Genomic DNA, 57,671 nt, shown 5'->3' with positions numbered 1-57,671 from the left:
CCACCGCGTTGACGATGGTGGAGAAATTATCATCGGCCAAGACCACATCTGAGGCGTCTCTCGCCACATCCGTACCCATGATTCCCATCGATACACCCACATCAGCTTTTTTTAAGGCTGGGGCATCATTTACACCGTCCCCGGTCATGGCGATGAGTTCGCCTTTGGCTTGTAAATGATCTGCAATCTTCAATTTCATGCGTGGGCTTAGCCTTGCAAAAACATCAATCTTTTGGATGGCTTCGGCAAATCCGTTTTCATCCAAGTCCAGCAAATCCGCTTCAGTCAAGGCTAGGGTTTCGTTTTCTTTTTGAGTGGAAATGATGCCTGTTTCCCTGGCAATGGCCTTTGCTGTGTTTACATGATCACCAGTGGCCATGATGACCCGGATTCCTGCATTTCGGCATTTCTCTATCGACTGCTTGACATCTGGCCGAGGCGGATCGAACATGCTTACGATGCCAGCAAAAACCAGATTGGAGACGTCCTTTTCCGAGATTTTTTCGGTGGTGGTATCCGTGGTTTTATAGGCCAATCCGATGACCCGCATGGCATCGTTGGACCACTCTTCAATCTTGCCCTCGATGTGTTTTTGGATATCTTCGGTTTTGGTTTTTTCCCCTTCCTTGTCAAGGAATCTGCTGGAGATTTCCAGGATTTTTTCCGGAGCGCCGATGACAAATAATTCCCTTCTATTGTTGTCCTCAAAAAGGGTGGCCCTGTATTTCAACTTTGAATTGAAGGGCAAATCATCAATTTTTTTGGATTTATCCGTATCGGCCAAAATAATCCCACCGATTTTTGCCATCACTTTAAGGGCTCCTTCTGTGGGATCGCCAACGATTTCATCCGTCTTTTTTTCCTGGTTGTATTTGATCTCTGAATTGTTGGAGATGGCCGCAATTTGTAGGAGCTTGTCAAGGGCTGGATTTTTTTGGAGATCGATTTTTGTGGGATTTTGTTCCGAATTTTCAACTTGGGTAATGCCTTCCTCACCAACCTTGAATTCCTGTTTATCCAGTTGCATTATTTTTTCTACGATGAGTCTGTTTTGGGTAAGGGTCCCGGTTTTGTCGGTGATGATGACGGTCACGGCCCCCAAGGTTTCCACAGAATTCAATTGTCTGATGATGACATTTCGTTTGGCCATCCTGTGAGAGCCTATGGCCAAAACCAGCGAAAGGATGGCGGGCATCCCTTCTGGAATGGCAGCTACCAATGCAGCAATCGAAATGAGCATCAACTCTTCATTCGACAAATCACTGAAATAACTACCCAGTACATATAGGATTATTGCGCTGACAATGGCGAGTACGCTCATCTGGGTAGCAAGAATGTCTGTCTTTTTCTGAAAATTGGTTTTCTCGTTCTTGATGGAGCTCAGGGTGTCTGCAATATCACCGATTGCGGTGTTGGTCCCTGTTCCCGACACCAGCGCCTTAGCAAAGCCACTTGCCACAAATGTGCCTTTGAAGAGCATGTTTATTTGATCGGCAAGTACCGTGTTTTCGGGAAGGGCCTCCGTTTGTTTTCCCACAGGAACCGACTCCCCCGTTAGGGATGCCTCGATGCAGCGCAAGTTTTTTGACTCGATGACCCTGCAATCCGCCGGGATACTGTCGCCTTCCTCCAACACAACAATGTCACCGGGCACCAACTCCCGAGCCATTACAATTATGGATTTCCCGTTGCGGAGTACCCTTGCCTTGACCACCATCATTTTTTTCAATGCGGATATGGCTTTCTCGGCTTTCTGTTCCAGAAAAAAACCAATGGCTGCATTCAAAATCACGATCCCCAGGATCACATAAACATCCAACATGTCACCGATAAACCAACTGATGGTGGCTGCTATCAATAGAATGAAAACCAAAAGGCTTTTGAGTTGTCTCAATAAGATCCAAATCCAATGAGTTCTGCCTTTTTCGGGGATTTCATTCCAACCATGTTTTTTCCGGATTTTTTCCACCGTCTCCTGATCTAGCCCATTGATGGAACTTTGAAGATTTTTTAGGGCTTCTTCTGGCGACTGGGAGTGGAATTTCATGTTGTTGCTTGCCTTTGATGTTGATGATTAAAAATTCAACTCGTTATGCATTACCAATTGCATTTCAGCCTGAAATTGCTAAATAATCGGTTAGGTGGTTGCTGTTTTTGACTTCACTCGATCGGGACAACGGCTTCTTCTCAGAATAGGCTGGTTTTTTTTTGGTTTCAATCCCATAAGGAAAAATAAAGTATTTGTCGGGTTTAAGAATTAAATCAAGGTTTCTTCTAATTATTTTCTCTCTACAAACCAATTTAATCTTTTTTATTCGGACCCTAAAATTAAATCAATCATAAGAAAACCTTCCGGGTATTGGCGAAGTCCTTGTTGCGTTTTGTGTGGAGTTTTGCGTTGAATTTTTCGCGCCATGGTCGACGAGGTTTTCGCGGAGATCGCAAATGGAGGAGGTTGGGGAGGGTGGTTTTATTTGAGATTTTGAAATTGATTTGGAAAAAGTGTTTGCGTTGAATTTTTCGCGCAAAGGTCGCCGAGGTTTTCCCGGAGATCGCAAAGGAATGAGGTTGGGGAGGGTGGTTTTATTTGAGGTTTATAAAATGATTTGGAAAAAGTCTTTGTGTTAAGTTTTTCACGCAAAGATCGCAAAGGTTTTCGCGGTGACCGCAAAGGAATGAGGTTGGGGAGGGTAGTTTTATTTGAAGTTTATAAAATTATTTGGGAAAAGTCCTTGTGTTAAGTTTTTCGTGCAAAGGTCGCCAAGGTTTTCGCGGAGATCGAAAAGGAATGAGGTTGGGGAAGATGTTTTTATTGGGATTTGGCGGTTGTTTTTTACATCGATTTTGCTAGAAATCCGATGAATTCTTCTCTCAATTCCCTAAAAATTTTCTCAAAAACGGCAATACTTTCCCGGTGTTTCTGATGGTCAGAAAAATTTTCGGTACCAATATCGGCTCCTTTTTTTTCGACTGCTGTATGGAGGTACGCTTCGTGGCTTTTGATATCATGGTTTAAGATATCGATCTGCTCGTTTTGGATGATCACTTGGTTTTGGAAGTGTTCCACCATAACCATTACTTCCTTTTCTGGTTTTTTTTTGGCGACTTCCAATATCCGACCATCCATAATGGAAAGTTCGTCTCTATAAAACAAAAGTTTGTTCAACCATTCTTTGTGCTCTTTGTGCAATTGCGAAATTGTATTTTGATTTTCCATTTCCTTGAATTTTAGTGCTTTTCAAATTGAGATAAAAATAGTATTGTTAAGACAATGCTGGGATTCTAAAATGTCAAACCCAAAACAATATCTCCCTTGGATTTCTCTTCCCATAACAAAGTGCCAATCCGAAAAAGCATGTGTCCGCTACCTTGAAGGAAAGAATTTCAACAACTTAATTTCGGTATTAAAAAGATAAAATGCATTATCTGTTTGTTGATTTTCTCGAGAATCCTACAATAATCCGTATTGGCTGGTCCTATGGAAAGAAAATAGTGTGCTTTTTGGGGATTTCATAAGGGATTTGGATCGAAAAAATTATCCAAATACAAAAGAATGTTTCATAAGGGGGGGCAAAAAAGGAGTTTTGAAATCCTTCGGGATGGATAGTTGCAGGATTTATAAATCCTGAATGGTGATTCTCCTTTTTTCCTTTAATTTCTTGAAGTGTGAAGGGGTCAATCCAGTAACTTTTTTGAATTGGTTGGACAGATGGGCGACGCTGCTGTAGTGGAGTTTGTGTGCGATTTCAGAAAAGGTATGTTCCTCCAGGACAATCAATTCCTTGATTCTTTCAATTTTAAGGGAAATCAAATATTGTTCGATGGTAGTGGCTTCTACTTCCGAGAAAAAATTGGATAAATAGCTGTAACTGTGGTTTAATTTTTCGCTCAACAGAACAGAAAAGGTAGTGTTGGGCCGCTCTTCTGAGTTGTAGACATATTCTACCATCACGTTTCTTATTTTCTCAATGAGAATCCCCTGTTTTTTTTCCAACAGCTCCAAGCCGGCTTTTTTGATCTTACTGTTCAGTTGCTTTTTATCCTCATCACTAAGTTCTTCCTTCGTTTCGATTTCGCCCAAATCAATTTTCACCGTAGAAATGTCTAGCTCCTCCAAAGCATCCTTTACCACGATTTTGCAGCTTTCGCAGGCCATGTTTTTAATATAGATTTTCATAAACCAATTTTTATTGTGTGCTAATGAAAGTTTGATTCGGTTTTCAACTTTGAAACCCATTCTCAAGGCTTGTGCCAAATTTACCTCTGTTTTCAAAGAATGAATACATGTTCCTGTATTTATTTTTAATAGTGCGCTCACCACTAGTCGAACTGAACAAGTTATTTTAGTTGGAATGGATAAGCCATCGCTTTTCAAGTGTTCCTGATAGCTTTTGTGATTTTTTCCACAATCCCGTTTTTATTTCATTCCCAAAACCCCTTCAAGTGGAGCTCCGGGACAAAAGCCTCATTTTTTCTCAGACTACCAACAAGACTTAATCCGAAATAGGCATTCCGTTTCCCAATGAGGCTGAAACTGCAAGAAAACCAGACTAGTGGGAGGATAAGAGGTCTAACCGGTATGGTGAAGACAAAACAGTGAGCAATTAACTGATAGTCAACACCTAATTGATTATCAGTTAATTAAAATATTAAATGGAGTTCGTAATGCAAAACACGGGTTTAACCAATCCTTATGCCCCAAGGTCTTTTTGTAGAGGAGAAAAACATTCTGTTGGTCGGTAGCGGTTTCAGTCCTGGTCTTCAATTCCATTTTTATTGGCCTAGGAAACCACCATGAGCGTTTTTTTGCCCGGGTTTTTTTTGAGCAAGGCGGCAAGTCCCAAGAGTGGGCCGATGGCCAAAATCATATAAATATACTGACTATTGAACATTCCCGTCAGGGAATTGACCAACTGGATGCTCAGGATGGTGATGGAAAAGCCAATGCAATTGACCACGGTGAGTGCGGTTCCTCTGGTCGATGCAGGTGCATTTTGGGCCACCAAAGTTGAAAACAGGGGCGAATCTGCCACGACCACAATTCCCCACAGGAAAAGGAATGCCACCAACAGCATCGGGAAACTGGAGAACAGAAAAATCGGTGAAGCCAGGCAACACAAACAAGAGAAAAGCAGGGACAATGTGGCTATTTTTTTTACTCCATACCATTGGGAAATCCATCCGCTTATCATGCAGGCCAGTCCGCCGGAGGCGATGATGGCAAAGGAATACAAGGGGACATTGAGATTCGCTGCTGGGTAAAGTGCATTGTAGCTCGCGAGAATGATCGGGACAAATGCCCAGAAGGTATACAGTTCCCACATGTGACCAAAATACCCAAAAGATGCTGCACGAAAGTCAGGGTTTTTGAAGCCTGAAAGAAATGCGGTCAACTTGATTTTTTGGCCTACTTTTCGGAATGGGCCGTCGGGGACAAATAGGAATATCGATAAACCGCCCAAAACCGAAAGGCTGGTGGTGATGTAAATGACGTATTTCCAAGGGAAACCCTGAAGCAGATCCTTCAACAAATGCGGAAATGCGGTCCCCAAAACCAATGCGCCAACCAAGAATCCCAGGGATTTTCCCAGACCTTTTTCGTAATGGTCCGAGGCGATTTTCATGCCCACTGGATAAATTCCTGCCAAGAAAAACCCGGTCAAAAATCGAAACAAAAGAATTTGGAGAGAAGTAATGTCATTGATGCTGATGCCAAGGTTGAAAAATCCGGCAAGCAGCGCACTGGCAAAGAAAACCAAAGAAGGGGAGAAGCGGTCCGAAACGGCAAGAATGGCAAAAACCAAAGTGCCTGAGATAAACCCAAATTGGATCATGCTGGTTTGGTGGGCCAAAAAATCCTGACCCAAACCGAGATCCCGTGCAATGTCGGCGACGATGGAATTTCCCGCAAACCATAGGGAAGTACAAAGGAATTGGGAAAGTACGATGATGGGTAAAATCAATCTCATTTGGGTCGGGTTTAGGGAGAAATCAGTAAACCCAATTCAATGTTTATGATTTTCCGTGTATTTTAGAGAAGGGTTCAGCCTTAATCCGGGAAAATTCTTGTGTCGATGTTGGGGATGATGGCAATTGCATTTTTGTAATACAATTTTTTCAGAATCTCGTCAGATAATCCCAAACCGTACATGGACCAAAAGGCATGGTATTTTTTATAGTAAGGGAAATATTCATCTTCTGTCTCCAATATGCGGAAGTAGGTGTAAAACTCCTCTTTGTTGTATGCGTCTTTTCCGAAAAGCACCCGGTCCTGGTACTTGTCGAAAAAAGCCTTGGCACTTCGGGGTTGTCTCCCAAATTCGGCGATCACAGCACCGATGCCAAAATAGACGTTTGGATACAGGTCCAGATGTGCGCCTGCCTTCGCCAAGTCGTTGGCCATCCAGCCCATGTGTGCATTGATGAATTTGGTACCTGGGTTTTTTTGGAACACATGGTGCTGCTCGGCGATGATTTGATCAAAGGGAACAGGGTTAGTATCCGAACGCTTTCGGTTTGGATTGGTCTTCAGTTCCAGCCAGCGTTCGTTGTTGCCGTCCATTTCTTGCCAAAACTGTGCAGGATCCGCAGAGTGGATGATGACGGGAATACCCAGCTCACCGGCTTTTTGCCAGACCGGATCCAAGTCGGGATGGTCCACCGGAATGCGATTGCCATGGATGTCCTTGTCGGTTAGGCCTAGGCTTTTGTAGATTTTGAGGCCATTTGCACCGTTTTTGACATCCAATTCAAGATCTGCCACTGCCTTTTTTACCCATTGATCCGAACCGAAATCGGAAAAGGAGAGATTGGTGAAGACGATAAACCTTCCCGGAGCGACGCCATTGAATCTTCGGATCATGGAATACATGTATTCCTGTCGGTCGATATCTGTGGACCCGCGCTGAAATCCCCTGCCACTCAAATTGACCATTACCCCCATGTTCAATTCGTCCATTTCCTTGACCAACCTGTCCACGATTTCTTGGCTGACGTTCCATTGGTGACTGTGGATATCGATAAAGGGGAATTTCGCCCTTTTTACGGGGTTTTCGGAAACGACCAAAGTGGAGGGGGGATTGTATTCCTCAAACCCCATTTCCTGGGCGGTCAAATTCAATCCTGAAAAGAAAATTACTGAGACCAATAAAAGCTGGAATCGAAGGGTGAAAATTATGGAAGCAAAGTGGGTTTTCATCTTGGACAATTTATTTTTGATCTTGCAATTTTAGCAGAAAAATCCAAATCATGTCCATGTTGCAGTTTATTTGATCCTTCGATCATTGAATGCATGACTTTTTAGGGGGTTGGCGATTTGTTGTTTTACCCAATCTCCAGGTAAAAAATCGAAACGGCTTAAGCTTCGAAATTGAGGCTTGAGATTTTCTACTTGGCGTGACCGTCAAAATCTATCTCCCAAATCTATAAAACTCTTCAAGTGGATGTTTTTTTCCTTTGAGCATGTCGGAAATGACGTCCATCCCGATCACCGAAAAAGTGATCCCATTGCCACCAAAACCCAAGACAAAATAGGTGCTGGGAAAATCCGGGTGCTGGCCGATATAGGGCAAGCCGTCCTTGGTTTCCCCAAAGGTGCCCGCCCAGACAAAATCTGACCGGAAATCATAATCGGGCAACACTTTTTTCAGGTACTTGGAAAGTTTGTCGGATTTTTCACCCAGCAAGGCATCCCTTTTTTGGGGGTTCACAAAATCCTCATCTTCCCCACCAATGAGGAGGCGGTTATCATCTGTGGTCCGCATGTAAATGTAGGGTTCGGCCGTGTTCCAAAACAAGGTGTCATTCAAATGCCTTTGATCGTCCTCCATGATTTCACCAACGGTGGCATAGGTGGAGAGTAATTTCACAAAATCGTCTTTGATGATTTCCGTGCTTTCAAATCCATTGCAATAGATCATGTGTTTTGCGGTGATGGTATCGCCATATTCGGTCAATACGCTGACGCCATTCCGCTTGTAATCCACTTTTTTGATATCCTTTTTGTCGTAGATTTCCAAGCCTTTCTTATGGTTGAATGCCAAGATATCGTGCGCCAATTGGAAGGCATCAATGCTTCCTCCCTGATCGGAAAGTATTCCTCCAAAGGCATTTTTCAGCTGGTATTTTTTTTCTATTTCTTCTGCTTCCAACCATTTTACGGGAAAACCATTTTCTTTTCTTGCCTCAAATTCCTTCTTCAACCAGGGCACGTCTTTTTTGAAAGCGGCAAAATAGAGGGATTCCTTTTTTTGGAACCCACAAGTGGATTTCACCGCTTTGGCTATTTTTTTCAAATCGTCAATGGACTTGAAGCAAGCCCAATAATTCTCTGCAGCACCTTTTTCCCCTATCATCTTGGCAAGTTCAAAGAGGGGCAGGTCTATTTCGTATTGCAGCATGGACGTCGTGGCAGAAGTACTTCCATGCCCGATTTCCCTTCTGTCGATGAGTATGGTCTTGTATCCCTCCTCCATGCATCGGTGTGCGATCAAACTTCCCGTGATCCCACCGCCAACGATCAGAATTTCTGTTTTGACATCTTCTCGGAGTGAGGGATAGGAATGCAGAATTCCATTTTTCACCAGCCAAAATGGCTCACTTGATTTTATCTTCATCTTAAAAATATTTTATAGGCTAGCGGAGTAAAAAGGCTGTGCATTCGCTTTCATTTCATCTCTTACCAAATATCAAAAGAAAACCGGTAAAAAAGAGTATTTCTGAAGAATTATTGGCACATGGGTTTTGCAAGAATGAAGCCTCAAGGTAGGTTGATTTTTACTGTTGGGTTTACAGAAATGCAAGAAAAAATTGTAGCATTTTAACCAGAAATAGGAGTTTTGTTTCTAGATGGGGTTGAAAGTAGAAGAAAGTCAAACCGACAGGCCTGCCCATCAAGAGACAGATATACAGGTACTCTTCCACCTTTGGATCCAATTTCGGGGTTTCTGAAGAGCTCATTTCAGATGGAAAAACCGATTTTCCGGATGTAGTGGAATCTCTAGTTGCAAACAGCCTGAGATCAATCCCCTTCTCCATCAAACTTTCGGCAAGGTTGTATGCAACCTGTTCTCAAGGTTCGTATTTTAGGGGAGGAGTCCTCCATGAAATAGGGATAAGGATGGTGATTTTCATTTTTGTTTGGTAAAACTAAATTCTGGTCCGAAAAATCTGTATACACTGCATTCCTATGATACATCTTTTGTCATTTTATTGACAATCAACTCGTCTTATAAAAAGTGAATTTTTCATCCCCTTGAATGACATTGACCATGCTGCAATGGCACAAATGGGTAAAAGTATAGGGTTTTTCAGGATCGAAATCTTGAGTGCTGTGGAAAAGTGAAAATTTCCCACAGCACTCCTCCTGGCCATCGGGGGAAAATCTTGAAATGGTAAAATTATTGTTTCCATTTCCTGATTCCAGCAAAAACCAAGAACCGGCAACCTCCCCGCTGAGCCATTGGCATTTTGGGGAAAGAATCTCTGGTCTGGGTGGTGCGGGCAAAGTGCCTTTTATTGTTTCTTTGGAATAGGAATTTAGGGAATGCCCGGTCCTTTGGTGGAGATCTTTTGGGGAAGAAATCCCTTTTACTTCGGGAATAATGATTTCATGCTTCAGACAAAGGATATTGCCCATGGGTGTGGGCATTAGTGGCCAAAAATACTTGAGTTTTATTTTTTGGCCCAAATTCGGCATGCCAGCGATTATTCCTGATCTTACAAACCGACAGCAATTGGTTCCGGTGGGGACAAAGGGGCCAAATGGAATGGCTCCCCTTGATTGCATGTTTTTCGCCATCGACCAGGTAAGTCCAAAATCCACCGGACAATAGGCACCATGCATTGGTCCCATGCCAAAGCTAAATTTGTTGGCTTGGACCTCTTGAAGAATCTCTCCCACATTTTCTATTCGGTTGCTTGAAATGATAGCCTTTGTGTGGATGTAGAGGTTTTCGTCTGTGCTCGCATCCCGAATACGACCATGTTGGAATGGCGCGTGGTACCTGCCACAATCAAAATGGTAGCAGGAACCTGTAGCGGTATTCACCAGGATCAGTGCGGCATGGCCTACTTTGTAGTGGAAATTTTTGTTGAATCCCAAAAAAGACATAGCACCATCGTACCAGGATCCCGGTTGTTTGCCCATAAAGTCGGGCCAAGCGATTGCGATTGCGATTCCGTTCAATTTGCTCATAGTCAATTGTTTAAAAAAGTGTTGTGGAAGTAGGTATGCAATTTCGGTTTTCAAAAAACGGGAACAATTCAAGTTCCTATCAGCTAAGGTTGACCTCTTTTTTTGTTGGGTCAATATCGATTTGGATTTTCAGGCATCGTTCTGAAAACATGATCCCAAAAGGGGGTGGTTACCCCAAAGGCCTTGTTGGCATCCCGATAATGATGGATATAGTGGTTTTTCCAGAGGATCTCGAATGCTCCTTTTGGTGGTCTTCTGGTATGGATCAAGTAATGGACAAAAAGGTAGAAAGCATAGCCGAGGATAAAACCGGGGAAGAAAAACCAGGCATATTGGCCGAGCAAAGCCCATAAAAAGAAAAACACAATGGAGGAAACTCCGATGGCAACACTTAAAGGTAAGGTTAGCCGTTTTTTGTCCGTCGGGTGTGCATGATGGATCCCATGCAGCTGCGCGATCCAATTTTTTTTGTTGCTGTATCCGGGGGCATGAAAAACAAACCGGTGGATCAGGTATTCTGCCAAGGTAAAAAACAAAAAGCCCATTAGGAATGTGGCCGCTTTCGTCTGGATAGGGATAACCACTTGAATGAAGCCATAAGCGAAAACCGATAGCGATAGGAGTGTCAGGGAAATGATGACAAGCCAAGCATTGGTGCGTGAAAATTTTTCCAGAAGAGGATTGGAAAAAAGGGGGAAAGGATTTTTAGAGTTTTCCATAGGTTCTGGGTTTTCTCAAAAATGACAGGAATGTACCTGATTTTAATAATCAAAAAAGCTTCAATTGTAATTAGATATCCATCGAACCCGTCTTGTGCATTACAAACTCATTTCAGGATTTCAATTAAATGATAATCAATAAGTTGTTGATTATTTTTGACGTTACTCTGTTGGTTTCAGAAATTAGTCTCCCAACAATCTGATTTTCTCGAAATTTTAAAACCCTTATAAAAGCCTAATTCATACTTCGGGTTGAATGAACTGGTGCAGGAGATTGAAATCGGGTTTGATGGATTTCATCAAAATTTCAAAAATCAAAAGGCCTAAATCCAAAAAAACATTAGGTTTTCAATACCCCCATGCGTAAAATAATTTCACTTACACTGTTTAAAAAAAAGCTCACTCAAGTTAATAATATTTTCAATCTCGCACAAATTCCAAAGCCCAAAATTTAATCTTCAGAACTGTTCTTTGTGACATCCGATTTCTCCAGGAAGAATGGCTGGATGCTTCACGCATACCACATGTCAAAAAACCGATTGATTTTTAACCCGTTTTATGCTATCCAATTCCATTCTATCCTAAAATCGCTTCATAATCAAGCGATTATTTATATTTAATATCTCTTCCATTTTGGCACTTTACTTTATTCTCCAAATGGTCTGATTTTCTTGCCGTCTCAGCATCTATCATATACTTCGGGTTAAAGTGATTTCAAGCTGGAATTGGTAATGGTTTTCATTGGGTCAATGCTTTCGAATCAAATGACATTGTCAAAATTCTCCATTTCCTCTAGGCTATAAATCCGCTGTTGGCTGGTCTCGGTGAAATCCATCAATGCTGAAAGGGGAAGCTTTTCCGCACTTTCAATATGCGGCCAATGTGGAGGAGAAAATATCCAGTTGCCTTCCAAATCCTTCATGTGGCTTCGGTCAGAAAAAAAAGTTTGGGTATACACGAGGGCATCAATCCATTTGAAAGCGGGGAAATCACTTGCTCGCCAATTTGATTTTTCGCCAAAGGTCAGACGCAGGTAATCATTTAGAGTGCTTGGAAGTGAGAGCGTGGAGTCAAAATCATACACCAAATTGACGCCCCCCTTGGAAGCCAAGAGGATGACATGGTAATCCCACCAAACTGCCTGTTGGTCGATGGAGGATTTTTGATGCAAAAAAGGACAGTTTTTACTCTTATTGGAAACGATCAACACCTTTTTTGAAAAGTCTGTCAAATCGGGATGCTGGCATAAATGCCAGATATTTTCCTCACAATAATTTTCGGTGTACTCGAAGGTTTCAATTTTCATTTGCGGAACAAAATTACCATTATTCACTGCAATTTTGTTTTTCCCGTCAATATTTCCATCAAGTCAAATCAACTAAGGCCAATGTCTTTTTGATTGCGGCCATATTTACCTTCAAGGCTTCATCGTTTTTGAGGTCGTTGAGCGCTTGGTTGAAAGGTTCGGTGCGGATAGGGCCGTCATAACCGATATCGACCAATCCCTGCATAAAATCCTTGAGCTTGATCACTCCCGTAGCCAAGGGCAACTCCCGCTTGCCATCCATCTGGGTCTCGCGGGTAAATCCTGCGCGGGCATCATTGAGATCCACGACCACGATGTCCTTTGGCCTGAGGGTACGGATATCGTCCAAGGTGTCATTGGCACAATACCAGTGGAAACTGTCCAAGATAAATCCCACATTGCCCCTCCCGATAGTCGCAATCAGCTCTTTTCCCTCCTTCATGGATGAAATAAAGGGGTAGCGGTTCATCGTCAACAAAGTCCGCATGCCCAGGTATTCCAAGCCCAACCGAATCCCATGATCCTCCATCACTTTGGCACATTCACCCAAGCGGTCCGCATGTTGTTTCATGTTTTCATTGTAGGTGAGTTCATTGTGGGAGGAAATGATCCAGGTGTTCATCAGCGAGGCACCCTGTTTTTCCATGGTTTGACAAAACTTTTTCAGCCCTCTGAAATCTTCGTCGAATCGCGTGCGATCAAGACGGTATTCCACCGGGATATTGTTTGACCCGAAACTGATTTGGTGGGCTTTCATTTTGGACAAAAGCTCGTTTAGCTTTCCATCGGAATAGTCTGCCATTACTTCTTGCGTAAACGGACTGATGGCCTCATATCCATATTGGATTGCATAATCGAGTGTTTCCGCCAAATTGGCCTTCACGCCAATGATCCCTGGATTCAGGGAAATCCTAAATTTGCGTTCGGCAAGCTGTCCGGCATGCAAAGCGCCAAAGGGTAGGGTAGTGGCGGCCGCAGCGGCCAAGACAGAGGACATGATGAATTTTCTTCTTTTCATCGGATTGGGTTTAATGAAAAGGTAAGATAAAGGATTCAACCCGACAAATGCAAAAGCTTTTCCAATTGGGTTGAAACTGCAAGAAAATCAGATCATTGGGAGAATAATTCGTGGTAACGATATCCTGAAGTCAGAAACAGGATCCGTGTAGGAGGACATACTTGGACCTATTGGAGGGAATCCTTGCCCAAAGTGCTCGGCTTTGTTTCCGATACCTTCCATCAGAAATAATTGGTGTCCGGAGACTGCTGGTTCGAAACTGCAACCTGATTAAATACAGGGAAAGGTTTATATTTTTCCAAGATCCATTGTTTCTCGTTGTATTTGCCATTCATGAAGAAGCATCTTCACAGACAAGCCCAAGTTGAGAGGGATTTGCCTGTGGAGATGCTTTGGTTTTGATTGAAATACCAATCCATGTGTGGTATTTTAAATCCACTCCAGGTTTTCTACCGTCTGTGCCACCTTATTTGTTCCGGTATGTTGAGTGGTTTTGGGTTCGATGAGCATCACTTTCACTTCCTCCCCATTGGTCCAAGGGCGGTGTTGGACACCTTTCGGGACGATGAGGATTTCGCCCGGTTTGGTGGTGACGGTTTTGTCGATAAAGTCCATCATCAGCGTTCCTGACACGACCACAAACATTTCATCCTCCTCTTCGTGGCTGTGCCAAACAAGTTCTCCATTCAATTTTGCCAGTTTGACAAAGTTATCATTGAGTTCTCCGATAATATAGGGATGCCAATAGTTGGATATTTTGTTGAATTTTTCTTCCAGGTTGATGTCCAGGGTTTGTTTCGCTTATTTCTGGATTTCCGAAAGTGTGTCTTCCGCTTTTTTCAATGCACTGTTGTAATTTTTCAGTACCCAAACTGAGAATCCCAGGAAGAGAATGACGCCCAATGGAAATATCAATTTCCAAAAATAGGGGATATTTGAGATGTCCTTTCCATTCATTTCCATGAAAACCGGGGTTGCGATCAACAAAAATAACAAAGCCATGGAAACATTTAATTTTTGGAGCTTTTGAAACCGGATCTTTTGAAGGGAATAATTCCTTATGGCCTCTGCGTAGGTCATCAAAGAAACATTTACTTTCCGAAGTCCACTGAGGGAAGCAAGTGAAATGATGGGCAATCCGAAGAGCAAGAGGATGGAAAGAATGCCAAAAACCTGCATGATCGGACGCTCAATGGCCTGAAAATTCAGGATCATGAAAATCGCTCCAAGGAAACAGATGATGCTCCCGAGTATTTCGGGGTAAAGGATGTTGTTCAATCTGGACTTGTACTTTTGATGGGTCATGTTTTCGATCATTTTGTGGGTTAATTTTTCTTGCTGTGCTACTTTCTGACTCAAAGCCTCCCAAGTGGCTTTCATTTCCTCTAGTTCCATGTGTGTTTGGTTTTGATGATTTGTGTTTTTAATTTTTCCCGGATACGGGAAAGTTTGGTTCCGACATTGGAGGTGGAAAGTCCTACTACAGAGGCAATTTCTTCATGATTTTTTCCTTCCAAATAGAGCAAAACGATTCCTTTTTCGAGCAAATTCAGTTGCTGGATATGGGCATACAGTTTTTGGATTTTTTCTTCCTCAACGCTGTCCCTGACTTCAGCAAGCTTCAGTATTTCCAGATCCATTGGAATGGTGGCCACATTCCTTTTGCTTTTTTTCAGGTGGAATATTGCGGTATTGAGGGCGACTCGATACATCCAAGTACTGATTTTGGAAGCTTCTTTAAAGCTTGAAAATGATTTCCAAAGTTGATACACGATTTCTTGATACAGGTCATCGCGGTCATCGGCAGTGTTGGTGTATAGGGTAGTGATCTTAAAGATCAAGCCTTCGTTTCCTTTGATGATGTCGATAAATGCGTTTTTGTCGTCCATGAAAATATAAATCAAACAATTAGTGTCTGAATTTGCTGAAAAATCACAATCACCAAGATATTTTTGAATATTTTTTTTAAAGTATGGAATGAAGCCTTTTAAAAATATCGATCGAATTAGATTTTAGTTTATATAGTACCCTGTGGTTTCCTGCTTTTTCCGAAGATTGTGGATGTTTTGACGAGGAATATGGTTATAACCAAAATTTTCTTAGGCGAACTTGCATTAAAAGTTAAATTCTTATTACCTTTGAAGGTATTATTTTTGCCTTTAGTAATTTATTTTTCAAAAAACTAAACTTAACAAAAGGTAAAGGGTTGTACCAAAAACAAACAAAAACAAACAAACAAATGAAAAACTTAAGAATTTTATCCTTGGCAGCTGCAGTTATCGCTTCCTCATTCGCAGTAAGTTGTAACAATGCTCCAAAAGAAGAAGCTACGGAAGAAATCGTAGTAGTTGAAGAAGTAGCTCCAGTAGAAGCGCCCAACACTGTTGTGGATATCGCTATGGGTTCTACGGACCACACTACTTTGGTGACTGCAGTAGCTGCTGCAGGTCTTGTTGAAACATTGAACGGAACAGGTCCATTCACGGTTTTTGCACCTACCAATGCTGCATTCAATGCATTGCCTGCTGGAACGGTTGAGACTTTGTTGAAGCCTGAAAGCAAAGAAAAATTGACTGGAATCTTGACTTACCACGTTGTTGCTGGTAATGTGATGGCGGCAGATTTATCTGACGGACAAGTTGTAACAACTTTGAACGGCCAGGAATTGAAAGTATCTATCAAGGATGGTAAAGTGATGATCAATGGTGCTAATGTAACTGCTGCCGATCTAGCTGGAACCAATGGCGTTGTTCACGTTATTGATGCTGTTTTGATGCCAAAATAATTTGGATAATCTATCCAGAAAACAAAAAAACCTGCCATTGGCAGGTTTTTTTGTTTTCATCCTTTACTGATTTTTTTGGGATGGACTTCCCTAGTTTTAACCGATTTTATGCAATTCGGACCCAACTCAATATTGGAATTCACTGACAATCAATTGGGTATTGGCTATTTTTGATTACGCTCTATTGCCTTCAGGAATTATTCTCCCATTACGCTGATTTTCTTTCAGTTTCAATCCCATTTGGAAACCTATTGCATATTTCGGGTGTAACTTTTAATGACCAATCCCGAGCTTTATATCTTCAAAAGTTTGATTGCAGGTTTGTCTCTTTAATTTGGGCATTCCACAAAAATATTTACAGGTGTTGGTCCACCAGGATTGTATTTCCATCTGGATCTGACAAGACAAAGCTGGCAGGACCTGTTGTGGTTTCATCTGCTTCGGTTTGTAAACTGATTCCTTTTTCTTTTAAGTCCTGCTGGATTTTTCTGATATCATCGAATTGACCAACCCCATTGGCATTTTCATCCCAACCAGGGTTGAAAGTCAGGATATTGTTTTCAAACATTCCTTGAAACAGGCCGATGAGCGCATTTCCGTTTTTCATGATGAGGTAGTTGTGGTCCATGCTCCCGCCAAATGCCTCGAAGCCGAGTTTTTCATAAAATTCTTTGGAGGTCTTGAGCTCCTTTACATTGAGACTTACTGAAAATGCACCTAGTTTCATGTTTTTGGTTTTTTTGGTGTGGTTTAAATTATTATCGAGAATTTTTTATTTATACACTTTGTGCTTTTTAGCGAATGATGGTAAAACCTGTGTTGCGCCTTACCAATTCCATTCTAGGCTAAAAATTGCTTAATAATCAGTCAGTTGATGATGGTTTCTGACTTTGCCTTATCCATTAACCGCGTTGTTTTCCAAATTAACTGATTCTCTTGCAGTTTCCACCCCACAAGAAAATGAAATGCATATTTAACCCGTTTTGTGCATTACGGACTCAACTCAATATTGGATTTCACTGACAATCAATTGGGTATTGGCTATTTTTGATTACGCTCTATTGGTGTCAGGAATTATTCTCCCAATAAGCTGATTTTCTTTCAGTTTCAATCCCATTTGGAAACCTATTGCATATTTCGGGTTTAACGTTAAAGGTTGTGCCCTATGGCTGAATATAATTTATAAAGTCTAACCATCCAAAGTCAAAAAAATTTCATCCTTTGTAATGTAATTATAGAATTAAAGCCGCGTGATGCTTTACCAGTTCCGTTCTGACCTGAAATTGCTTAACAATCAGTCCTTATTGACCGTTTTTATCTTCATTAAATCGTTGTCATGCCTTGTTCTTCCAATTGGCTGGTTTTCTTGCCCTTTAACCCATTTGGAACCTAATGCATGTTTTGGGGTAAACCTTATTTGACCCGCATTTCATTTTTTCGGCCTCCAATCCTTTGGGTTTAAAAAATAGGATTGCTCCGAGAATTCAAAAACAGGTTCCCAAAAGGCCACTGAATCGGATCGACTTGCATTTCAGTAAGTCAATCTTCCCGTTTAAATTTCTATGATCCTACTTTGCGTCTTTCTTCCGGAAGATATTCTGAAAGGGTTGGATGTTTTGTCCCACAAAATCCTTGGGGAAATTTTCCTGATCGGGGAGTCCGATGGGAAGATGCTCATCATCGGAGGGCCAATAATTTGTCCGGAAGATAAAATCCCAAATACTCAGCGTGATCCCATAATTGAAGCCATTTGGATGACTTTCGGGCATGTCTTTGGCATGGTGCCAGAGGTGCATCTGTGGGCCATTGAACAGGTACTTAAAGGGCCCCAAAGGAATTTTAAGATTGGCATGGCCCAGCTGACCAGTCACCAATGTGAAGATGTGGACGATAAAGAAGTCTGTGATCCCAAAGCCAATCATCGCCAAAGGAATGTATTCCAAGGAGCGATAAAGGATGTTTTCCATAAAGTGAAAGCGCAGTAATCCCCCAAAACCCATCTCTTGGGTGCTGTGATGGACCTTGTGAAATTCCCACATCCAACCGACGTGGTGGTACATGCGGTGAATATTCCATTGCATAAAATCGCGCAAGACAAATATCAGAAGCAATTGAACCCAGCCTGGCAAATTCCCAACCTGAACCGCTACCAGATTGACAACGCCAAAAAGGCCCAGAAAATCATTGAAGAGCTCCACGGCGACCATCGAAATGGCATTGTAGGCCACCAAGGCAAAGAGAAAGTAATTCCAGAAAAGGTAAAAGATGTCAATCCAGAAGTTCTCCCGGATCAGGGATTGGTCCTTGCGCCAAGGGAAAGCAATCTCCAGCAAGTAGATCGCCAAGGATGCAGCCACCAATGTATAGAAATAGTTGTGCCAACCGGGGTTGAGGATTTCATTGATCAAGTAATTCGCATAACCGTAATAGCCATCCGAAATCGCTTTGATATATTTTTCCATTTTGCAAAGGTGAGGATTTATGGGAGGTCAAATGGTGACAATGATCACTGAAATCAAACCAAGAAGCCTATGTAAAGAACTCTATTTTTCTTGATTTGTTAAACCCGTTTTATGCATCATTAATTTAATTCAAGTCTAAAATTTTCTTATAAACTTAAGTTTTTTGCTGTTTTTGATTTCACCATCTTGGTGAGAGTCCTTGTATTCCAAATAATCTGATTTTCCTTATCGTTTCAAACCTCTTTAGGAAGCCTATTGTATATTCCATCTAACTTAATCAAGTTAGATTCTCTACGTTACTTTTTCGAGTTCTTAGAATTCGGGTGAAAGATAAACTTGATCCTTGGGATGCATTGCCTTCGGTGAAAGATTGTTTCAACAAAGGTATGCACCTGGTTTCATTAGTTTGGCTCAAATCCATGTTTTTAAATCGGTCTCCCGCAGGAGGATCATTCCCTTGCTGACCAAGTTCGGCAATCCCAGCAGGCCTTATAGTCTGAACTGAATTCGACAAGGGAATTTTCCGGAAAACCAGGTTACATCCCAAAATTTCATCCTTGATTTTGAGGTGGATGTTTTTGGACAACCAATTTAAGTTTATTGATCTAAAAAATGAATTTTGGACTGAAGTTGTAGCGTGGCCCTGTTTTTTTATTGGCACCGGTGGGATTTTTGTATTGAGGTTGAAGATCGAAATATGTCAATAGTCATAGATTTTATCTATGGAAAAAAAATTTTATTCCTTAATAAATTTAGTAAATTGAGACTTCAAGTTGAAAATAAAAATCAAACCCAATATGGATAACAACAAAAATGACGGTTCTACATTATCAGAAGTAAACAAGGATAGTGGTGAAAGCAAATGTCCTTTTTCTGGCACAGCCATGAAGAAAAGTGTGACTACTGCGCTTTCCAACCGTGACTGGTGGCCAAATCAGTTGAATCTCAACATCCTTCGCCAGCATTCTTCCCTTTCCAACCCAATGGGAGATGACTTCAATTATGCCGAAGCGTTCAAAAGCCTCGATTTGGCCGAAGTTAAAAAGGATATCTTCGAATTGATGACTACTTCTCAGGATTGGTGGCCAGCCGATTACGGCCATTACGGTCCATTTTTCATTCGGATGGCTTGGCATAGCGCGGGTACCTATCGAATCTCCGACGGCCGTGGCGGTGGAGGTTCCGGCAGTCAGCGTTTTGCACCGCTCAATAGCTGGCCGGACAATGTGAACCTTGACAAGGCACGTTTGCTGCTTTGGCCGATCAAACAAAAATATGGCAGGAAAATCTCATGGGCAGATTTGATGATCCTCACCGGAAACTGTGCACTTGAGTCCATGGGATTGGAAACTTCCGGTTTCGGTGGTGGACGAGAAGATATTTGGGAACCTGAACAGGACATTTACTGGGGTTCGGAAGGGAAATGGCTGGAGGACAAACGGTATACAGAAGATCGGGATTTGGAAAACCCCCTTGCTGCCGTTCAGATGGGATTGATCTATGTGAATCCGGAAGGTCCCAATGCAAAACCAGATCCGCTGGCATCTGCTCGCGACATTCGCGAGACTTTTGGCCGGATGGCCATGAATGACTACGAAACTGTTGCCCTCATCGCAGGTGGACATACCTTCGGCAAAACCCATGGTGCAGCCGACCCAAGCGTATATGTTGGTCCGGAACCAGCGGGTGCAGCCATCGAGGAGCAAGGCCAAGGCTGGAAAAACACCTTCGGTACCGGTAATGGAAGCGATACAATTGGTAGCGGACTTGAAGGGGCGTGGACCACTAATCCAGTGAAGTGGGACAACAACTACTTCGAGAACCTGTTTGGATATGAGTGGGAATTGACCAAAAGTCCAGCAGGTGCTCATCAGTGGACGCCGAAGAACGGAGCAGGTGCCGGTACAGTTCCTGATGCACATGACTCATCCAGGAGCCACGCACCGATGATGTTTACGACTGACCTTGCCTTGAGAGTTGATCCTATATATGAGCCAATTTCAAGACACTTTTTCGAGAACCCAGAAGAATTGGCTACAGCCTTTTCCCGTGCATGGTTCAAGTTGACCCATCGTGACATGGGGCCAATATCTCGTTATCTTGGTCCAGAAGTACCTTCTGAAGAGCTCATCTGGCAAGATCCAGTACCAGCTGTTGCGCATGAATTGGTCAACGAACAGGATATCGAGTTCTTGAAGGCCAAAATATCCGATTCAAGAATCCCGATTTCCCAATTGGTTTCAACGGCTTGGGCTTCTGCCTCGACATTCCGTGGTTCGGATAAGCGTGGAGGTGCCAATGGTGCCAGAATTGCGCTCGCACCCCAGAAGGATTGGGAAGTAAATCATCCTGGTCTTTTGGCGAATGTGTTGGAAACACTTGAAGGAATTCAAAAAGAATTTAATGATGCGCAGATAGGAGGGAAGCAGGTGTCACTTGCTGATTTGATCGTTTTGGGAGGATGTGTAGGCGTAGCGCTTGCAGCCAAGAAAGCCGGTCAGGAGATTACTGTACCCTTTACTCCGGGACGTACAGATGCTTCACAAGCACAAACTGACGTGGAATCCTTCGCGGTGCTAGAGCCTGAAGCAGATGGTTTCCGCAATTATTCCAAGACCAAATATTCGGTATCTGCAGAGGAAATGTTGGTGGACAAAGCGCAACTGATGACTTTGACTGCTCCTGAGATGACGGTACTTGTGGGTGGCATGCGTGTATTGAATACCAATTTTGGACATTCCAAACATGGTGTTTTCACCAATCGCACAGAAACGCTCACCAATGATTTCTTTGTCAACTTACTCGATATGGGGACGACATGGAAGGCATCTTCGCAATCCGAAGATATCTTTGAGGGTCGAAACCGGATGACTGGAGAACTAAAATGGACTGGAACAAGAGTTGATCTGATCTTTGGTTCCAATTCAGAACTTCGTGCTTTGGCGGAAGTCTATGGATGTGGGGATGGTCAGGAAAAGTTTGTCCATGATTTTGTCGCAGCTTGGAACAAGGTGATGAACCTGGATCGCTTTGATTTGGTCAAATCCTAATCCTTAAATATATCAATTTGGAAAGGTGGTCTGGTAACGGGCCACCTTTTTTTATAGTCTATTCACTATCTATTCTACTTCCTCGTTTTCGATGGCAACGCTTGAACCCGTTTTATGCATTACGAACTCAATTCAATATTATATCTAACTGATGTTCAATTAGTTGTTGATTGTTTTTGAAGTCACCCTAATGGTATCAGGAATTGGTCTCCCAATCGTCTCATTTTCTTGTAGTTTCGATCTCATTTGGAAACCTAATGCATATTTCGGGTTGAGCCTGTGATATGCATTGCCAATTTCATTCCCGCCTGAAATTGCTTATTCATCTGAAGGTTTTTTGTCGCTGTCCTTTACAGGGCCAAATTCATATTGACGATGGGTTAAGCATCAATTCTCTCCGAAATCTTCAAATCGCTCACTTTCCTTTGCTGTTTTTTGTTGGGGATAATAATAGGGTAGGACCATACACTTATGCCGGGAATGTGTTGTATCCCCGATTTTCTATCTTTAAAAATATAGTCCAAGTCATGCCTATTCACTTGGTAAATAGATTCTAAAGGTAGTTCCTTCATTAACTTTACTTTCCACCTCAATTTTTCCTCCCATGCTTTCGATCTGGTTTTTGGTAATAAATAAACCGATACCACGGGAATCGTGGTGCTTATGGAAGGTTTTGTACATCCCAAATAGCTTGTCACCATGTTTATTCAAATCAATACCCAAACCATTGTCATCGAAATTCAAGATCACATATTTATTTTCTATTTGGGTATAAATTTTAAGGTGACTGCTGCGTTCTTTTGAGCAATATTTGATGGCATTTGTGATTAAATTGAGTACAATACTGTTTAGATAAGCAGCTATGCCTATTACAGTTATTGATTTTTCCACCAAATTTTCAACTATGGTTTCGGAATCTTTTATTTGGGCAGAAAGGCTTTCCAAATTCTTGTCTATTACGTTCCTTAAGCCAATAAATGATTTTTTTTCACTGTTGTTTAGATTTACCTTGACGACCTCTGTTAAATCTTCCACGGTTTGCTTCAAATTATCCCCACCTCTTACCAATAATTGCATCATTTCATTTTGAAATAGCTCCGGGGACTCATCGTTTAATAAGTCCAAAAGCCCTGAAATACCTGAACTGTGTGACCTCAAGTTGTGTGATACGATAAAAGCAAAGTTTTGCAGTCGATTATTTTGTTCTAGTTTTTCTGCCAACAAGGATTTTATTTTTGATTCGGCTGTTTTCAATTCGGTAATGTCGGCAGCGACTCCCAGGTAGCCAATGATTTTTTCATCTTGCCGGATGGCGGTCACCGAATGCAAAACAGGGAAAATACTACCGTCTTTTCTTTTATAACTCCACTCTTTGGTCGTTGAGATTCCTTGGCGGGCGTTATGTACCAAGGCCTGAAAACCGGTTGCTTTTTCACCTTCATCAGCCCATAGTTCTTGCCCTTCTATTTCCTCTTTTGGGTGTAGAATTTGAAGTGTATGTTTACCCACCAATTCATCAGACTTGTAACCCAACATTCTTTCTGAGCCCGAATTAAAAAGTGTTATTGTTCCATTGATATCTGTAGCAATTATCGATACTTGTGTGCTTGCTTTTAATATCGCATGCAATCGGTTGATGGCTTCATGAAGATTTCTTTCTGTCTCTTTTTCCTTGCTGATGTCTTGGATAAATGACCAAATCAGTTTTTTGCCATACAAGTCCTCTATCAGCATGCCTCTTAACAGCACCGGATAGCGTGTGCCGTTTTTTCTGATATATTCTTTCTCAAAGGGCTCGTATTGGCCGGAATTTTCCATTTGAAGAAGTGCTGTCTGCTCCTTCGCTTCATACTCTTTAGGTGTCACATCCCAATAGCTCAAGCTCAGAAACTCTTCTTTTGTATATCCTGAAGGTTCCAATAGTTTCTGATTTACATTCAGGTATTTTCCTGTCTCGTAATCATTGAGGGATATGCCTATTGGGGAAAGTTCATAGAGCGCATCCAATATGTTCTTTTGGTATTTGGTTTCAAGCTCTTTTTCTTTTCTTAAGGTAATGTCCTGATGCGTTCCGTACATTTTTAGAGGTTTTCCGTCCTCCATCCATTCAAATACTTTTCCCCTGTCAAATACCCATATCCATCTCCCGTCTTTGTGCCGCATACGGGCTTCCATCTCGTAGAATTCAGCTTTTTTATCAAAGCAGAGGTTCAGTTTTCGACTGGATTCTATCAGATCATCAGGATGGGCGAATTTCATCCATGTATCGATGGAGATGGGTTCCAATTCTTCCAAGGAATAGCCTATTATTTCTGCCCATCGTTTGTTAAAAACGGTCTCCCCTGTTTGTACATTCCACTCCCAAGTGCCGACATTGGTGCCTTCGATGACCGCCTTATTCCGCCACCTCGTGTCCACTATTTCTTGGATAGGCCAGCCTTCTGGGATAACATAGATCACGTTCCCCAAGTCATCAAAGAGTGGCTTTAAACTGAATAAAAATGTGATAGGCGTTTGATTTACCGACCAGATTGCCACTTCATACATTACCACTTGTCCGGCAAGGACTTTTTGGAAATTGGTTTTTAGTTCTGCTTTGGTCTGCTCGGATATCTGCCACCAATAGCAGTCCCAAAAATATTTACCGAGCACATCATTGGTTTTTAATCCAGCCATATTTAGAGCCGTTTCATTGACTTCCAGCAGGATGCCATCTGGATTTAAAAAACCAATGAACGAAACACTGGAGTTAAAAATGCCTTGAAACTTCAACTCATTCTTTTTGAATTCCGAAATATCCTGAAAGCTACCGATCAGTTTTTCTCCCGATTTTCGACCAGTACTTCTTACCCATTTGAGATTGCCTTTGGCAGTAATTAGGCGGCACGTTACATCGAATCTTTGGTTATTTTCGATAGCATTGGTAATGGCATCGAATATCAATGCCTTATCATTGGGATGGTAAAATTCAATGGCATTGACCTTGTTGTGGTCAAAGTCCATCGACACATCATGAATGGCATAGACTTCCTCAGTCCAATAAGTTTTCTCGGTGGTGATATCGAGCTCCCATGCTCCGATTTTATTTGTTTTCTGGGTTTCTTCCAGTAATATCAGATTCTGTTCTGATTTCTTGTTTACTGATTCATATTCGATTCTCTTCTTTCTGAATTCCAAAAGATTGAGCGCTTGTCGAGAGAGGTTTTGGAGAAGTTTAAGTTGTTCTTCGGTTAATGTTTTAGGTTCGTGATCGACCAAACAAAAAGACCCCAAGGCAATACCGTTTTTATTGACCATGGGCACACTTGCATAGAAAATCACCTGAGAATCTCTTGCGACTCCATGATTGTCTTGGAAGCGTTCGTCCTTTCTGGCATCTTCCACCACGAAAACTTCATTGGGTTTTTTGAGGGCCTGCACGGAAAAAGAAAAGGCATTTGAGGTTTCCTGGATTGACCACCCGTGATGTGATAGAATCCAAGGCTTGTCTGAAGTCACCATGCTTATCAAAGAAATCTTGGTGCCGCAGATTTGTACTGCCATAGCTGTCAAAAAATCAAAATCTTGTTGGTCAGCAGCATCCAAATTATGGTAGGTGTCCACATTCGTTATCCTTTTGGATTCGTTAAACGCAGCATCTGGTTTTTTCATCGGGTTCATTAAACTTGATAATGGAGGTGGACATTTTGCGGATAACCACAGTTGGTGATACTGAAGTTCTGCAGAAGGGGGATCGTCTCGGCCTATTTTGTTTGGCAATTTATCTAAATTTGTGTTTTTATTATGTATTACTTAGAGAATACTTGGGGCAACCAGAAAAATACTTGAAGAAAAGTAGGCATGACGGGTATTGCCAAACGTATATGGGGGAACTAAGGAGTCTTTTGCAGATGTGAGCCGGTATTCCAAATATCGGTGATGTTGTGGATTTTGTGCGCGTGAAACTTGCCGATATCCTTGGACTTTATTGCTCAGGCCCGTCTACATGATTGGCTTTTGTATGTTCTTTTTGACTTGAAATAAAATTAAAAACCTCACGGATGGTTTTTTTTCTGATTTTTCGCTGCAAGTCCATGTCCACCAGGTTCAAGGTGTATTGGAATTTGAGCTCCAAATAATCCTTTTTCATTTCTATGACTTTCAAATTATAAGATTTTGGCTCAATATATTCGTTGAAACTTCTCAGGGACAGGATGATCTCTTTTTCAAGTTGTTCAATGCTATTTAAGTATACAAGCGATATTTGAAAGTCAACATTCATCAACCTGACATCTCTTTTGGTATAATTGATGATTTCCTGTAAATGCACCTTGGAATTTGGAATGCTCACACTGTCATCGTCATCATTGAGGATTTTGACCTTCAACATGCTGATCTCTACAATTTTCCCTTTTTGGTTGTCTATTTTGACATAATCATTTATTTCAAAGGTATTCGAGAAACTCAAATAAATTCCGCTCAAAAAGTCAATGATAAACTCCTTGGTTAGGATTGCAATAGCCGCCGCGACGATGGTCAAGGAAGTGATGATTTCATAGGGATTCACCCCAAATACACTTAAAAATGTCACCAATATCCCTATCCCTATGGTGAAATTGGCAATGTTTTCTATCCCAAAATGAACATTGTTTTTTTTGTCCTTTTCAATATGGTTTTTTTTTGAATACAGATATTTTGCCGTATTGGAGAAAAGATTGACAGTGATATAAAAAATCATAAATGCCAAAATGGATTGCAATTGATAGTATTCGTAAATAACCTTTGAGCTTGTATGGTTAAAAAATTTCAGATAAATGATAATCAACAATAAGGTTCCGTTTATTAAAAATATCCAGTTTTTTTTCATGGCTCGTGTTTTCTCATTTCCCTCTTATTTTTCTAACCATTACAGGAAGAAGCCTTTCAAAATCGGCTTATTTCATGCGCAATGTTTTGGTCAGTCGGGACCTTCTCCCGCAAAGATAGACGATGCGCTTTGTTCTCCATAATTTTTATTTTGGGCTCTTTCAAAAGGTTTTTCTCAGTTCGATTGCGTCTCACTTATGGGTTTTCCATCAGCAGCAGAGAGATTTTCTGAATCTTTTCGTATTTAGGTCACCCTATTTCCAAAAGCATTGTTGTGTACGCCCTTTTTTTCCATTTTAGTTAGTCCTTTTTTGGTTTTGCCTTGTGAATTCAGTCCAGTCCTTTCGGCTGCAATGGATGGAGCAATCTTGCGATTCATGAGTTGCAAAATCGACAAGAAATAGGTCATCTCCATTTTATTTTCCTGAAAGCCCTCAGCGGAATTGTGCCACTTAAACCCGTTTTGTGCATTCTCAACCCATTCCAGCTTGAAATTGCTTAAGAATCGGTCTTTGGTACCTGTGTTTGACTTCATCTTATCGCTGCTGCGTCTTATTCTCTTAAGAGTCTGGTTTTCATGCAGTTTTGACCCATTTAGAAAACGGAATGCATATTTTGGGTTCACCCTTTCAATTCCTGGGGTATTAATTCAAATCTAAGGTTTTCCTAATCAGATCGCTGAGCCTCCAATTCGATCAGTTTTTCTTAGGGATTACAGGCCAACAAGAATATTTGTATTCCAAACGAGGGAGATGAAAATGCGATTTTTGAAATAAATAGGCCGGAGTATTTTGACTGCCCCGGCCCAAATGGTTATTAGAAAAGAAAACTTACGTTGACCAAGAAATTACGTCCGGGAGCAAAAATGGGGCTGTTGGTTCCACGCACGGAACGGTTCAGGTGCTCGTAATAATTTTCGTTAAAGAGATTGTTGATCCCTACTTTTCCAATGAATTGGTCGGTAAAGGAATAGCCTATTTTTACATCCAAAAGGGAAAAGGATGGGGTTTTCGTCTCTCCAAACTCCTGAGAGATCCTGCCCTGTCTGGTCACATAGCGAAGTGAGGCTTCTGGCTTTAGCTTGTTTTGAAGATAGCTTCCAGACAAGACATAGCGCAAGTCCAATGGCGCAATCTCAGGCAACGGCTCGTTGCGGTCCAAATCCTGCGCATAAGTATAAGCCAATGCTAGGGTCTGCTGCAAACCAATCGGCAATTGCTGCGTCCAGCGCACTTCAAAGCCGGTTTTATAAGCGTCCTTAATATTGATAAACCTTCGGACTCCTGGACTGGCTGGAAGTCGCGGGCTAAGTGTGCTGTCAATCACCGAAGAAATATAGTCTTGTAGATAGGCCGCAAACAGGTCAACATTGATCGCACTTTTCCCTTTGCTCCAGACAAAGGTCAGGTCCACCTGATTGTTTACCTCGGGATTCAACTGTGGATTTCCAATCATTTCGTAGGGGTCTTGACCCACCGGGAAATAGTTGATGAACCGCTCGGTCAGGCTGCCACTCCTCTGGGCCCTGCCGAGCCAAAGGCCTGTTTGGATGGATTCACCAATGGGCTTGAGGATGCCAAGACTGAAATTGGGGTTGATTTGGATTTCTTGGGTTTTAGCATAAACATTGGTGAATTCGACAGATGGATCATTGATATTGGATTGATTCATCTCAAGGCGCGCACTGAATACGTAACTGAAATTGTCCGACATCAATTGATATTCACCAAATATGCCAGTTTTGCTGATTCGACCTTGTTGCCAGGCATTGTCCTCAAATGTTTTTCCAGCCATCGGGCCCGTTAAGAATTCCCGTATTCGGATACCTTCGGCGCCTTCCACTCTCAGGTCAGCTCCTGCGTACAAATCCCCGTTGGCAAACTTCCAGATTCCTTCGGTTCTGCCACCATAATTATAGGTTTCAGCTCTTGTACTGGTGTTGATTGTCCGTGGGTTTATGGGCTTCAATTGGTTGTCCATAAGATGGTCTACAAAGGAACCGAACACCGTGGTATTCCAGGATTTTAGCTTGGCTTTATCGAATTGGATGTCATGACGGGCATTGAACATCCAGGTGTCATCGATACGAAGATCCATGGGCAATGCCGGAAAATCCGCATCCCTGGCTTGGTTGTTAATGGCCGAAAGGCGAAGTTGCTGATTGCTGCTGAGCTTGATGCCAAGGTTGGCGCCAAAGCTTCCTCTTTTAAAATCCGCCTGTACCGTTTCGCCGTTTCCAGCCTTGTAATCATCACCCTGTGACCAGGAACCAAACAGGCTAAGGTCAAATTGATCCCCGCTAAAGCCTATTTGGGCTTCTCCGCGAGGAATATTTCCATTGCTTTCATAGCCCAAAGATACTCTTCCATACATCTCTGGAGTAGCGGTAAATCGAAGTTTGGCCGGTATAAAATTGATCGTTGCGCCGAAGCCAGTTCCATAACGCAAGGAATAGGGACCTTTCAAAATCTCTATTCTATCCATCATGTTCGGGGCCATTTGACTGGTGGGAGGATCCATTCTGTTGGGACAAGCTGTGGTGGCACTTTGGGCGCCATTCAAAACCACGTTGAGCTGATCGTATTTGAACCCTCGGAATACCGGGTCAAATCCATAATTGCCACTCTTTCGAATGCTATTGAAGGCCGGGATCTGGTTGAGAATCGTAGCTGCATCATGAGCCATGCGCTCTTCGTATTCAAGCGAAACCAACTCTTCCGAGTGCAGCCGCGTCTTCATCGCGATAATCGTGACGGGGTGTAAATTTACCGTCCGGCTTTTTCGGTAATAAACCTGGTTTTCAACTGCTTTTTGTACCTGTGCATCATCCAAGGTCCATACACCATAGATGATATGCGAAAGCCGCATGGATTGACCTGATTTGAAAACAAAGGCAATGGTTCCGTTCTCGTCCGAAACACCCTTTTGCTGCTCATATTCAAAGGTGGCACCGATAATGGGCATGGCATTGTCTGCATCGAGAAGCCGAATGTTTTGTTCGGCCCTTTGCCCATGAATTTCACTTGTCAGCAACAGAAGTGCAACAAGCAATATATTTTTTATATTCATTTTTTGCTGTTTGAAATTTTAAAAATAATCAGGTGCTGCCTATCAAGCGATGCAGATATGCATGGCTGGTCTTACCGGAAAAGCTTGTTTGCCGGAGTTGGAAGCACGAAAGCCGTGACTTTCTTAATTAAATCAAACCCGTGATGTGCATTCCCAATTCTATTCCAGCCGGAAATTGATTTGTGATCAGTCTTTGTTTGCTGTTATTGACTTCACCATATCGGCGACAAGCCTAATTATCCAAATAGGCTGATTTTCTTGCAGTTTCGACAACATCAGAAAATGGAAATGCATGTTTCGGGTTAAACAACAAGGAATTGCGGAGGCTTAAAGATTCCCCCAGAATGCAAAAAGTTATAAGTGGGGTTTTGAAGGAATGGATTTTGTGGTTTTTCCATTTTTAGAAGCCAGAAGGTCAGCTTCGGTTGGATACTTGTAAAAAGGGTAAACCTTACCTCTTCGGTCTTGGGATTGGGTTGGAAATCGTTGGTTTCCCCATCATTCTGTTCCACTTTTTGGAGCTGTTTGCCCAAATAACATTTGCCATTACATTCCGACAAGGGTTCGTCCTTGTTGATACAGAGTACTTCTGCAATAAAATCCTGGTTGGCTTTAAAATGGACAAAAATACCTACCCTAAAGAATGACGGGAGTAGGAGGGTGAGCAGCATCAATATGGAAAATGCCTTTTTCAATCGGTTTTTTCTTCTCTGCGCAAAAGTAACAAACCCTGATTTTAAAATTCAACATTGTTGCATTAATTTTCGTTCGTGCTGGTTTTTTTATCCGGCATGTGCTACTGTTTTCTTGCAGCAATTGGGTTTTAAAACAAGATGCGTCTGAGTCCCAAAAACCTATTTCGATAATGGGGTTCGTCCAGCCTGTTGATCGTCACACCTCGTCCATCACCTCCTGATGAACTGTGGATGAATTTTATTTCTTCTCCTTTTTCTGAAATCACTATTCCTGAATGGCCAACGTCTTCAGCATCTTCATAGCCCACAAAAAATATCAGATCACCTTTTTGCATTTCGGCCTCATCAACAGGTTCTCCAAGTAAATATTGGTTGGCTGATCCGGCAGGAATAGCAATCCCAAACTTATTAAAGACAAAATACAGAAATCCCGAGCAATCAAATCCTTCCAAGGATTTGCCGGCGTATTGGTAAGGAATCCCTTGTAATGACATCGCGAATGTGACCAGGGAATCTGCTTTTGTTTGGGGGGCGGATATCTCCATACTTTTTTCTTGTATGGGTTCAGGTTCGATTGGGTCTAAATTGGCATTGGAAGAATGGTAAGAAATGATTAAAGCCAACGTCCCTACCGCTACCATCATCAAAAATTTTGAAGTCTTGCTGAATCTTCCAGAAAATGATTTTTTTAACTTTGACATACTTCCATCGAGATGTTGGATTTAATTCACCCTGTAAAGCTAATAAAAAAGTTCTTTTTTGAAGCTGGAAGGGAAGATTGACTGTTTCATCCAAATACACAGGCGGAAAACCTTTTGCGGGCAGCTTGGCAGGATAAGACGCTTCAAAAGGAAGTCTCGATCAGCGATAGCGTGGGGTTATTGGACGCAATAGTCAAGCAGTTACGTTGGAGAATGTTGTTGTTTTAAATGGCAATACTGCTGGTATTATTCTCTGTGTCATTCTGAATATTCCTAAGGGCAGATGCTGCTTTTCTGGCGAAAAGTGAATGGATTACAAAGTTTAAGTTGTAGAAATGGGGATTAACAAATTGGGCCTGGCGGCAGGAAGTTTACATCACCAATCGGCAAACCATAATCCCTGTTTGGGAAGTATTGGCCTTGAGATAATCGTGTAGCGTTTTTTGGGAAATTTCAACCTCCATAGAATTTGAACTCGCATGCATCAAATGAATTCTTCCATCGCGCTCCACAGCAAAACCTACATGGACAATATCCAGATTTTTTATCGAAGTGGTGATCGCAATCAGATCGCCTGGCATGATGTTTTCCTCATATTTTTCGATCTCTGCCTTTGGTAAAAAATAATAGGTCCTGGACTTGATCGTTTCCTCAGAGCGTTTGATCTGATCCAAAAACTCAGGATTGCTCAACTGGGGATAAAACTTGGGGTTTTCGGACATAAAAGACGGTTGGTTGACATAAACTGTTCCTCCAATTTCTTGAGTAACATCTTTTATGATCCCTTTTTGCTGGTTTTGATAAATCCAGTCCGAAAAATAATGCAGCCTTGATGAATAATCCTTTCTGATTCCCTCCTGATACCTAAGCCACTCGAGTTCTTTCTCATAGGTTTGATAGGTTAGCATTCCTCTTTTGGCAAGTCTGGCCAAGGTGACAACTGTTTCTAGGTACGTGGTACAATCCAAACCTGTCAGATTAATCACGAGTTTTTCTCCACCGGGAAGGTCCAAGGTCTTCTCTACATAAGGTGTTTTCAGAAAGGTGCTGCCAATTTCTACCGTCAATTCCTGAATGGATTGATCAGAAAGGTCTTTTTGAGAAAGTTCAGCCATGACCGATTCAAGCCGCTCACGGTCTTCCAATGAGCAAACCGTTTGTCCCTGAACCCAAACAGGAAGAATAATGAGGTATAAAACAATCAGACGCAGTTTCATCAGGTAGTAAGATTAAGTTGAAATAGGCACCAAAAGTTAATTCTTAATCCCCAAATTGGGTAAGGAATTTATTTTTGTTTGAAAACACATGACAAGGCTTTTTGGATTTAAAGGAAATCTGCAAATCCAGATGCGCTTTGAGCGGTTATTGCAGTTTTAAACCCTGTTTTCCTTCAATATTTTAATAAAGACCAATAGGAAGAATACAAAAAATATCCAATCATTAATTCCATAAATGGAGTAGAAGAGCCCTGCCATGGTATCTTTTTCATACACATCCGAAAGATTGTTATTCAGTATCCATTGAATCCAAATATAGCCATATATGAATTTTTCAACTGCAAAGACGCCAACAAGCCATTTCACTTTGTGATAATTTTTTGCAATGGACATATAGGCCAAGCCCCAGATGACAATCATCAATAGGCCAAAATTTGACATCACAACGGGGTCAAATTCAGGGATAGTTGAATTGGTAAATCCTCTTGAAAAAACCAAAACTGTCAAATTCATCAAGCCTGAAATGATAAATCCTTGTGTAATTGTTTTATTTTTAATTGTCATCGGATAGTTTTATGAGTTGCTTCGGTCGATTGATTCAAAATTCTCCTGAGGTATAAACCTTAGAAAGTGTTTTATTGTCGGAATAACCATTTATATGAATGTTGTACAGCACGTTTTGCACATTTAACGCTTGCGATTTCCCAAGTGATTCCCAGCATGCTGGAGAGAACTGATGGTGTTTGCCTTCCCAACAAACTTACTCAAATGGACGGAGTTTTTAATTTATAATTTTCCTTCCACTGGTGACGGGCATTGATTGTGCTTAGAATAATGAATGTTGGTCAAGCCCGAAATATGCATTTGATTTTCCAATCTGATTTTCTCGCCGTTTCAACTCCAATAGGAAATCTCAAGTCTGTTTTGGATTTAAGGACGGGACATTACAATTCCGTCCTTTCCACATATTTACTCCAGTGATGCTGTTCTTTGAACCCCAGCATTTCCCTGATTTTTAGATTGGAAAACAAGGCTTCATGTTCTTCCAATTCACGGGAAATCGGAACACCAGGGAAAAACCGCTCAGCCAATTCCTTGCTGGGGATGATCGCACCATTGTGGTCGTTTCCAGCATTGAAAATCTGAAACCCAAGGTCATTTTTTTGCAAACATAAATCTACAATCTGTCCCAGGTCACGCGCATCAATGTAGCAGAAGGCATTTCTGCGGCGGACTTCAGGGTTTTCGAAATATTTCGGAAACAGCTCAGCATATTCGTGCGGCTCAATCACATTTCCGATACGCAGGGCATAAATATCAACCCCTGACCGTCGCTGAAAGCTCCGTGCAGTTTTTTCATTCACCACCTTCGATAATCCATAACTGTCCATGGGGTCTACATCATAGTCTTCCTCCAAAGGCAAGACATTCGGGTTGGTTTGGCCGTCTGAAAAACAGACACCGTATGTGGTCTCTGAGGAAGCAATGATTATTTTCTTGATGCCAAGCTTCACCGCTGCTTCGATCACATTGTACGTGCCGATCGTATTGACGCGAAAAGTCTCATTGTCAGGGTTGATCAGGATCCTGGGCACCGCGGCAAAATGAACGACTGCATCAAACTTTGGAATGCCATTGCCTGATTCCAACTCATCCAATCCGGCATAGGAACTCATGGCATTGAACATCTGTCCGGAATCCGTAATGTCCGCAACCAGATTATCCACACCCGGACAATCCAAGGGTACCAGGTCAACATTCATCACACGATGTCCCTGATTGAGAAGGTAAGGGATCACGTGCTTTCCAGCCTTTCCCGATCCACCGGTAAAGAATATTCGCATTTTGGTCATGGTTTTTGATTTGATAATGATTTTGATTTTTTCCTCGTAGCGCATGTGTACGCTATAGGCGCAAGGTCAGCTTCCAATAATTGATTATAAATGTAGGGAAATTGATGTACTTTTTTGTGAAGGACAATGGCTTATTGCTTTGATTCACCTTTAACACCTGAATAAATGATCCGTTACATGGCCTCCCAGTCGATATTGGCAGTGTGCCAGCGAATGAAATTGGCTTTTCTTGATTTATGATGAAGCCAATTTAACCCGATATAGGCATTAGGTTTCACAATAAGGATTGAAACGGCAGGAAAATCACACCATATGGAGAATTTGCTGCCACACCACAGGGTGAGCCAAAAATAGGGAGCAGCTGACTGATTATGAAGTTGGTCTGAATGAAATAGACATTGCATACCAGGGGTTTAAAATTGAATCCAGAATAATCTTTGGAATGGTGCGCCTTTCAAACTCTTTTTCCTCAAATGGGTTGATACAGGCATGGAACCTTACGCAATCATCGATGAATCCAGTTTTCCCATTGTTCGGATTCGTTTTACCGGGAACAAAAGCAACGATCAGAACTTTCAATCTTACCTTGATCAAACAAAAGCCTGTTATCGGTTTGGCAAACGTCTCGCTTTAATTTTTGATGCCTCGAATGCAGGCATTCCATCCATGTCCCATCAAAAAATGCAAGCCAATTGGTTGAAAGAAAATAAGGAGCTGATGCAGGACTACTGTGTTGGAACAGCTTATGTTATCCCCAATGTAGCGATTCGCGCTATTTTGAAGATGATTTTTTCATTCCAGAAGCAACCCGTGCCCTATCAGGTTTTCGAAAATGAAGAAGAGGCTGAGGCTTGGGTAAAAAGCCTTGAGCTAGATTAAGGGATTGCGAGGCAAAGTGTTTCCCAACCCATTGAATTACTGGTGGATTTACTCCTTTTAAAATCTCCCAGCAATCCCTTTTTACACATGCATTCCATTCTTTATTTTGGAAGAATTTTCGCGGAGAAACTATTTTGGACCCGTTTTATGCATTGCCAATTCCATTTCAACTTGGAATGGCTCGATTATCAGTCTTTGTTTCCTGTATTCGACTTCATATTTCCATTTCCAATGGATCGCAGAGAGGATTGCATGAATAAGAAACCCTATGAATTGTGGTGTAAATGAGAATGGTTTGTACTGCGGTAATTTAAGCCAACGTGGTATATTGATATATAAGTGATTCTATAAGATTGAAAGGAATGGAGAAATTGGAAATGGTCAAAAGTAACAATAGGATAGCTATCCATACAAACGACATCATTATTGGTCTTTTAAATATTGAATAAAGTAGCTTAACAGCATCTATAAAAGTAAAGTTGATTTTTTAGTTGAATTCATTTTTAATGGAATATTGATTATGTATAGCGCTTTCCCCTCTCAAAACCCCGATTTTTGGAATTTCATCATCATGGAATACCGGGTTTTCCCACTATTATTTTAATGATGGTTTTGAGGCTGGATTTTAAGTCAAAGAATTTCAGGATTTTTCTCCTATCAAACAGAATTTCAAATTTTAAGCAAAGTTTAGCGCTGTATTATTTAATCTTTTATGTTTAAGGAAGTATTTGAAGGCGTCAAATTTTTTTCCGGAAATATTATCCTTATTTTTGCGATCCAGCGAATTAATTGACTATTTATTTAGTATTTTATTTTTATCCATGTTAGAAACACTCCAAACAAAATTAAAAGAGAAACCGAGCAGAAAAGAACGTGAGGTTGTGATTGTGTATCCTTTTAACACCGAAACCAAAGAAATTTTTTTAATTCAAGAATACATTCACAGCTATGATAGAAAATTCTGGAAATTTGTGAGTGGAGGGGTTGACAAAGTGGACAAAGATATACTGACACACGCCATAGAGGAACTCGCAGAAGAAGTAGCAATGCAGTCTGCCGTAGTTTGCCATTTGTACTCATCAGAACGTGTTTTTGGCAATAGACCTATGCATTACTTTATTGCAGAGAATCCGATTGTTATGGAAAATCCACCGGAAAATCCCGATGAGGATTATATCACGGATGCCAAATGGGTAGACCAAACCGAATTTCAACAAATGCTCGACAGCAAGGAATTGTTATGGGATCAAGGGACCATGTGTGCATTACAAGCATTTAGAAAATATCAGTAAGAGACCTTCTTTGATAAACCGACAGTGATTTTGTGTGGGGCGAGTCAGGTTTCAATTTCTTATTTCAATAATTTTGACAATTTCTTCTCTATTGACTTTCAATAAAAGGTCTTTCATCCTTCTATCGATTAAGCAATTCCAAAGATATGAACTGCTAATCAATAATAATTTAGCGACCATTTGCCTTCTTCTTACTTCTGCTACTATTTCGACTTGTAAATATTGATGAAGCCCAGCCAAATCTTTTTTAATGAGTCTGTAAAACGCTTCATTTACTTCGGTTTTGTAGACAGTATTCTTGTTAAATTCTAATTTCAATAAACCTTTAATAAAGCCATTTTTTAGCGCGAGGAGTATTGCTGTATCGTCTTTTAAGAAATCCTTTTCCCGTATAGATTTCAATAATGTTCCATTTACACTCATGTGTAATTTAGGATCCTTTTCCTTTGAAGCAATGAGCGCATCAGAATACCTTTTATACCCTGATAATTCGATTGGTTTCATCAACACATAATAAACAATGTCATATACAAAAATCAACTTCAAAAAAAGTGTGATAAAGCCATCAATATCTCTTAAAACGTTTTTCATTACATAAACTTAAATTTGCATATCGGCTGTGGATGCTTTGAACCCGTTTTATGTATTACGGACTCCGCTCAATATTGTAATTGACTGACAATCAATTGTATATTGACTATTTTTGATTTCACTTTATTGGTGTTAGGAAATATTCTCTCAATAGGCTGATTTTCTTTCCCTTTCAATCCCATTTGGAAACCTATTGCCTATTTCGGCTTGAATGGTAAATATAGTTCATTTAACCCGTTCGATAAATCGCTGATTTTATTCTATGCTGAATTCGCCTAATATTCAGTGGATTGTTTGTGATTTTTGATTTCATATTATCATGGCTCCGTCTTGTTCTTCAAACAGTCTGATTTTTTTGAAGTTTCAATCCCCATGTTTTCTTTCGGCGTTTGCTCTTGCGCCATGGTTCTGATAGTGGTAAGTAGCACCATAGTGATTGGGCACCCTTTATTGTAAAATTCACCTGCGCAAATTTATTGAAAGGTCAATCGGTAGTGAATAAGGTGGCATCTTGTGGCGAATGAAGATGTTTTTTGCATTAAAACTTCTGACCAACGAAAAATTTATACCCTCAAAATCAGCCAATTTTAGGTGCTGAATATTTCTAACCATTTTATTTATTTTTCAAATGTGCTGGATTAAGCCAATTTTTATTGTCTAGGAGAATTGGGATGAGAATCGTTTTTGAAAGGTAAATGATGACTTTGTCGATCATGGCCGATCGTTCCATTCCACATCAAGCTTATCCAATACCTGATTTAATTCAGCAAGAGATTTGCCTTCAATTAGATTAACCTTAATCTTCATCACTTGCTGTTCAGTTTTGAGGATATACTTTTCTTTGGCGTGTTGGATGGAATTGATCTCTTCCAATTTTATTTTCTTTCCCCAAGGCCAGTTCTGCTTGATCATTCCCTCTTCTATGGTCAAATATTGGTTTTTAACCTGATTCGTATAAAAAACAAAGTAAAGTCCGGAAAGAACAATCCAGGTGATGCCAAGCAGCAATCTTTCAAACAACCAAAAATTTAAGATTCCAATTGCCAACCAAAATATTGCAAAGAACAAACTCATGGCTACTTCATTTTTTTTGTAGTGTATTGTCATGAACAGTGTTTATTTTATGGATTGATAATCATTTATGCTAAGCTCTTTTGATAGGTCTACTCTTTTGGGAAGATTTCTTATCATTTCAATTCTGAATCTTCGTTTGCGTCGGAATACGATTGAAACCCTGCTTTTCCATCATTTTCTTCAGTTAAATCTAGCTGATTGAGTTGGATTTCTTCCAGCCCAATCTTAATGACGATGGGTCAGGTCATTCGCTATTTCTAAGTTTCAGTTTCATCATTAAGTCGGTCTGTTCGGCATTGCCCAATTTGAAAACGTGTTTGTCAAACTCAAAGAATCCGTTTTTCTTGTAAAATTTTATTGCTCTCGGATTCTCTTCCCAAACGCCCAACCAAACATAGTCAGCATTTTTATGTTGGGCAATTTGAATCGCCTTGTCGTATAGTAATTGTCCAACGCTTTTTCCCTGAAAATTCTTTAAAACATAGATGCGTTCAATTTCAAGGGCTTTGTCGTCTTTCAGTTCGGTTTGCGATTGTCCAAAGTTGATTTTCAAGTAACCGATTACTTCGTTGTCAAGTGTTGCGAAATAAATTTCCGCGTTGTTGTCGCTGAGTTCAGTCGTCAGTTTGGCTACTGAAAAACCTTCTTCAAGATACGCTTTCATATTCTCTTCGGTGTTGCCGAAGGCGAAAGTTTCAAAAAAGGTCTGTTTGCCAATTTGCTGTAATTGGTCAAGGTCGGCAATGGTTACTTTTTTGATATTTAAATTTTCCATAGATAAAAAACAAACTTCCAAAGAAATTTTGACAGGTAATATACAATGAGTTTTGGAATGGGGGTTAAAGATGAAATCAACCGACTGGTCATTAATGGACTATCGTTTGAAATGGGATTGGCATTGCATGTCAAGGGTTTTAACCCGTTTTATGCATTACGAACGCTTTTTAATATTTTAATTTACTGATAATCAATTGGATGCTGGCTATTTTTGACTTCACCCTATTGGTGTCAGGAATTATTCTTCCAATAGACTGATTTTCTTTCAGTTTCAATCCCATTTGGAAACCTATCGCATATTTCGGGTTTTAATAAAAGCCCAATTTTGATGCCTTTAGCAGGTCCATTTTTCTTCGGATGTTCGCCAGAATCCAGAAAATAAAAGCCCTGATAGACTTTTACATCTATCAGGGCTTGCCGATCATTGCCGGGGTAGGGGATTTCGGTTATTGCCAAAGGATAAGGCCGGTTGTTTAGTATCTCGTTTTAAGCACGATTTCCCCGAGGTCTTTAATTTCGTCCTGAAGCGTAAATATTACCCTTCCTTTTTTAGAAATTACTTCCCATGCGATCATGCTGGTGATGTCATCAATTGCATGAGGTGCGGTGATATCATCCACCAAATCAAAAGTCCGCTCGTTTTTCATGATGACTGCTTGTGCGAAGTCTTGATGAACGATTAATAATTCTCCACGTCCGTCTATTGATGCTTCATATATCTCTTGCAAATCGGTCAGTACTTTTCCCTGCGATACAGCTTCCTGCATTTCACCAATGGCATCAGTTCTGAGTTGTTTTTGTTGTGCTTTCACAAGCTCCCAAGATTGTTTTGCAATATGGTGTGTTGCAACATTGTTGTAATCAATCGTTGCATATCCTATATAAGCACTCGGCTTGTCAGCCACTTGTTGCAAGCGACTGTAATTATCTTCCGTTGCTACCACGACGCATTTCAATTCAGTTTCATTGTGCACTTTTACCAGAGCTTTATCCACCTTATTCAAAAATTCTCGAACCAAATCATCCAGATGTTTGGAGTCGCTTCCTCTATCGGAATGTGTGTTGTAATGGCTGTTTTCCGATAAAGGAAAATCATCATTTCTCACTTCTTTGATGATGTCGTCATTGATGACTTCAAAAAGCTGAACACCACTTTGAGAAAGGAGCATCAGTAAATAATTTTCACTGCGATTGTAATCTTTAATCAGTGAACGAATGGCAAAACTATCGGAAATATGAACACCACCATTACTGGTTTCCCATGAAGATTTCACAATTTCCTGCGTGTCATTGGAGAGAAAAATGTGCAAACTATCCAAATTGTAGTTGGTGTCAATTTCATTGCCCACGGCTTCAATTTTTTCCAGCAGTTGTGCTGCGGGTCTTTTGCCAAAATCATTTATCACCCTTTCTTCGGCCTCTTTCAACAGGTTTTTAAGTAATATTCCATCTTTTGCATTGTCAGGATGGGTACGGTGGGTTTTCAACGAGATGGTCACACATGGGGAATTTTTCTCTGTGGCCAATTTTTGTAATTGTTCTTTTAATGTCATAATGATTTTTTCTTTTTAGTTTTCTAAAATTCCCGATTCTTCCGATTGCGCTCTTTGAAAAGTGGGGTGAATTGGCTTTTTAACCAATACTACATACTGATAAAACGTGTTCCACGAGCAATTAGTTGTGGGTTTTGTTTATGAAGCTCCATTGGAAAGCCCAATCTAGGGGATTGGTATTTCACGCAAAATACAAGTTCGATATCCTCGATTTTACAAAAATTGCTGGTTTTCAGTTTGTTGTTTTTCTTCCAACATCAAAAGGAGCCATGGATTGAGGTATGATTTTTCCTTTTCTCCGCTATTTGATTTTAAGCATCAGTTTTCTTCCAATGCGATACAGAGGAAGAAGAAAAGTGGTACGGGCAGTCGCTGCGAATGCATTGTTTGGACGGCTATCCCCTTGTCAGGCCTGGGATGAAAAGGGCAAGAATCGATGCTTACCCAATTCCCTCAAAATGCATCCTCCAATCCAGTGAACCGGTTTCGGTTTTTTTTGGGAAGACCCGTATGCCGGAGATATACATCTGGGGGCCGGCGTGGGCGTGAGGGGTATGGATCAAGGACCCCTACGATGAGCAAGCGTTTACATATGAATGGGCCCCCATTCTTCAAAAATAGGGTTGTAATGATGTTATTAGGTTTCTTTGCCTGGCAGTCTTACTGTATTGTTCCAATAGTTTTTTAAAGTCTCAGCTAAGCTATCTAATCCATAAATGTCATCAGGCTTCACAATATAAGAACTGGATTGCTCCTTATATGCCTTCATAATATCTTCCTTTCTAGAGGATGTTGTGAGCATTAAAATGGGGATGTGTTTTAACTCAGACATTGATTTTATTTTTTGGAGAGCTTCATGACCATCCATTATTGGCATGTTGATATCCATCAAAATCAAGTCCGGCATTTTGACTTTTTCAAAGGGGGTTTCTTTCTTTAAAAAATTGATGGCTTCTGCACCATTCACAACATGATATAGCTCTTTTAAAAATGCTTGTTCTTCCATTGCTTCTCTGATTAGAAAGGCATCTTCTTTGTTGTCTTCTACTAAAAGTATAATTAGTTTTTTCATAAGCTAAAGTTTTGGTATTGTAAATTTGAATATAGTTCCTTTTGATTCATTTGGTTCAAACGATATTTTCCCCCCGTAAGCGGAAACTATTTTTTTACAACTTGCCAGACCTATACCTGTGCCGCTATACTCGGAGTCAGTGTGTAAGCGTTTAAAAATTTCAAATACTTTATCCTGATGTTCCGGATTGATGCCAATGCCATTGTCAGTGATACTAAATGCCCAGGATTTTTCATCTTCAGTAGCATGAATAGTTATTTCAGGCACATTGTCCTCCGGTTGATATTTAATTCCATTGTCAACTAAGTTGGTGAACAGTTGGACAAATGAACTGGTGTCTCCTTTAATCGTTGGTAATTTGGACTTAGAGAGGATCGATTTTTTGAATTTATCATCATTGTGGTAATTGGCAAATATCATATCTAAAAGTTCATCCAGATTCACCTGCTCTTTCCCCACATCCCCAGTCTTAGAAAAGTCAAGAATATCAGTTATCAAGTTCTTCATTCTTCCAGCGTTATTGTACGCATTGTCAATATAACTGTTTGCTTTCTCATCCAGCTGTTTGCTATATCTTTTTTGCAGAATAGAAAGGTAGGTAGTAATACCTCTTAAGGGTTCTTTTAAGTCATGCGCAGCAACATATGCGAACTGTTCCAATTCTTCATTTTTTTGTTCCAGCTGCCCCTGTATGGATTTGATGTGGCTGATGTCCGTTGCGGCAAATAGATACCCGTTGATTTTGTTATCCAATACTATTTCAGTTACTGACAATAAAATCAAAAGCACTTTGCCATTTTTCTTTTTAAATGTCCATTCACGAGTCCTTTGTTTTTTATCATTGGCTAGGGCATGAACCAAATCCAGTTTTTCGCCTTCTTCGGGCAGGCCAATGAGGATTTCTTTTGCGAATTCCTTCCATTCATTTTCTAAAAAAAGAAGATGCTGAATACTTTTGCCTTTGACTTCTTCATTTTTATACCCTAAGATTTTCCTGACTCCGGTATTCGTATTTATTATTTTTCCATCAGTGGTAGTTGATACAAATGCCACTTCGGTAGTGGCATCCATAAGCGCTTCATTCTCTGCCAAAAGTTTCTTTAATTGTATTTCTGTATGCTTTAGTTTTGATATATCAATAATCTGTGAAATAAAGTAAAGTACTTTTCCATCTCCGTCTTTTACCATGGAAACTGCCAAAAGGATGTAAACGATTTGACCATCCTTATGGTAATATCTTTTCTCCATTTGGTAATGATTCCGCTCACCTCTAACCAATTCCCCTAACAATGCCAGATCTGCGTCAAGATCGTCCGGGTGGGTAATGTCCTGAAATGTAAGTTGTTTTAATTCCTCCTCTGTATATCCCACCGTCTCACAGAGTTTGGTGTTGACTTCCAGCCATTTTCCATTTTTATCCAATAAAGCCATGCCCACAGCTGCATTCTCAAAATTCCCTCTGAAGGCCTCTTCACTAATTCTTAGGGATTCTTCTTTTTGCTTTCTCTCAGAAATATCCTGATGAGTGCCGTACATCATCAATGGTTTGTGATCTTCCGTCCACTCGAATACTTTTCCTCTATCATACACCCATACCCAATGGCCGTCCTTGTGCTTCATTCGTGCTTCAAAATCATAGAATTCTGATTTTTTCTCAAAGCATTCATTGAGCTTTCTGCCAGATTCCTCCAGGTCATCCGGGTGAGCCAACATCATCCACGTCTCTATACTGATTGGCGCCAGTTCTTCCAGCGTGTAGCCCGCAATCTCCGCCCAACGCTCATTAAACACCGTTTCTCCTGTTTGTACATTCCACTCCCAGGTGCCTACATTGGTGCCGTCTATTACAGATTTATGTTTCCGCCTGGCGTCAACTATTTCTTGCACCGGTCGTCCTTCTGGGACTACATAAATAACCTTTCCCTGATCATCAAAAATGGGTTTCAGGCTAAATAAAATGGTGATTGGTGTTTGGTTAGCAACCCAAACGACAACTTCATATGCAGCCACCTCTCCGGAAAGAGCTTTCTGAAAATTCTTTTTAAGCTCCTCTTGGGTTTGCGCTGATATTTGCCACCAGTAGCAATCCCAAAAATATTTGCCAATCACATCTTCATGCTTTAAAGCTGCCATATTCAAGGCAGTATCATTGGCTTCCAATAGGATGCCTTCTCTATTTAAAAAGCCGATAAAAGAAAAAGTTGAATTGAAAATCCCCTTGAACTTAAGTTCGTTCTCCTTGATTTTTGTGATGTCCTGAAAACTGCCAATAAGTTTGTTTTCTATTTTTCTACCCGTACTTCTCACCCATTTGTGATTGCCTTTGGCTGTGATCAGAATACATTCCACATCAATGGGCTCGTCATTTTTTATGGCCCTTTCAAGCGCATTGGCAATGAGGTGTCTGTAGTCAGGATGGTAAAATTCGATTGCATTTGCCCTGTAGTGATCATAATCTAAAGCAACCTCATGAATCTGATAGACGACCCTACTCCAAAATGTTTTTCCAGTGATCAAATCCAACTCCCAAGTCCCGATTTGATTTGCCTCTTCAGTAATTGTAAATAAAAGGTTCTTCTTTATTAATTCACTATTTAACGCTTTGATTTCCCTTTGAGATCTTCTCAATTCCAGAAGACTTGTGGTTTGCATTGCCAGTTTCTTCAACAAATCAATTTGTGTATCACTCAACTGCTTGGGAGAATCATCAATGACACAAAGAGTGCCCAGAGGAAAACCATTTAAACTTATCAAAGGAATGCCCGCATAAAAGAGGATATGAGGATCGCCTATAGTAAAGGGATTATCCGAAAAACGCTCATCTTCCCTTGCGTCATTTACGACCAAGGCTTGATCAGGAGTGTTAATGGCATGGGCACAGAAAGAATAATCTTTTGAAGTTTCCCTCATCTTCATTCCATGGTGAGAAAGAAACCATTGTTTGTCTTCCGTCACCAAACTAATCAAGGAAGAATTGGTGCCGCAGATTTGTGCGGCCAAGGAGGTGATAAAATCATATTCCTTATTTTCATCCACCCCGATTATTTGGTAAGCGTTTAGCTCCTTGAGCCTGTCTTGTTCATTGAAGGGTATGTTCGGTTTTTTCATTTCTAAAATGTTTGCTAACAGTTTGCCGCCATATGCAGACCGGATTTTTAGCCCTTACCTGTCCTATGAAGAACGAAACCTCCGATTTTATACTTGCGTATTGGTGATTTCACCAGGAATGCTGCTCATTTCTTCGTTACTATTTGAGTTAATTTTATCATCGTCCTAAATGAGATGTCGGGATGTGCAACTTGATTTACTGTCCCAACTACAAATATATTTTTTTTTGGGCTGTAATAAGCCAATGCACCCGAAAGTCCTGAATGCCCGATGAAATAGGGCACACCGCCTGTCGGGTTAAAAATCCAAGGAAGTTTAAATAAGTGAATGCCTATCCCCGATTTCATTGGGAAAAATATTTTATTCCATTCTTGCAAGTCGTTGATGTATTCTTTAGGAAATAATTTACCTGAAAAAAAGGCGACTATAAATGTAAGCATATCGGTTGATGTAGAAACCATTCCACCATCAGAACCAAATGAGGTCATCGCTTTTGGAATGTCCAGTGCTTTCGCTTTATGATAAAGCGTTTTTGGAGTCTTGTCGGTTGTGTCTTTATACAAGTAGGTTTTAGATAGGTTTATAGGTTTGATTATCAGTTGATCGCAGTTGTCCGAATAGGATTTGTCTGTAACGACGGCAATGATTTTGCCGAGCAACTGAAAATGAGTATCGGCATAATTTGCTTTGTTTTTTGTTCCCGGAAGAAAAAGTGGTTTCAATGCTTTTGTTCTTTCAATAGCTTGTTCAAAAGTCCAAAATTCGTCGTTCCCATTTTTAATGTCATCTTCCAAACTATTCCCGTTTGCTCCCTTTCCTTGAAAATAATCGGCAAGTCCGGATGTATGCGCCAATAGATGTTTGATCGTTATCTCCTCAGAATAGTCCTTCCCATTGTAAATGTGTAACCCTTTCATCACGGATTTGTCCAAGTATTTACTGATTTGGTCGTCAAGGGTTAATTTACCTTTTGACTTCAAGTGTAGAATAATGGCAGTCGTAAAGAGTTTTGTCGTGCTGGCAATGAAGTAGGGTTGTTCAATTGAGATATTGCCCGAAGCTCCAAACCAAGTAAAACCTTCTTTCTTTATCGCGAACGAAGTCCCGAATATTTTCTTTCCGTCAACGGTTTTGTCTAGAACCGCCTGCAAGGAATTTTCTTTTTCAGTCATATTTGTCTCGGTACTGATCTGTCCGAATGTGGCTTGTATAATTGTCAGGCAAATTGAGACAGTTGGTTTTTTTACCCTTGTCTTTTACGCTTCCGACTATCGTAAAGTGTTTTTAACCGCAATTCCGGCAAAAAAATAACTATTTTATTCGACAATCCAAAATTGAGATTAAAACTTAGTTGGACGGAGCTTCTTGGATGATGGGGATTTATTTGCCGTATTTTTTGGCGAAGATTATAGTCGAAGGCTAGGGGTTATTTTTTTTGGAAAGGTTGTCTTGCTATCGGATCCTGGTTGATTCTGTGTACGCATTCCTTTCCCTAGCGTGCCTTGGTTTGTGCAATTTTGGTTTACCACAAGTGTGCCGGCGGAGTACTGAACGACCACTTTTGCCGAACGGTGTCATTGGTTCGGTGTTTTCTTCGTGAGTCAATTTGTTATGATTTTGTAAGTAATTCCTTTACAAAATTGAGATCGGTTGTGTCATCCTTTTTTATTGTCAAAAAATATTTTGTCTGCCAATTTTGAGTTCTCTCTGCTTGTTTATTTGTCGCAATGTCCCAAGGTGGATAAACCCGAATGCCACGTTTTCCCCCTTGGCCGTTTCTGGTTATTATTCCATTGTCTGCCAAAACAGATTTTGGGAAAATAAATTGTCCAAAGTTGTCACCACTTTTTGAAGTAATTATAATAAAATCTAAGTCGTCAGAAATGTCAAACGGTTCTGTTATTCCATCTTTGTTTCTTTTCCATAATGTGACAAACTGCCCCATTTTTGTCGGTGTTATCCTAGAGTCACGATATTGAACTTTATTTCCGTTTAGTCCGAATGAACAAGCTCCATATTCTAAACTTTCGGAATTCAACTTTGGGTCTGTCAAGTCAAAACCACACTTCTCATAAACCAATTCTATTGCGACTTTTAGGCCGCTATGAAATGAATTTATTGTTGTCAATGTGCTTTCTGTTGTCATGGTTTAAGTCGGTATTGTATTTCGGTGTCTTTTTTTAAGCTGTCCGATAGCGTGATTCAGCTTTGAGACGACGGCATTCGGAACCGTTCTCCTTCATCTTACTCTTAACTTCTTAAAGATAGTGAATAAACCGACTCCGTTTCTGTGTATGGTCCCGGTTGACCGGGAGAGAATGTCCGAGCGGAAACCTATAAACCTGATCAGATTGGGCGTGGATCAAGTCCATGCTTAAGAATAGGCCCTTCGTTCAAAAACACCTACAATCCAGAGAAAGGGGCAGAGCTAAAGAATACTTTTGTTGCAAATTTTTAGTGTGGGGCGGCAAATAGTCGATGTTAATTTTTTAATTTATTCCAATCCTATCCAATCAATCAACAATTCGAAGTCTTCTTCTTGCTTGTTGGCAATCAAAAAACTCAATTGTTTGATGCTTTTAAAATTGAAATGAGGGCTGTTCAATTGGCGTCCTCGAAACTGGGGGTAAAATTCACTGATTGCTAACTTGATGGTTTCCCATTCTCCTGAAGTGGCAAATTTGTGCACGTAAGACTCAGACTGCGAAATATCGCCCTTTAATCGAAATTCATAATGCTTGCCATCTCCTTTTACGCGCAAAATAATATACTTATTTTCCGCCGCCAGTGCTATCATTGTGTTCAATTGTATCGAGGCAAATCCTCCGTTGTTCGCCAATGAAACCTGACCTGAAAACTGTCCCTGTCCTGCATCGGTAAGGACCAATGAACTTTTGGATACACCACCCATCACACCATCGTTGACAATACGCCATTCATTGATGTTCGTTTGGGTTGAGAAAGTATAAATCTTTTCCATGTTTGATTTAGTGGATAAGCTGAGTAGGAGTGAAATGAAGACGTATTTGATCATTGTGATTTTTTAACCGTGAAATGATTACGATGAGGCTATTTATAAAGTCGGTCATATTTACCAGTTATATCAATTTTCTAACATCATTTCCTTCGTTACTGTTTTTCCCCATTCTCTTTCCTGCGTCTTTTTTTAAGCTGTCGGGAAACGTGATTGAGCTTGGAGACGACTGCATTCGGATCCATATCCTTCCATCTTACTCTTAACTTTTTAAAGACAGTGAATATTCTATTTTCACTAAACCCCCGCTGTATCCAAAGTGATGTTGGCAAAAGTTGTTGTTTTATTTTTTTAACCCGAGCGGAAACGCAAAAACCTGATCAGATTGGGAGTGGATCAAGACCATGCCTACGCATGGAAGGGCTGAGTGTTAAAAAATGACCTGTTTAGGTCATTTTAGCGAGGGGCCAGGATGCAGGGGAGGTGGAAGAGGAGGATGGGAAGTCGCTCAGAGCCCGATTCTGATTTCTACAATAAATTGTCACGCCGGAGAAGAAAGGGCTATGAATCACTTGCTAATTAAGACAGTACCTCGACTAGCGCCTGTTATTCTTATGTTGTGGGAGTGAATCTTTTATACAAGGATTCAATTTCTGCTGTTATCCAGCCGTTCATCGTGTATAATTTTCTGACTACAGTTACTTTGATAGTCTCATCTTCCAATATTTCAATTGATTTAAGCTCAATTAGTGTATTTTTACCATCATCTGTAATATTTTTTCTAAATGTAGCTGAAGATAAATCATCTTTAAATTCACCAATAAGTGTATTGCCGTATAGATCATAATAAAAGTTATAGAAGCGTGTGTTATACACTGTTATAATTTCATTGGTTTTCAATCTTTGTTCATTCTCTGTAGGCCAAAATTCTAAGAAAACAAATTCCTTCTCGGTGAAAAAACGTTCATCTTTATAAGGTATCCTAATTTCAATGGTTGAAAATAAAATCATCGAATTTTCATCAAGAAGATTGGTTGATTCAATTCCATCATTATTTAAGTCTACAGCTGCCTTTGATATAGAGGATAGTATTTCGTATTTCCCATTGAACTTTTCATTGAGCAGTGGTCTGATATTATTATCCAATTCGTTATTCTCGCAACTAAAGAAAATGAATAAAAGAGCAATTAAAGGAAGTAATATCTTCTTGTCTTTAAGTTTTTTTTTCATATAAAATTTGGTCTCAGTTTATTTCTAATTATTTTTTTGTTAATGTATCCCGCCTTAATAGGCGCTAACGGTTAGTATATGAAAAGTAGTCGATTTCGAAGGATGAAACCTTCGGTTAATCACAAAGTTTGATACGAGTCAAAATCCTTGAATTTACTGCTATTTCACCTATTTTTTATATACATTTTTGGCGGAAGTGTTAATTTTAAATGGTTTCATTTAGTTGGTTCAACAATTATTCTTCTATAACTGGTTAATTTGGGTGTTCCGTTATCTGTAACCTCGCAAACTACATGAAAATTTTTCCCAGCAGAATTTGCTGGTATCTCTATGGTAACCTTATTTGAATTACTGTTTAATAGGTTGACAGTGCCATTATAGGTACCTGCTTCGGGTTGGGTCCACCATTTATAATTTAAAGTATCTCCATCAGGGTCAGACGAAGCTGATGCATCAAGTACAATTTTGGTTCCCTGAGGAGTGTTTTTTGTAATAATATCTAGACTGAAGTCCCCATCAATTGCAACAATTGGATTTCTATTGCCTTTGCCTTCTTTTGCCCAATCCATTCTTGCAGCAAAATTATTAAATATAGCCGGGTAAAAGTAGTCCATATACTCCCTGCAAGTATTGTATTCATTTCTTTGATAATTGACGTATGAGCCAATGTTATCTTCTCCCAAACCCCATTTAGAAAATCCACCCCAACTCGATTGAGTCGGATTATCAGGATTGTTGAGGCCGTTTGGTAGAACATGTAAAAATGCTGGTGTATCACCTTCCACGCCATACTTGTATTTTGGATATTGACTTCCCAGATTTCCATGATTTTGAATATTTTTTTCATATTCTGACCATTTGTTTTTACCAGTGCCATTCTGATATTTCCATGCACATTCATCCCATATGAATAGAAGGTCCTCTGAAAAATCACGACGCATCCACGCATGTGAACTGATTTCAAAACTTGATTTTTGAGGCCTATCCTGGTCGGTTATGGCATACACCCGAAGTTTATTCAAAAAAGTTTTTAATTCTGATTTGCTTCGAGTTTGCTGTACCTGCCAAATAGATTGAGCGAGAGTATTGCCACCTCCCCAAAATGTCACCCAGATTGGACGATTACCATCTTCGTCAGCCAATTGGATAATAAGATTACTACCATCTGAATCATTGTCAACTCCAATTTTATCCATTCCCATTAGCATGCTACCGAACATTGTCCGCTCTCTTAAATAGTTGGCACTTGGCCAGTATCCAATCTTTTGTTTTTCCTCATCTTGTGCAAAACCAGTTTGGTTGGAGCGTTTAAGCAGATTGGGCAAATCCTTTTGATAGGCATCTATAACGCCTGTTGCAATATCTTTAAAATGTTTTACTTTATTAACATCATCCATACTCCAGCCAGTCGTAATGATAATTCCCTCAATTTCATACATGTCTGCATGAACCAAGAGTCTAATGAGTGATTCATGGTCGTCTGGCTCCCAAGTCGATATGTCTGATAATACCACCAGACGCGGCTTCAAAGATGAAGGTAAAGAGGTTTTTGAAGGTTTTTGTGCAAATAAAGAGCTTGAGATTAGAAATAAGCAAATGAATATTCTCATGATTTATTTTTTGGAAGATTTTTTACATAACCGCCAACGTTTTCGGGCTTTGCGTTCTGGCGGGTTTTGGAGCACAAAGTTTCATTAGAGACAAAGCTTGAATTTAGCACTTCACTGTCATAGAAGCATGAAACCCCCGCTTTTGCAAAACGGCTGTTAGCGGGTCGTTGTTTTTCTTGCATTTTTGAGTTCATATGTTGAAAGTATGAGTATTACTAAAATTTCCGCTATAAAGTAAGTATGTCCATATAGTGTTAAAGTGTCTAAATTTTGAAGTAAATGGTAAAATGTAAATAGACAGTAGCAGATGTTAAGTGTAGCAATAATTTTTAAGTAATACTGCCAATTTATTGGTTTTATAAAATATGTTGTCGTTGAATAAACAAAAAAGGCTGTCGCAATACCAAGAAAGATTTTAATAACGCTTTTGGGCATACCAAAAAAATCGTCAAAAGAGTACAAAAAGGATAGTAAAATAATTGAAACGAAGGCTCCAACTGTATCTAATAGAAATATATTTTGTCCACTTATTTTCTCCATTTTCTTATTCCTCCAATCAAAAATAAAAGTCCAATTAAAACTGAAATTAACGAATATGATGTTTCTAATATTTGGTTCGTTTGTTGCATTTCCATATCAAAAATGAGTTCTCCAATTCCACGCAATAAATAAATTCCCGCTATAAGAAAAATAACAGGCTTTAAAAAGGGTAATTTTCGGATTTTACCATCTGCGGAAAGTCCATACATACCAAATATAAAAAAGAAAATAGCCACAACAACCGTAATAAAATACGGATACATAGGATGAATGTTTTGTGCAGCAAGAGCCATTCCATCTGCTATTCCTGTTACTTCAAACATTTTGTCTGCCCAAAATATTCCGACAATATGTAATATTGCGATTAGGATATTCAGGTATCCACCAAGTCTAAGCATAATGTTTTACTTGTCCGAATGAAATCCAATAGTATTGCCTTCCGTATCCATCACAATAGGGCAAAAACCGTGTTCTCCAATTGGAAATTTCGCTTGTTATATTTTGTTTTATGATCATTTTCTGTTTAGTCGTTTTACAATCCCCGCTGACGGTTTCGGGCTTGGCGTTCGGGCGGATTTTTAGCACGAAAGTTCAATAGAATTACTGCTGTTTAACCTTGCACAAATGTTCCATAGAAGCACGTCAGTCGCTATATTGCTAAACCGATGTTATAGGTAGTTTTGTCTACCGTTTTAATGGCGTTTATTTTTTGTTATAGGCTTTCTCATTTCAAAGCCTTTCAATTATTTATTTTTCTAACTATTCTTTATAAAGTGCCTTATATAAATTATCCATTTGATCTTCTGAGAATTCAAAGTTCCGATTTTCCAAGTATTCGTCAAATTTTTCTTGATCGCCTTTATATGTTTTGGTCGCCTGCTCCATGGCCTTATCAAAATCGCCCATGCTCGTGTCAGTCGCTTCAGCTTTTTCTCGTCTCTTTTCAGCAGCAGCAGCACTTTTTTCTTTACCACGAGCATCTCCTCTCATTCTACTTGAAGAAAACATTGTAGGGTCATCATGGGCCTTTGCAGTATCTCGTTTGGCTTTATTAATCACCATTGCGTTTCTCCCTTGATGATCAGTTCCACTACTTCCAGTTCCTTTTTTAGAATGCGGCTTTGCCTTGGGTAGATTGTCAACTAAGTCAGCACTTTTACCCATTGCTTTTACTAATTCCTCATTTGCTTGAGTTGAACCTCCACTCATTTGAATCGGTGCCGACTGAGCGCTATCGTTAATCATTTCCTTACAAGCTTTCAACTGTATGGCTTGCGGACTATTATTTGCCATCTCTTGCAGTTTTCTTTGCACAACAGCCTCAGGTCGATTGTCTTCAAACTGAAAAGTAGATTCACCACTATTCCGCTTTTGAGAAACAGCATTCGCAACCGATTGACTTTTATTTTCTTGTGTTTTGTCAGCGTGTGTATTCATAATTTTCTATTTTCAGTTTTGGTTAATTACCGCTAACGTTTTGTGTTTATGACGGCTGCGGCTTTCGAAGCGTGTTTTTGTCCCACGAGGCCGAAACGAATTTAAGAAAACTAAACTTCATAGCAACACTTCACCCGCAGCTGGCATAAATACGGTGTGTGTGCCTTGAATGGTGAATATAGTTCATTTAAATGAACGTTCCAACGGGTGAAATGCCTGTGCCGATTTTTCGGCATCCCTTACGTGCGGGGCTAAAACGACTTCGATACTGTATCTGGTCCCGGTCGACCGGGAGAAGAAACCTGAGCGTAAACGCAAAAACCTGATCAGATTGGGAGTGGATCAAGACCCTGCTTATGCATGGAAGGACTGAGCGTTAAAAAATGACCTATTTAGGTCAATTTAGCGAGGGACCAGGATGCAGGGAAGGTGGAAAAGGAGGATGGGCAGTCGCTCAAAACCCGATTCTGATTACTACAATAACTTTGTCACGCGGGAGAAGAAAGGGCTATGAATCCATGCTTTCCTATTCCCTCAAGACGCAACCTACAATCCAGTGAACTGGGATCGAGCGTTAGGAAATGATCCCATTGGATCATTTTAGCAAGAGGCCGGAATGCAGGGGAGATACGAGACCCGTAAGCCGATGGCTATCGGCAGTGGTGTGAGAGGCGCACCTCGTCAAAGAGATCTGGCGGGGCCGTCTACTCAATTATAGGCTGGCGTTCTTGTCTGTCGTGGGTTACAACCATTTTTATGTCGTCTGTTTGTCTCATTTGTCGAGTGCTTTTTTGTCTGGCTTGTGAGACGGGTGTTTTTATTTTTTTTTGAAGCGTTGGAAAAAATATTTTGAAATTCTTTCTTGGGTCGGTGAGGTGGAAGCTCTTTTGCAATTTTTGGTTTGTGGGTTGGCTTGTGCGAATTGCAAATGTGCTTACACCTGTGGTGTGGCTAATCTAAAACCATACATTCACCTTTTGAGAGATCGCTTTCAACTTTTTTAAACTTCGTTTCCAAAATAGTTCCATCCTTATATCTAACTTTTAGAATTTGATTTCTACCATAGACTTTGGCACTTTTTACTGGTAAAATATTTTTTTCTTTTGTACGTAATTTTGATTCTGCATTTTGAATAATGATATCCATTCCTGTCTCTCCCAATAGATTGCTCTTTTGATTTTTAACCTTTTCATTATTGGCAAGTTCAATTATTTGTTCTGCTTTTATTTTAGAATTTATTTTATCATTAAGTGCTGCATAGATGTTTAGTTGCAAATGATAGACAATTAAATAATTTATCAAATTCTGGTCTGGTGCAGATTCTTTTTGTAAAACTATAAATTCTGCATATTTAAGTGCTTCGTCTAATTTCCCTTTTTCTGTTAATGAAAATATTAAATTAATAAATATTTCCATATCAAAATAGTCTATTGGCGTAATCCTATTTTTCTTAAAAATATTTATATACTCAATATCAAAACCTTTGGTTTCATTTCTACCTGAACCATAGGCTAGTAACTTTAATGTGTTATATTGAGTTACATCATCAAATATTAAGCTTTCAGTTTTTATAGAATTATAGATGTAGTTTAGAATTTTCAAGCCATTATCCCAAGAACCTTCTGTGTTTATTGAAAATATTGCTAAATCATAAAGTTGCTTTGATAAGTTATTTTCATCTAACAATGAAAATTTTGGTATTAGTTTTTCAAATAATATATCTCTGTAATTAATAAACGATAATAAGGCAATCTGTTTGAATTCATCTAGGCTAAATACGATTTGACTTTCATTTTCTATGTTAGTTGGAACCGTGCTACCATCACATATATTTTCAACTAGATTGCTTAATAGTTCGAAATTTTCATTTTCATTTTTATTTAATTTAATATATGCCAATGTAAATTTTGGCCTTGAATTATTATTACTTAGTTTAATAGCTTCAAAATAATTAGCCAATGCTTGGTCGTGATGATTATCTACTCGATCAATTTCCGCCAAATTGTAATATGCAATTGATTTTAGACGTGAAACGAATTCTTGTGATTGTTTTTCCTTATGGAACGCAGTTTCATTTATTATTTCTTTGAATATTCTTATTGCATCTTCCTTATGATTAGTTTTATCTGACTTTAAAGAAACAGTACCATAATTCAATAGTGCTAAAGCATAAACGCTAGATTTTTTCCCATTGCTTATTACATTCTTGAAACTTTCAAGACTCTCTTCAATTCTGTTTAGATAATAGTATATAACCCCTTTACGATAATGAAGTTCGAAATAATATTTTGGTTCATCATCTTGATCAAAGATTACTCTTTCAAAAAACTCAATAGATTTATTGTATTGAGTTAAAGCATATGCAGAATAGCCAATTGCGTAAAGATAATGTGATTTAGATGAGTTTTCAGGGAAATCATTATGTTCTAGGTATCTTTCAAATGTTAATAATGCATCATTATATCTTTGATTCCCATAATCTTCCATTGCCAAATCAATCAATCCTTTATCTGCTTCTTCTAATGATCTTATCCATTCATAACTTAGACTTTTTCTAATAACTTCGTTTTTAATATGAATATCGTCTTCGTCATAATTTATTATTCCAGCTAGGTATAGTTTACTCTTTATTTTATCAGATACCAATTTGCCCTTTTTGTATTCAATCTCTACTATGGAATTGCGTATTTCTCTGTCGTTGGTTACAATTTCTCTAATATTATCAATAGGTGCTTTGTCAAATGAAGTCAAATATAAATCTTGAACTATTTTATCGATAAGTTGGGCGTTGCATTCCCTACTTTTTAATTTATTTTCAACTTCAGAACAAACATCCCAAGAAATCCTTGGATTACCATTTGTCCAATAGAAAATTCTATCAGCTGATTCTTGATTAATAAGTAAGTTTGCTGTTTTGATAAACTCATCAAATTCCTCTCTCGAAAAATCATTTAGATATATCTTTTGTCCAATATTAAAAGGCGACACTTTGGGATCTTTAATAATTTCACTAGGCTCTACAACGCCAGATAACAAATAAGTCAAATTATAAAATTCTTTATAATTTACTCTTGCTCCAAAATAAGTGCTTCTAATTTGTGAAAATATTTGGTCTGAATAGTCTGTTTTTGTTAATGCATCTATTTCATCCAAAATAATAACCATTTTACCACCTTTCAATGTTTGAAGGAGGAAACGCAGTTCATTGGTATGCTGTTTATGGGGCGGAGTGTCTTTTAACTCAGTTCGTCTATCAAAAATAACTTTAGCTACTTCACTAAACTTTTCAGGGTATGCTTCTATTGCGTTATCAATAATGTTTTCAAAGCAACTTTTTGCTGTTGGAAAAGTATTGGATAAATCTATGTAAATAAATGCATCACCAGAAGTTTCGAATTTACGTTTAGCATTAAGCAATAAATTTGTTTTTCCCATTTGTCTTGACACCAGAACATATCCAGGCCTACCCATATCAGAAATAATATTTCTTACTTGTTTATCCGCATCTCTTTGAACATAAAGTCCTTCGGGTATTATCGTATATGGTTTAAGTATTTTCTCCATTTCTTCTTAGCTTAATTCTCTTTCCGTTTCTTTTAGAATAATTCTTAAAGTTTTATCATCAACTTTATTCAAAGTGTAAATACTCCGGAAAAATTTCTTTATAAAACGAGGTGATCCTTTTGCACTTGCAATTAATTCTTTTTTCAATTCTGGTTTTAAAATCAATTTAAATTCCTTCAATATCAATTCTATTAAATTGATAATATCGTCTTCTTTCCAATATTCAAGTTGGATAAAACTTATTTGTTGATGAATCTTTTGTTGAACAATTGGGATGTTTTTGGAGGGGTTCTCAATTGAAGAGAGGACAAATTTAATTTTGCTCAATCCATTGATAAAGTTTTTTGAAATTATTATCGAGAATATTTTTTCAGCGAACTCCTTTTGTTCTTTTTCTGAATTTATTGGAATTTCTTCTATGAAAATTATTAATTCCTTGTTTTCGTAATTTTTATTTAAAAATGAAATTAATTCCCTACTGCATTCAGAAAAATTAGACGGCTGAAATTGCGAATGTACTCCTCCAACTTTTGATGAAATTTCATAAAGAATTTCTTTAAAAAAGCTTTCAACATCTTGTCCGATACAAGGCGCTAAATTGATTTGAATAAACTCCTTTTTTGTTTTTAGAATATTTCGGATAATTAAATTTGATTTTCCACACCCCGATGGCCCAAATACCCATATTCCATATTGATTTAGTACTTGATTAAAAGTAGTATCACTCTCTCTTTCTATATAGTAAGGTTCTTTAGTACCATCATAAAAATCAAAAAGGACTTCATTAATATTCTTGTTCTCAGAAAGTGATTCAGTTAATTTAGTTTTAAATGGTAAAACTTGCAACTCTTTAAAAACTGTTTCAGAACTAAATAGTATTGAGCATAAATTTAAAGCTGCAGTTATCGCAATTTCTTGATTTTGCCTTTTATTTTTACCTTTTTCTCCATCTGCAAAATCACAAATACCTTTAACTAAAATGCAATCAATTTTGCTACCACAAGCAGAATATACACCTGCTCCTTCCATTTCTCCACCCTTTGAATCAGGGTATTGTGCTACAAGACTATTTCTATGCTCCAAATTATCTACTAGCTCTTCGCCTGAAAGAAGTCTAGTAAAAATTAGTTCTGACTTTTTATCTTGTATAGTTGTATGCTCCCAATTCTTTATGTTTTTAAATCTATTAAGTAAAATTTGGCTTGATTGGGTTTCAATTCCTCTAGAAATATCTTTGTCCTTACTGACTCTTTTAATATTGTAAGGGATTACAGATTCAGCAACAAATACGTCTCCAATTTTTTGTTTTTTTTCGTCTACCCCAAATGCAATGCCGACCATTATAACAATTTTAGATTTCAGTTTACCTAGAGCTGTTGAGACTGTCATTATTGAACTTGCTCTTGAAATTGAGCCCATCGCACACTGCACGTGTGCAACTTTGTAAAGACCAAACATTCCAAAATAGTACGTTTGATTGCCTTCAAATACTTGAATTATATTAGAATAGCCGTCTATTGGTTTTAAATTGGTATGTGTAAACTCTGTCTCTAAATCAGTTGCAGTTACTAAAAGAATTAAGTCCTCCTTTAGTAAATGTTCTATTTTTTCACATTCTATTTCTATGTAGTCTTGTTTGCTCATCTAATTCACAAAGTTAATAAATGCGTTGGCAAAATTGGCTCTTTTGGTTTTGCCTTTGTATCGGCTTTTGCGTTTGGGGCAAAACCAAATGTGCCAATGTGCGTCTGGCAGAATTCCAAAAATATTTTGTGCGGTTGGAAAAAAAATAAAACACGAAGCGTTGGGCTGTCGTGTCGGAAAAAAGTCCGCTGTTAAGTTTATATGTTGTCCTGTCGTTTCGATAATTTCTGTCAGTTTAATGGTTGTTGTGTCGGTCTTTACGCCTGCCTATAACGTAAAGTGTTTTAAACGCAATTCAGGCAAAAAAATAACTATTTTATTCGATAATCCAAAATTGCGGTTAAAACATAGTTGGACGGAGCCTCCGGGATTATGGGCATTTATTTGCCTTGGTTTTGGACGAAGATGACG

At 39.6% G+C, this 57,671-nt stretch carries 45 protein-coding genes and 1 pseudogene (1 of these 46 running past the window's edge); 6 read left to right on the top strand and 40 right to left on the bottom strand.

The genetic code is table 11. The features are described from left to right. From Q7J63_RS17345 to Q7J63_RS17300, 10 genes are all read right to left on the bottom strand, one after another. Nucleotides 1–2,047, bottom strand: partial view of an HAD-IC family P-type ATPase gene (locus tag Q7J63_RS17345; RefSeq protein ID WP_304887956.1) — the 5' portion only. It extends 650 nt beyond the left edge of the window; 2,047 of the gene's 2,697 nt are visible here — the first part of the coding sequence; the start codon lies at nucleotides 2,045–2,047; its stop codon lies off the left edge, out of view. A 786-nt stretch (nucleotides 2,048–2,833) separates the two neighbouring features. Next, a complete protein-coding gene (locus Q7J63_RS17340; protein WP_304887954.1) occupies nucleotides 2,834–3,217 on the bottom strand; it encodes a hypothetical protein in 384 nt (127 codons plus the stop codon). 399 nt (nucleotides 3,218–3,616) lie between these two features. Continuing rightward, nucleotides 3,617–4,177, bottom strand: a complete 561-nt coding sequence (locus Q7J63_RS17335; RefSeq protein ID WP_026333818.1) for an AraC family transcriptional regulator — start codon at nucleotides 4,175–4,177, stop codon at nucleotides 3,617–3,619. 604 nt (nucleotides 4,178–4,781) lie between these two features. After that, nucleotides 4,782–5,969 carry a nitrate/nitrite transporter gene (locus Q7J63_RS17330; RefSeq protein ID WP_304887952.1) on the bottom strand — a complete coding sequence of 396 codons (1,188 nt, stop codon included), beginning with the start codon at nucleotides 5,967–5,969 and terminating at the stop codon, nucleotides 4,782–4,784. Between the two features lie 80 nt (nucleotides 5,970–6,049). After that, nucleotides 6,050–7,198 carry an amidohydrolase family protein gene (locus tag Q7J63_RS17325; protein ID WP_304887950.1) on the bottom strand — a complete coding sequence of 383 codons (1,149 nt, stop codon included), beginning with the start codon at nucleotides 7,196–7,198 and terminating at the stop codon, nucleotides 6,050–6,052. A 211-nt stretch (nucleotides 7,199–7,409) separates the two neighbouring features. Then, a complete protein-coding gene (locus tag Q7J63_RS17320) occupies nucleotides 7,410–8,615 on the bottom strand; it encodes an FAD-binding oxidoreductase (RefSeq protein ID WP_304887948.1) in 1,206 nt (401 codons plus the stop codon). A 602-nt stretch (nucleotides 8,616–9,217) separates the two neighbouring features. After that, nucleotides 9,218–10,195 carry a DUF6695 family protein gene (locus Q7J63_RS17315; protein ID WP_304887946.1) on the bottom strand — a complete coding sequence of 326 codons (978 nt, stop codon included), beginning with the start codon at nucleotides 10,193–10,195 and terminating at the stop codon, nucleotides 9,218–9,220. A 110-nt stretch (nucleotides 10,196–10,305) separates the two neighbouring features. Then, nucleotides 10,306–10,914 carry a sterol desaturase family protein gene (locus tag Q7J63_RS17310; RefSeq protein WP_304887944.1) on the bottom strand — a complete coding sequence of 203 codons (609 nt, stop codon included), beginning with the start codon at nucleotides 10,912–10,914 and terminating at the stop codon, nucleotides 10,306–10,308. Between the two features lie 760 nt (nucleotides 10,915–11,674). Next, complete coding sequence (locus Q7J63_RS17305) at nucleotides 11,675–12,220, bottom strand: hypothetical protein (RefSeq protein WP_304887942.1); 546 nt, start codon at nucleotides 12,218–12,220, stop codon at nucleotides 11,675–11,677. 58 nt (nucleotides 12,221–12,278) lie between these two features. Then, nucleotides 12,279–13,238: a sugar phosphate isomerase/epimerase gene (locus tag Q7J63_RS17300; RefSeq protein WP_304887940.1), complete on the bottom strand. Its 960-nt coding sequence runs from the start codon at nucleotides 13,236–13,238 to the stop codon at nucleotides 12,279–12,281. Nucleotides 13,239–13,376: 138 nt separating this feature from the next. Here Q7J63_RS17300 and Q7J63_RS20905 point away from each other — a divergent pair. Then, nucleotides 13,377–13,469: pseudogene (locus Q7J63_RS20905) on the top strand (esterase family protein); the annotation flags it as partial. A 198-nt stretch (nucleotides 13,470–13,667) separates the two neighbouring features. Here Q7J63_RS20905 and Q7J63_RS17295 read toward each other — a convergent pair. From Q7J63_RS17295 to Q7J63_RS17285, 3 genes are all read right to left on the bottom strand, one after another. Beyond that, a complete protein-coding gene (locus Q7J63_RS17295; protein ID WP_370691926.1) occupies nucleotides 13,668–13,928 on the bottom strand; it encodes a cupin domain-containing protein in 261 nt (86 codons plus the stop codon). Between the two features lie 111 nt (nucleotides 13,929–14,039). Then, nucleotides 14,040–14,633, bottom strand: a complete 594-nt coding sequence (locus Q7J63_RS17290; RefSeq protein ID WP_304887938.1) for a hypothetical protein — start codon at nucleotides 14,631–14,633, stop codon at nucleotides 14,040–14,042. Continuing rightward, nucleotides 14,624–15,127 carry an RNA polymerase sigma factor gene (locus Q7J63_RS17285; RefSeq protein ID WP_019599647.1) on the bottom strand — a complete coding sequence of 168 codons (504 nt, stop codon included), beginning with the start codon at nucleotides 15,125–15,127 and terminating at the stop codon, nucleotides 14,624–14,626. Before Q7J63_RS17285 ends, Q7J63_RS17290 begins: the two co-directional genes overlap by 10 nt. 350 nt (nucleotides 15,128–15,477) lie before the next feature. On the opposite strand from Q7J63_RS17285, the gene Q7J63_RS17280 reads away from it, so the two are divergent. Next, a complete protein-coding gene (locus Q7J63_RS17280; protein WP_026333820.1) occupies nucleotides 15,478–16,023 on the top strand; it encodes a fasciclin domain-containing protein in 546 nt (181 codons plus the stop codon). 355 nt (nucleotides 16,024–16,378) lie between these two features. Here Q7J63_RS17280 and Q7J63_RS17275 read toward each other — a convergent pair whose 3' ends face one another. Both Q7J63_RS17275 and Q7J63_RS17270 read right to left on the bottom strand, forming a co-directional pair. Continuing rightward, nucleotides 16,379–16,750 (bottom strand): VOC family protein, encoded by a 372-nt coding sequence (locus Q7J63_RS17275; RefSeq protein WP_304887935.1) that lies wholly within the window; start codon nucleotides 16,748–16,750, stop codon nucleotides 16,379–16,381. Nucleotides 16,751–17,591: 841 nt separating this feature from the next. Continuing rightward, entirely contained in the window at nucleotides 17,592–18,485 is an 894-nt protein-coding gene (locus tag Q7J63_RS17270; RefSeq protein ID WP_019599651.1) for a sterol desaturase family protein, read from the bottom strand. A 797-nt stretch (nucleotides 18,486–19,282) separates the two neighbouring features. Between Q7J63_RS17270 and katG the strand changes: the two genes are divergently transcribed. Next, nucleotides 19,283–21,535, top strand: a complete 2,253-nt coding sequence (katG, locus tag Q7J63_RS17265) for a catalase/peroxidase HPI (RefSeq protein WP_304887933.1) — start codon at nucleotides 19,283–19,285, stop codon at nucleotides 21,533–21,535. 531 nt (nucleotides 21,536–22,066) lie between these two features. On the opposite strand, the gene Q7J63_RS17260 is transcribed toward katG, so the two are convergent. The 9 genes from Q7J63_RS17260 to Q7J63_RS17220 all read right to left on the bottom strand — a co-directional run bounded on the left by Q7J63_RS17260 (nucleotide 22,067) and on the right by Q7J63_RS17220 (nucleotide 33,915). After that, on the bottom strand, nucleotides 22,067–25,186 hold the full coding sequence (locus Q7J63_RS17260) for a PAS domain S-box protein (RefSeq protein WP_304887931.1): 3,120 nt from the start codon (nucleotides 25,184–25,186) through the stop codon (nucleotides 22,067–22,069). Between the two features lie 313 nt (nucleotides 25,187–25,499). After that, nucleotides 25,500–26,252: a mechanosensitive ion channel family protein gene (locus Q7J63_RS17255; RefSeq protein WP_161629755.1), complete on the bottom strand. Its 753-nt coding sequence runs from the start codon at nucleotides 26,250–26,252 to the stop codon at nucleotides 25,500–25,502. A gap of 372 nt (nucleotides 26,253–26,624) precedes the next feature. Next, on the bottom strand, nucleotides 26,625–26,915 hold the full coding sequence (locus tag Q7J63_RS17250) for a hypothetical protein (RefSeq protein ID WP_019599658.1): 291 nt from the start codon (nucleotides 26,913–26,915) through the stop codon (nucleotides 26,625–26,627). Nucleotides 26,916–27,196: 281 nt separating this feature from the next. After that, nucleotides 27,197–29,449, bottom strand: coding sequence for a TonB-dependent receptor domain-containing protein (locus Q7J63_RS17245; protein WP_304887928.1), 2,253 nt, complete (start codon nucleotides 29,447–29,449; stop codon nucleotides 27,197–27,199). 302 nt (nucleotides 29,450–29,751) lie between these two features. Then, nucleotides 29,752–30,144, bottom strand: coding sequence for a hypothetical protein (locus Q7J63_RS17240; protein ID WP_304887926.1), 393 nt, complete (start codon nucleotides 30,142–30,144; stop codon nucleotides 29,752–29,754). 128 nt (nucleotides 30,145–30,272) lie between these two features. Continuing rightward, nucleotides 30,273–30,845 carry a C40 family peptidase gene (locus Q7J63_RS17235; protein ID WP_304887924.1) on the bottom strand — a complete coding sequence of 191 codons (573 nt, stop codon included), beginning with the start codon at nucleotides 30,843–30,845 and terminating at the stop codon, nucleotides 30,273–30,275. Nucleotides 30,846–31,216: 371 nt separating this feature from the next. Further along, complete coding sequence (locus Q7J63_RS17230; protein WP_304887922.1) at nucleotides 31,217–32,062, bottom strand: N-acetylmuramoyl-L-alanine amidase-like domain-containing protein; 846 nt, start codon at nucleotides 32,060–32,062, stop codon at nucleotides 31,217–31,219. A 156-nt stretch (nucleotides 32,063–32,218) separates the two neighbouring features. Further along, a complete protein-coding gene (locus tag Q7J63_RS17225; protein WP_304887921.1) occupies nucleotides 32,219–32,626 on the bottom strand; it encodes a hypothetical protein in 408 nt (135 codons plus the stop codon). A gap of 380 nt (nucleotides 32,627–33,006) precedes the next feature. Beyond that, a complete protein-coding gene (locus tag Q7J63_RS17220) occupies nucleotides 33,007–33,915 on the bottom strand; it encodes an NAD(P)-dependent oxidoreductase (protein ID WP_304888033.1) in 909 nt (302 codons plus the stop codon). Nucleotides 33,916–34,404: 489 nt separating this feature from the next. On the opposite strand from Q7J63_RS17220, the gene Q7J63_RS17215 reads away from it, so the two are divergent. Further along, the gene (locus Q7J63_RS17215; RefSeq protein ID WP_304887919.1) at nucleotides 34,405–34,794 is read left to right on the top strand and encodes an STAS/SEC14 domain-containing protein; all 390 of its coding nucleotides are present in this window, start codon (nucleotides 34,405–34,407) and stop codon (nucleotides 34,792–34,794) included. Between the two features lie 821 nt (nucleotides 34,795–35,615). After that, nucleotides 35,616–36,086, top strand: coding sequence for an NUDIX domain-containing protein (locus tag Q7J63_RS17210; RefSeq protein WP_304887917.1), 471 nt, complete (start codon nucleotides 35,616–35,618; stop codon nucleotides 36,084–36,086). 51 nt (nucleotides 36,087–36,137) lie between these two features. On the opposite strand, the gene Q7J63_RS17205 is transcribed toward Q7J63_RS17210, so the two are convergent. The 14 genes from Q7J63_RS17205 to Q7J63_RS17140 all read right to left on the bottom strand — a co-directional run bounded on the left by Q7J63_RS17205 (nucleotide 36,138) and on the right by Q7J63_RS17140 (nucleotide 52,052). Then, nucleotides 36,138–36,677, bottom strand: a complete 540-nt coding sequence (locus tag Q7J63_RS17205) for a hypothetical protein (protein WP_304887916.1) — start codon at nucleotides 36,675–36,677, stop codon at nucleotides 36,138–36,140. Nucleotides 36,678–37,388: 711 nt separating this feature from the next. Continuing rightward, nucleotides 37,389–37,784 (bottom strand): hypothetical protein, encoded by a 396-nt coding sequence (locus Q7J63_RS17200; RefSeq protein ID WP_304887914.1) that lies wholly within the window; start codon nucleotides 37,782–37,784, stop codon nucleotides 37,389–37,391. Between the two features lie 211 nt (nucleotides 37,785–37,995). After that, nucleotides 37,996–38,526 carry a GNAT family N-acetyltransferase gene (locus tag Q7J63_RS17195; protein WP_304887912.1) on the bottom strand — a complete coding sequence of 177 codons (531 nt, stop codon included), beginning with the start codon at nucleotides 38,524–38,526 and terminating at the stop codon, nucleotides 37,996–37,998. Nucleotides 38,527–39,001: 475 nt separating this feature from the next. Further along, on the bottom strand, nucleotides 39,002–40,081 hold the full coding sequence (locus Q7J63_RS17190; RefSeq protein WP_304887910.1) for a hypothetical protein: 1,080 nt from the start codon (nucleotides 40,079–40,081) through the stop codon (nucleotides 39,002–39,004). A gap of 637 nt (nucleotides 40,082–40,718) precedes the next feature. After that, the gene (locus Q7J63_RS17185; protein WP_304887909.1) at nucleotides 40,719–41,153 is read right to left on the bottom strand and encodes a response regulator; all 435 of its coding nucleotides are present in this window, start codon (nucleotides 41,151–41,153) and stop codon (nucleotides 40,719–40,721) included. Between the two features lie 3 nt (nucleotides 41,154–41,156). Then, on the bottom strand, nucleotides 41,157–44,261 hold the full coding sequence (locus Q7J63_RS17180) for a PAS domain S-box protein (protein WP_304887907.1): 3,105 nt from the start codon (nucleotides 44,259–44,261) through the stop codon (nucleotides 41,157–41,159). 125 nt (nucleotides 44,262–44,386) lie between these two features. Beyond that, the gene (locus Q7J63_RS17175; protein ID WP_304887905.1) at nucleotides 44,387–45,433 is read right to left on the bottom strand and encodes a serine hydrolase; all 1,047 of its coding nucleotides are present in this window, start codon (nucleotides 45,431–45,433) and stop codon (nucleotides 44,387–44,389) included. Nucleotides 45,434–45,870: 437 nt separating this feature from the next. Further along, a complete protein-coding gene (locus Q7J63_RS17170) occupies nucleotides 45,871–46,407 on the bottom strand; it encodes a MepB family protein (RefSeq protein ID WP_304887903.1) in 537 nt (178 codons plus the stop codon). A 348-nt stretch (nucleotides 46,408–46,755) separates the two neighbouring features. After that, complete coding sequence (locus Q7J63_RS17165) at nucleotides 46,756–47,241, bottom strand: CIA30 family protein (RefSeq protein ID WP_019597854.1); 486 nt, start codon at nucleotides 47,239–47,241, stop codon at nucleotides 46,756–46,758. Between the two features lie 606 nt (nucleotides 47,242–47,847). Continuing rightward, nucleotides 47,848–48,465: a hypothetical protein gene (locus Q7J63_RS17160; protein ID WP_304887901.1), complete on the bottom strand. Its 618-nt coding sequence runs from the start codon at nucleotides 48,463–48,465 to the stop codon at nucleotides 47,848–47,850. A gap of 215 nt (nucleotides 48,466–48,680) precedes the next feature. Next, nucleotides 48,681–50,075, bottom strand: coding sequence for a DUF1593 domain-containing protein (locus tag Q7J63_RS17155; protein WP_304887899.1), 1,395 nt, complete (start codon nucleotides 50,073–50,075; stop codon nucleotides 48,681–48,683). Then, nucleotides 50,072–50,257 (bottom strand): hypothetical protein, encoded by a 186-nt coding sequence (locus tag Q7J63_RS17150; RefSeq protein WP_304887897.1) that lies wholly within the window; start codon nucleotides 50,255–50,257, stop codon nucleotides 50,072–50,074. The genes Q7J63_RS17155 and Q7J63_RS17150 overlap by 4 nt, the downstream gene beginning before the upstream one ends. A 345-nt stretch (nucleotides 50,258–50,602) precedes the next feature. Beyond that, a complete protein-coding gene (locus tag Q7J63_RS17145; RefSeq protein WP_304887895.1) occupies nucleotides 50,603–51,013 on the bottom strand; it encodes a hypothetical protein in 411 nt (136 codons plus the stop codon). Nucleotides 51,014–51,374: 361 nt separating this feature from the next. Then, nucleotides 51,375–52,052, bottom strand: coding sequence for a hypothetical protein (locus Q7J63_RS17140; RefSeq protein WP_304887893.1), 678 nt, complete (start codon nucleotides 52,050–52,052; stop codon nucleotides 51,375–51,377). 383 nt (nucleotides 52,053–52,435) lie between these two features. On the opposite strand from Q7J63_RS17140, the gene Q7J63_RS17135 reads away from it, so the two are divergent. Beyond that, on the top strand, nucleotides 52,436–52,612 hold the full coding sequence (locus Q7J63_RS17135) for a hypothetical protein (protein WP_304887890.1): 177 nt from the start codon (nucleotides 52,436–52,438) through the stop codon (nucleotides 52,610–52,612). A 391-nt stretch (nucleotides 52,613–53,003) separates the two neighbouring features. Here the strand turns inward: Q7J63_RS17135 and Q7J63_RS17130 are convergent, their stop codons facing one another. Both Q7J63_RS17130 and Q7J63_RS17125 read right to left on the bottom strand, forming a co-directional pair. After that, the gene (locus tag Q7J63_RS17130; RefSeq protein WP_304887889.1) at nucleotides 53,004–55,616 is read right to left on the bottom strand and encodes an AAA-like domain-containing protein; all 2,613 of its coding nucleotides are present in this window, start codon (nucleotides 55,614–55,616) and stop codon (nucleotides 53,004–53,006) included. A gap of 6 nt (nucleotides 55,617–55,622) precedes the next feature. Further along, on the bottom strand, nucleotides 55,623–57,260 hold the full coding sequence (locus tag Q7J63_RS17125) for a hypothetical protein (protein WP_304887887.1): 1,638 nt from the start codon (nucleotides 57,258–57,260) through the stop codon (nucleotides 55,623–55,625). Nucleotides 57,261–57,671 lie beyond the last annotated feature (411 nt).

It is taken from the genome of Rhodonellum sp., assembly GCF_030656585.1.
Lineage (GTDB): Bacteria > Bacteroidota > Bacteroidia > Cytophagales > Cyclobacteriaceae > Rhodonellum > Rhodonellum psychrophilum.
Note: the sequence above shows the minus strand (reverse complement) of the source record. Positions and strands in the feature narration are given on the sequence as shown.

What these genes read in the sequence shown, in the direction of transcription:
- Q7J63_RS17340 (WP_304887954.1), bottom strand. Translation starts at nt 3,217, where the DNA reads ATGGAAAATCAAAATACAATTTCGCAATTGCACAAAGAGCACAAAGAA.
- Q7J63_RS17335 (WP_026333818.1), bottom strand. Translation starts at nt 4,177, where the DNA reads ATGAAAATCTATATTAAAAACATGGCCTGCGAAAGCTGCAAAATCGTG.
- Q7J63_RS17330 (WP_304887952.1), bottom strand. Translation starts at nt 5,969, where the DNA reads ATGAGATTGATTTTACCCATCATCGTACTTTCCCAATTCCTTTGTACT.
- Q7J63_RS17325 (WP_304887950.1), bottom strand. Translation starts at nt 7,198, where the DNA reads ATGAAAACCCACTTTGCTTCCATAATTTTCACCCTTCGATTCCAGCTT.
- Q7J63_RS17320 (WP_304887948.1), bottom strand. Translation starts at nt 8,615, where the DNA reads ATGAAGATAAAATCAAGTGAGCCATTTTGGCTGGTGAAAAATGGAATT.
- Q7J63_RS17315 (WP_304887946.1), bottom strand. Translation starts at nt 10,195, where the DNA reads ATGAGCAAATTGAACGGAATCGCAATCGCAATCGCTTGGCCCGACTTT.
- Q7J63_RS17310 (WP_304887944.1), bottom strand. Translation starts at nt 10,914, where the DNA reads ATGGAAAACTCTAAAAATCCTTTCCCCCTTTTTTCCAATCCTCTTCTG.
- Q7J63_RS17305 (WP_304887942.1), bottom strand. Translation starts at nt 12,220, where the DNA reads ATGAAAATTGAAACCTTCGAGTACACCGAAAATTATTGTGAGGAAAAT.
- Q7J63_RS17300 (WP_304887940.1), bottom strand. Translation starts at nt 13,238, where the DNA reads ATGAAAAGAAGAAAATTCATCATGTCCTCTGTCTTGGCCGCTGCGGCC.
- Q7J63_RS17290 (WP_304887938.1), bottom strand. Translation starts at nt 14,633, where the DNA reads ATGGAACTAGAGGAAATGAAAGCCACTTGGGAGGCTTTGAGTCAGAAA.
- Q7J63_RS17285 (WP_019599647.1), bottom strand. Translation starts at nt 15,127, where the DNA reads ATGGACGACAAAAACGCATTTATCGACATCATCAAAGGAAACGAAGGC.
- Q7J63_RS17280 (WP_026333820.1), top strand. Translation starts at nt 15,478, where the DNA reads ATGAAAAACTTAAGAATTTTATCCTTGGCAGCTGCAGTTATCGCTTCC.
- Q7J63_RS17275 (WP_304887935.1), bottom strand. Translation starts at nt 16,750, where the DNA reads ATGAAACTAGGTGCATTTTCAGTAAGTCTCAATGTAAAGGAGCTCAAG.
- Q7J63_RS17270 (WP_019599651.1), bottom strand. Translation starts at nt 18,485, where the DNA reads ATGGAAAAATATATCAAAGCGATTTCGGATGGCTATTACGGTTATGCG.
- katG (WP_304887933.1), top strand. Translation starts at nt 19,283, where the DNA reads ATGGATAACAACAAAAATGACGGTTCTACATTATCAGAAGTAAACAAG.
- Q7J63_RS17260 (WP_304887931.1), bottom strand. Translation starts at nt 25,186, where the DNA reads ATGAAAAAACCAGATGCTGCGTTTAACGAATCCAAAAGGATAACGAAT.
- Q7J63_RS17255 (WP_161629755.1), bottom strand. Translation starts at nt 26,252, where the DNA reads ATGATTTTTTATATCACTGTCAATCTTTTCTCCAATACGGCAAAATAT.
- Q7J63_RS17250 (WP_019599658.1), bottom strand. Translation starts at nt 26,915, where the DNA reads ATGAAGTCAAACACAGGTACCAAAGACCGATTCTTAAGCAATTTCAAG.
- Q7J63_RS17245 (WP_304887928.1), bottom strand. Translation starts at nt 29,449, where the DNA reads ATGAATATAAAAAATATATTGCTTGTTGCACTTCTGTTGCTGACAAGT.
- Q7J63_RS17235 (WP_304887924.1), bottom strand. Translation starts at nt 30,845, where the DNA reads ATGTCAAAGTTAAAAAAATCATTTTCTGGAAGATTCAGCAAGACTTCA.
- Q7J63_RS17230 (WP_304887922.1), bottom strand. Translation starts at nt 32,062, where the DNA reads ATGAAACTGCGTCTGATTGTTTTATACCTCATTATTCTTCCTGTTTGG.
- Q7J63_RS17225 (WP_304887921.1), bottom strand. Translation starts at nt 32,626, where the DNA reads ATGACAATTAAAAATAAAACAATTACACAAGGATTTATCATTTCAGGC.
- Q7J63_RS17220 (WP_304888033.1), bottom strand. Translation starts at nt 33,915, where the DNA reads ATGACCAAAATGCGAATATTCTTTACCGGTGGATCGGGAAAGGCTGGA.
- Q7J63_RS17215 (WP_304887919.1), top strand. Translation starts at nt 34,405, where the DNA reads ATGGAACCTTACGCAATCATCGATGAATCCAGTTTTCCCATTGTTCGG.
- Q7J63_RS17210 (WP_304887917.1), top strand. Translation starts at nt 35,616, where the DNA reads ATGTTAGAAACACTCCAAACAAAATTAAAAGAGAAACCGAGCAGAAAA.
- Q7J63_RS17205 (WP_304887916.1), bottom strand. Translation starts at nt 36,677, where the DNA reads ATGAAAAACGTTTTAAGAGATATTGATGGCTTTATCACACTTTTTTTG.
- Q7J63_RS17200 (WP_304887914.1), bottom strand. Translation starts at nt 37,784, where the DNA reads ATGACAATACACTACAAAAAAAATGAAGTAGCCATGAGTTTGTTCTTT.
- Q7J63_RS17195 (WP_304887912.1), bottom strand. Translation starts at nt 38,526, where the DNA reads ATGGAAAATTTAAATATCAAAAAAGTAACCATTGCCGACCTTGACCAA.
- Q7J63_RS17190 (WP_304887910.1), bottom strand. Translation starts at nt 40,081, where the DNA reads ATGACATTAAAAGAACAATTACAAAAATTGGCCACAGAGAAAAATTCC.
- Q7J63_RS17185 (WP_304887909.1), bottom strand. Translation starts at nt 41,153, where the DNA reads ATGAAAAAACTAATTATACTTTTAGTAGAAGACAACAAAGAAGATGCC.
- Q7J63_RS17180 (WP_304887907.1), bottom strand. Translation starts at nt 44,261, where the DNA reads ATGAAAAAACCGAACATACCCTTCAATGAACAAGACAGGCTCAAGGAG.
- Q7J63_RS17175 (WP_304887905.1), bottom strand. Translation starts at nt 45,433, where the DNA reads ATGACTGAAAAAGAAAATTCCTTGCAGGCGGTTCTAGACAAAACCGTT.
- Q7J63_RS17170 (WP_304887903.1), bottom strand. Translation starts at nt 46,407, where the DNA reads ATGACAACAGAAAGCACATTGACAACAATAAATTCATTTCATAGCGGC.
- Q7J63_RS17165 (WP_019597854.1), bottom strand. Translation starts at nt 47,241, where the DNA reads ATGGAAAAGATTTATACTTTCTCAACCCAAACGAACATCAATGAATGG.
- Q7J63_RS17160 (WP_304887901.1), bottom strand. Translation starts at nt 48,465, where the DNA reads ATGAAAAAAAAACTTAAAGACAAGAAGATATTACTTCCTTTAATTGCT.
- Q7J63_RS17155 (WP_304887899.1), bottom strand. Translation starts at nt 50,075, where the DNA reads ATGAGAATATTCATTTGCTTATTTCTAATCTCAAGCTCTTTATTTGCA.
- Q7J63_RS17150 (WP_304887897.1), bottom strand. Translation starts at nt 50,257, where the DNA reads ATGCAAGAAAAACAACGACCCGCTAACAGCCGTTTTGCAAAAGCGGGG.
- Q7J63_RS17145 (WP_304887895.1), bottom strand. Translation starts at nt 51,013, where the DNA reads ATGCTTAGACTTGGTGGATACCTGAATATCCTAATCGCAATATTACAT.
- Q7J63_RS17140 (WP_304887893.1), bottom strand. Translation starts at nt 52,052, where the DNA reads ATGAATACACACGCTGACAAAACACAAGAAAATAAAAGTCAATCGGTT.
- Q7J63_RS17135 (WP_304887890.1), top strand. Translation starts at nt 52,436, where the DNA reads ATGACCTATTTAGGTCAATTTAGCGAGGGACCAGGATGCAGGGAAGGT.
- Q7J63_RS17130 (WP_304887889.1), bottom strand. Translation starts at nt 55,616, where the DNA reads ATGGAGAAAATACTTAAACCATATACGATAATACCCGAAGGACTTTAT.
- Q7J63_RS17125 (WP_304887887.1), bottom strand. Translation starts at nt 57,260, where the DNA reads ATGAGCAAACAAGACTACATAGAAATAGAATGTGAAAAAATAGAACAT.